The organism is uncultured Agrobacterium sp. (genome assembly GCA_913777615.1).
Lineage (GTDB): Bacteria > Pseudomonadota > Alphaproteobacteria > Rhizobiales > Rhizobiaceae > Agrobacterium.
Genome location: CAJYTK010000020.1, coordinates 55,407 through 113,077 on the forward strand (window position 1 = coordinate 55,407; position 57,671 = coordinate 113,077).

The 57,671-nt window shown below is 59.6% G+C and carries 47 protein-coding genes (2 of these 47 cut by a window edge); 27 read left to right on the plus strand and 20 right to left on the minus strand.

Annotated features, from left to right (window positions below):
• From QZ862_RS17835 to QZ862_RS17900, 14 genes are all read left to right on the plus strand, one after another.
• Positions 1-2,094 carry the 3' portion of a transglutaminase family protein gene (locus QZ862_RS17835; protein ID WP_296101217.1) on the plus strand. The gene continues 1,236 nt to the left of window position 1, outside the view, so the window shows 2,094 of its 3,330 coding nt (coding positions 1,237-3,330); its start codon lies off the left edge, out of view; it ends in the stop codon at positions 2,092-2,094.
• Between the two features lies 1 nt (position 2,095).
• Positions 2,096-4,513, plus strand: a complete 2,418-nt coding sequence (locus tag QZ862_RS17840) for a circularly permuted type 2 ATP-grasp protein (protein WP_296101218.1) — start codon at positions 2,096-2,098, stop codon at positions 4,511-4,513.
• A gap of 2 nt (positions 4,514-4,515) precedes the next feature.
• On the plus strand, positions 4,516-5,397 hold the full coding sequence (locus QZ862_RS17845) for a transglutaminase family protein (protein ID WP_296101219.1): 882 nt from the start codon (positions 4,516-4,518) through the stop codon (positions 5,395-5,397).
• A gap of 161 nt (positions 5,398-5,558) precedes the next feature.
• Complete coding sequence (locus tag QZ862_RS17850) at positions 5,559-6,782, plus strand: TadE/TadG family type IV pilus assembly protein (RefSeq protein WP_296101220.1); 1,224 nt, start codon at positions 5,559-5,561, stop codon at positions 6,780-6,782.
• A 332-nt stretch (positions 6,783-7,114) separates the two neighbouring features.
• Entirely contained in the window at positions 7,115-9,577 is a 2,463-nt protein-coding gene (locus QZ862_RS17855; RefSeq protein WP_296101221.1) for a glycogen/starch/alpha-glucan phosphorylase, read from the plus strand.
• Positions 9,577-11,784, plus strand: a complete 2,208-nt coding sequence (gene glgB / locus QZ862_RS17860; RefSeq protein ID WP_296014328.1) for a 1,4-alpha-glucan branching protein GlgB — start codon at positions 9,577-9,579, stop codon at positions 11,782-11,784. Before QZ862_RS17855 ends, glgB begins: the two co-directional genes overlap by 1 nt.
• Positions 11,785-11,904: 120 nt before the next feature.
• The gene (glgC, locus tag QZ862_RS17865; RefSeq protein ID WP_296014330.1) at positions 11,905-13,167 is read left to right on the plus strand and encodes a glucose-1-phosphate adenylyltransferase; all 1,263 of its coding nucleotides are present in this window, start codon (positions 11,905-11,907) and stop codon (positions 13,165-13,167) included.
• A 5-nt stretch (positions 13,168-13,172) separates the two neighbouring features.
• A complete protein-coding gene (gene glgA, locus QZ862_RS17870; RefSeq protein WP_296014331.1) occupies positions 13,173-14,615 on the plus strand; it encodes a glycogen synthase GlgA in 1,443 nt (480 codons plus the stop codon).
• Entirely contained in the window at positions 14,616-16,247 is a 1,632-nt protein-coding gene (locus tag QZ862_RS17875) for an alpha-D-glucose phosphate-specific phosphoglucomutase (RefSeq protein WP_296101222.1), read from the plus strand.
• Positions 16,248-16,537: 290 nt separating this feature from the next.
• A complete protein-coding gene (gene glgX, locus QZ862_RS17880) occupies positions 16,538-18,496 on the plus strand; it encodes a glycogen debranching protein GlgX (RefSeq protein WP_296101223.1) in 1,959 nt (652 codons plus the stop codon).
• A gap of 57 nt (positions 18,497-18,553) precedes the next feature.
• A complete protein-coding gene (locus tag QZ862_RS17885; RefSeq protein ID WP_296014335.1) occupies positions 18,554-19,036 on the plus strand; it encodes a MaoC family dehydratase in 483 nt (160 codons plus the stop codon).
• 24 nt (positions 19,037-19,060) lie between these two features.
• A complete protein-coding gene (locus QZ862_RS17890; protein ID WP_296101224.1) occupies positions 19,061-20,098 on the plus strand; it encodes a DUF2332 family protein in 1,038 nt (345 codons plus the stop codon).
• A gap of 300 nt (positions 20,099-20,398) precedes the next feature.
• Positions 20,399-21,769: an APC family permease gene (locus QZ862_RS17895; RefSeq protein WP_296101225.1), complete on the plus strand. Its 1,371-nt coding sequence runs from the start codon at positions 20,399-20,401 to the stop codon at positions 21,767-21,769.
• A gap of 76 nt (positions 21,770-21,845) precedes the next feature.
• Entirely contained in the window at positions 21,846-22,478 is a 633-nt protein-coding gene (locus tag QZ862_RS17900) for a LysE family translocator (RefSeq protein WP_296101226.1), read from the plus strand.
• Positions 22,479-22,588: 110 nt separating this feature from the next.
• On the opposite strand, the gene QZ862_RS17905 is transcribed toward QZ862_RS17900, so the two are convergent.
• From QZ862_RS17905 to QZ862_RS17925, 5 genes are read right to left on the minus strand one after another with little or no spacing between them, the layout of a single operon-like run.
• On the minus strand, positions 22,589-23,137 hold the full coding sequence (locus tag QZ862_RS17905; protein WP_113261854.1) for a sarcosine oxidase subunit gamma: 549 nt from the start codon (positions 23,135-23,137) through the stop codon (positions 22,589-22,591).
• Positions 23,130-26,090, minus strand: coding sequence for a sarcosine oxidase subunit alpha (locus QZ862_RS17910; RefSeq protein WP_296101228.1), 2,961 nt, complete (start codon positions 26,088-26,090; stop codon positions 23,130-23,132). The genes QZ862_RS17905 and QZ862_RS17910 overlap by 8 nt, the downstream gene beginning before the upstream one ends.
• Positions 26,087-26,401 (minus strand): sarcosine oxidase subunit delta, encoded by a 315-nt coding sequence (locus QZ862_RS17915; protein WP_113261852.1) that lies wholly within the window; start codon positions 26,399-26,401, stop codon positions 26,087-26,089. The genes QZ862_RS17910 and QZ862_RS17915 overlap by 4 nt, the downstream gene beginning before the upstream one ends.
• Before the next feature lie 9 nt (positions 26,402-26,410).
• Positions 26,411-26,818 carry a hypothetical protein gene (locus tag QZ862_RS17920; RefSeq protein ID WP_296074460.1) on the minus strand — a complete coding sequence of 136 codons (408 nt, stop codon included), beginning with the start codon at positions 26,816-26,818 and terminating at the stop codon, positions 26,411-26,413.
• Entirely contained in the window at positions 26,815-28,068 is a 1,254-nt protein-coding gene (locus tag QZ862_RS17925) for a sarcosine oxidase subunit beta family protein (protein ID WP_112520933.1), read from the minus strand. Before QZ862_RS17925 ends, QZ862_RS17920 begins: the two co-directional genes overlap by 4 nt.
• A 305-nt stretch (positions 28,069-28,373) precedes the next feature.
• Here QZ862_RS17925 and rpsU point away from each other — a divergent pair, with 305 nt between their 5' ends.
• A complete protein-coding gene (gene rpsU / locus QZ862_RS17930; protein WP_296014350.1) occupies positions 28,374-28,601 on the plus strand; it encodes a 30S ribosomal protein S21 in 228 nt (75 codons plus the stop codon).
• A gap of 183 nt (positions 28,602-28,784) precedes the next feature.
• Positions 28,785-29,609, plus strand: a complete 825-nt coding sequence (locus tag QZ862_RS17935) for a tetratricopeptide repeat protein (RefSeq protein ID WP_296014480.1) — start codon at positions 28,785-28,787, stop codon at positions 29,607-29,609.
• A 348-nt stretch (positions 29,610-29,957) separates the two neighbouring features.
• On the opposite strand, the gene QZ862_RS17940 is transcribed toward QZ862_RS17935, so the two are convergent.
• The 3 genes from QZ862_RS17940 to QZ862_RS17950 are packed head-to-tail and all read right to left on the minus strand — an operon-like array spanning position 29,958 to position 35,199.
• Positions 29,958-33,047, minus strand: coding sequence for an efflux RND transporter permease subunit (locus QZ862_RS17940; protein ID WP_296074457.1), 3,090 nt, complete (start codon positions 33,045-33,047; stop codon positions 29,958-29,960).
• Positions 33,044-34,126 carry an efflux RND transporter periplasmic adaptor subunit gene (locus tag QZ862_RS17945; protein ID WP_296074453.1) on the minus strand — a complete coding sequence of 361 codons (1,083 nt, stop codon included), beginning with the start codon at positions 34,124-34,126 and terminating at the stop codon, positions 33,044-33,046. The genes QZ862_RS17940 and QZ862_RS17945 overlap by 4 nt, the downstream gene beginning before the upstream one ends.
• The gene (locus QZ862_RS17950) at positions 34,123-35,199 is read right to left on the minus strand and encodes an efflux RND transporter periplasmic adaptor subunit (protein WP_296101229.1); all 1,077 of its coding nucleotides are present in this window, start codon (positions 35,197-35,199) and stop codon (positions 34,123-34,125) included. Before QZ862_RS17950 ends, QZ862_RS17945 begins: the two co-directional genes overlap by 4 nt.
• 206 nt (positions 35,200-35,405) lie before the next feature.
• On the opposite strand from QZ862_RS17950, the gene QZ862_RS17955 reads away from it, so the two are divergent.
• A complete protein-coding gene (locus QZ862_RS17955) occupies positions 35,406-36,059 on the plus strand; it encodes a TetR/AcrR family transcriptional regulator (RefSeq protein ID WP_296101230.1) in 654 nt (217 codons plus the stop codon).
• 184 nt (positions 36,060-36,243) lie between these two features.
• Here the strand turns inward: QZ862_RS17955 and QZ862_RS17960 are convergent, their stop codons facing one another.
• Complete coding sequence (locus QZ862_RS17960) at positions 36,244-37,452, minus strand: hypothetical protein (RefSeq protein ID WP_296101231.1); 1,209 nt, start codon at positions 37,450-37,452, stop codon at positions 36,244-36,246.
• Between the two features lie 275 nt (positions 37,453-37,727).
• Positions 37,728-38,681 carry a LysR family transcriptional regulator gene (locus QZ862_RS17965; protein WP_296101232.1) on the minus strand — a complete coding sequence of 318 codons (954 nt, stop codon included), beginning with the start codon at positions 38,679-38,681 and terminating at the stop codon, positions 37,728-37,730.
• Positions 38,682-38,773: 92 nt separating this feature from the next.
• Here QZ862_RS17965 and QZ862_RS17970 point away from each other — a divergent pair, with 92 nt between their 5' ends.
• A complete protein-coding gene (locus tag QZ862_RS17970; RefSeq protein WP_296101233.1) occupies positions 38,774-39,640 on the plus strand; it encodes an aldo/keto reductase family oxidoreductase in 867 nt (288 codons plus the stop codon).
• Between the two features lie 157 nt (positions 39,641-39,797).
• Here the strand turns inward: QZ862_RS17970 and QZ862_RS17975 are convergent, their stop codons facing one another.
• Both QZ862_RS17975 and QZ862_RS17980 read right to left on the minus strand, forming a co-directional pair.
• Positions 39,798-40,616 carry a GGDEF domain-containing protein gene (locus QZ862_RS17975; RefSeq protein ID WP_296101235.1) on the minus strand — a complete coding sequence of 273 codons (819 nt, stop codon included), beginning with the start codon at positions 40,614-40,616 and terminating at the stop codon, positions 39,798-39,800.
• 147 nt (positions 40,617-40,763) lie between these two features.
• Positions 40,764-40,976: a hypothetical protein gene (locus QZ862_RS17980; protein ID WP_296101236.1), complete on the minus strand. Its 213-nt coding sequence runs from the start codon at positions 40,974-40,976 to the stop codon at positions 40,764-40,766.
• Positions 40,977-41,194: 218 nt separating this feature from the next.
• On the opposite strand from QZ862_RS17980, the gene QZ862_RS17985 reads away from it, so the two are divergent.
• Both QZ862_RS17985 and QZ862_RS17990 read left to right on the plus strand, forming a co-directional pair.
• Positions 41,195-41,698: a hypothetical protein gene (locus QZ862_RS17985; protein ID WP_296101237.1), complete on the plus strand. Its 504-nt coding sequence runs from the start codon at positions 41,195-41,197 to the stop codon at positions 41,696-41,698.
• Positions 41,699-41,854, plus strand: a complete 156-nt coding sequence (locus QZ862_RS17990; RefSeq protein WP_296014362.1) for a hypothetical protein — start codon at positions 41,699-41,701, stop codon at positions 41,852-41,854. It begins immediately after the preceding gene.
• 39 nt (positions 41,855-41,893) lie between these two features.
• Here QZ862_RS17990 and QZ862_RS17995 read toward each other — a convergent pair whose 3' ends face one another.
• On the minus strand, positions 41,894-42,427 hold the full coding sequence (locus QZ862_RS17995) for a hypothetical protein (protein ID WP_296101238.1): 534 nt from the start codon (positions 42,425-42,427) through the stop codon (positions 41,894-41,896).
• Between the two features lie 84 nt (positions 42,428-42,511).
• The gene (locus QZ862_RS18000; protein ID WP_296014365.1) at positions 42,512-42,733 is read right to left on the minus strand and encodes an aa3-type cytochrome c oxidase subunit IV; all 222 of its coding nucleotides are present in this window, start codon (positions 42,731-42,733) and stop codon (positions 42,512-42,514) included.
• 428 nt (positions 42,734-43,161) lie between these two features.
• Here QZ862_RS18000 and QZ862_RS18005 point away from each other — a divergent pair, with 428 nt between their 5' ends.
• Both QZ862_RS18005 and QZ862_RS18010 read left to right on the plus strand, forming a co-directional pair.
• Positions 43,162-43,701 (plus strand): TRAP transporter small permease subunit, encoded by a 540-nt coding sequence (locus tag QZ862_RS18005; RefSeq protein ID WP_113327415.1) that lies wholly within the window; start codon positions 43,162-43,164, stop codon positions 43,699-43,701.
• A gap of 27 nt (positions 43,702-43,728) precedes the next feature.
• Complete coding sequence (locus QZ862_RS18010) at positions 43,729-45,231, plus strand: TRAP transporter large permease subunit (protein WP_296101239.1); 1,503 nt, start codon at positions 43,729-43,731, stop codon at positions 45,229-45,231.
• A gap of 637 nt (positions 45,232-45,868) precedes the next feature.
• Here the strand turns inward: QZ862_RS18010 and QZ862_RS18015 are convergent.
• On the minus strand, positions 45,869-46,975 hold the full coding sequence (locus QZ862_RS18015) for a TRAP transporter substrate-binding protein (protein WP_296101240.1): 1,107 nt from the start codon (positions 46,973-46,975) through the stop codon (positions 45,869-45,871).
• A 413-nt stretch (positions 46,976-47,388) separates the two neighbouring features.
• Between QZ862_RS18015 and QZ862_RS18020 the strand changes: the two genes are divergently transcribed.
• Positions 47,389-48,144, plus strand: coding sequence for a gamma-glutamyl-gamma-aminobutyrate hydrolase family protein (locus QZ862_RS18020; RefSeq protein ID WP_296040108.1), 756 nt, complete (start codon positions 47,389-47,391; stop codon positions 48,142-48,144).
• Positions 48,145-48,167: 23 nt separating this feature from the next.
• Here the strand turns inward: QZ862_RS18020 and QZ862_RS18025 are convergent, their stop codons facing one another.
• From QZ862_RS18025 to QZ862_RS18035, 3 genes are all read right to left on the minus strand, one after another.
• A complete protein-coding gene (locus QZ862_RS18025) occupies positions 48,168-49,130 on the minus strand; it encodes a 2-hydroxyacid dehydrogenase (RefSeq protein WP_296101241.1) in 963 nt (320 codons plus the stop codon).
• A gap of 167 nt (positions 49,131-49,297) precedes the next feature.
• Positions 49,298-50,320, minus strand: coding sequence for a LacI family DNA-binding transcriptional regulator (locus QZ862_RS18030; RefSeq protein WP_296014373.1), 1,023 nt, complete (start codon positions 50,318-50,320; stop codon positions 49,298-49,300).
• A gap of 122 nt (positions 50,321-50,442) precedes the next feature.
• The gene (locus QZ862_RS18035) at positions 50,443-50,952 is read right to left on the minus strand and encodes a MarR family transcriptional regulator (RefSeq protein ID WP_296040103.1); all 510 of its coding nucleotides are present in this window, start codon (positions 50,950-50,952) and stop codon (positions 50,443-50,445) included.
• 79 nt (positions 50,953-51,031) lie between these two features.
• On the opposite strand from QZ862_RS18035, the gene QZ862_RS18040 reads away from it, so the two are divergent.
• From QZ862_RS18040 to QZ862_RS18050, 3 genes are all read left to right on the plus strand, one after another.
• Positions 51,032-51,823 (plus strand): creatininase family protein, encoded by a 792-nt coding sequence (locus tag QZ862_RS18040; RefSeq protein WP_296014375.1) that lies wholly within the window; start codon positions 51,032-51,034, stop codon positions 51,821-51,823.
• Between the two features lie 310 nt (positions 51,824-52,133).
• Positions 52,134-53,288 (plus strand): GTP-binding protein, encoded by a 1,155-nt coding sequence (locus QZ862_RS18045; protein WP_296101242.1) that lies wholly within the window; start codon positions 52,134-52,136, stop codon positions 53,286-53,288.
• Positions 53,289-53,488: 200 nt separating this feature from the next.
• Entirely contained in the window at positions 53,489-54,478 is a 990-nt protein-coding gene (locus tag QZ862_RS18050) for a WD40 repeat domain-containing protein (protein WP_296040095.1), read from the plus strand.
• 56 nt (positions 54,479-54,534) lie between these two features.
• Here QZ862_RS18050 and QZ862_RS18055 read toward each other — a convergent pair whose 3' ends face one another.
• On the minus strand, positions 54,535-54,981 hold the full coding sequence (locus QZ862_RS18055) for a glyoxalase superfamily protein (protein ID WP_296074974.1): 447 nt from the start codon (positions 54,979-54,981) through the stop codon (positions 54,535-54,537).
• A 250-nt stretch (positions 54,982-55,231) separates the two neighbouring features.
• A complete protein-coding gene (locus QZ862_RS18060; RefSeq protein WP_296101285.1) occupies positions 55,232-55,903 on the minus strand; it encodes an OmpW family protein in 672 nt (223 codons plus the stop codon).
• Positions 55,904-56,255: 352 nt separating this feature from the next.
• Between QZ862_RS18060 and QZ862_RS18065 the strand changes: the two genes are divergently transcribed.
• A protein-coding gene (locus tag QZ862_RS18065) for a methyl-accepting chemotaxis protein (RefSeq protein ID WP_296101243.1) crosses the window boundary here: on the plus strand, positions 56,256-57,671 show its 5' portion. The gene runs 399 nt beyond the window's last position; only the first 1,416 of its 1,815 coding nucleotides appear in the window; it begins with the start codon at positions 56,256-56,258; its stop codon lies off the right edge, out of view.

Sequence of the window (57,671 nt, forward strand, 5' to 3'; positions counted from 1 at the left end):
CTCGTGGCTGAGGAGGGCAAGGATACCGGCGTCAGCGCCGTCGATGCCGAACGGCTCCTCACCTCGATTGCCGGCCATCTGGGAATCGAGCCCGATCTGGTGCTTCCGGCCTATGAGGATCCGGCGGAATGGCTGATCAAGGAAGCCAATCTTCCCGACAATGTCGATCCGTCGAACTCCAAGCTCAAGGACCCGGAAGAGCGCAACCGTATCGCACGCGTCTTCGAACGCGGCCTGACGGAACCGACCGGCTATATTCTGCCCGTCCAGGCGTGGAACGCGCAAAGCTCCGGTCATCGGCGCTGGGTCAGCGAGCGGTGGAAGACACGCCGCGGCAAGATCTTCCTCGTACCTGGCGATAGCGCTGTCGGATACCGCCTGCCGCTTGGAACGCTCCCCTACGTCCCGCCATCGCAGTTCCCCTATATTCACGAGGCAGACCCTTCCATTCCACGCGGCCCGCTGCCCGATGCCGTGCCGCCTTCGGCGCGTAGCATGCCGGAAGCCTCCTTCCAGGCGGGCGATGCGCCAAACCTTGGCCGCAACGAACAGGTCATCAGCGATATAGCCGGAACGGTGCGCACCGCCCTTTCCGTCGAAGCCCGCGATGGACGCCTTTGCGTCTTCATGCCGCCGGTCGAGCGCATCGAGGATTATCTCGATCTCATCGCATCCGCCGAAGCCGCCGCCACCGATCTCGGCCTGCCCGTCCATATCGAAGGCTATGCGCCACCGCATGACGAGCGCATGAATGTCATCCGCGTCGCCCCAGATCCGGGCGTCATCGAGGTCAATATCCATCCGGCGGCAAGCTGGAAGGACTGCGTCGATATCACCACCGCCATTTACGAGGACGCACGCCAGTCGAGGCTCGGCGCCGACAAGTTCATGATCGACGGTCGCCACACCGGTACCGGCGGTGGCAACCATGTCGTTGTCGGCGGCGCAAACCCCAATGACAGCCCCTTCCTGCGCCGCCCTGATCTTTTGAAGAGCCTCGTGCTGCACTGGCAGCGCCACCCCTCGCTCTCCTATCTCTTCTCCGGCCTTTTCATCGGCCCTACCAGCCAGGCGCCGCGCATCGATGAGGCGCGCCACGACAGCATGTACGAGCTGGAAATCGCAATGGCGCAGGTCCCGGCTCCAGGTGAAGGCGTTCCCCCGCTCCCCTGGCTGGTCGACCGCCTGTTCCGCAATCTGCTCGTCGATGTCACCGGCAACACCCATCGCTCGGAAATCTGCATCGACAAGCTGTTTTCGCCGGATGGCCCGACGGGTCGTCTTGGGCTGGTCGAGTTCCGTGGCTTCGAAATGCCGCCGAATGCGCGCATGTCGCTGGCCCAGCAATTGCTGGTGCGCGCTCTGATTGCCCGTTTCTGGAAGAACCCAATCGGTGGCAGCTTCGTGCGCTGGGGCACCGCCCTTGCCGATCGCTTCATGCTGCCGCATTACGTCTGGAGCGATTTCCTCGACGTTCTGGCCGATCTTCGCGAACACGGCTTCGACCTCAAACCCGAATGGTTTGCAGCACAGCTGGAATTCCGTTTCCCGTTTTTCGGCGAGGTGGAATATGAGGGCTCCAAGCTCGAACTGCGCCAGGCGCTGGAGCCATGGCATGTGATGGGCGAACAGGGTGCGATTGGCGGTACGGTCCGCTACGTGGATTCTTCCGTCGAGCGCCTTCAGGTGCGTCTCGAGACCGCCAATCCCGCTCGCTACACCGTGTCCTGCAATGGTCGCTCCGTGCCGCTGAAGCAGACGGAAACCTCAGGCGTCTCGGTCGCGGGCGTACGCTTCAAGGCGTGGCAGCCGGCGTCCGGACTGCATCCGGTGCTGCCGGTCAACTCGCCCTTAACATTCGACATTTATGATACGTGGTCGAACAGGTCGATTGGCGGCTGCATCTATCATGTTGCCCATCCGGGCGGGCGCAACTATGACACCTTTCCCGTCAATGGAAACGAGGCGGAAGCGCGTCGACTGGCGCGTTTCGAACCGTGGGGACATACGGGCGGCCAGTATACGGTCTGGCCGGAAAGCGTGTCGCCGGAATTTCCGCTGACACTCGATCTGCGACGCCCGCAAGGAGTATAAGGTGGCGAAGGCACCTGCAACGGAACGCAAGACCGGAGAGACCAGCACGGACCCCCTGCTGGGCTACCGCGCCCTGCCGGGCGTTGCCGATGAAATGCTGGACATAGAGGGGCGAATTCGCCCGGTCTGGCAGCCTTTCGTCGATGCACTCTCACGCATGGATGAGCGCGAGTTGCACGACCGCTTTTCCCGCACGGATCGTTACCTGCGCGATGCCGGCGTCTTCTATCGCGATTACAGCGCTCAAAGCGGCGGCGGCAGCAGCGAACGCAACTGGCCTATCTCCCACGTCCCGGTCCTCATCGACGATGCCGAATGGCAGGTCGTCTCCAGGGGGCTGATCCAGCGCGCCAATCTTCTCGAAGCCGTGGTGGCCGATATTTATGGAGAAGGCCGGCTGGTGAAGCAGGGCTATGTGCCGCCAGCCCTCATCGCCTCCAATCCGGAATTTCTGCGGCCCATGGTGGGCATCAAGCCGGCCAACGGTCACTATCTGCATTTCTGCTCCTTCGAGATCGGCCGCGGCCCGGACGGCAATTGGTGGGTTCTGGCAGATCGGGCGCAAGCCCCGTCAGGAGCGGGCTTTGCACTGGAAAACCGCGTAGCCACCACCCGCGCTTTTTCCGATATCTATGCCGAGGCCCACGTCCATCGCCTCGCCTCCTTCTTCGGCGCGTTTCGCGATACGTTGCAGTCGCACCGCCAGCACCCTGACGACCGCATTGCGGTTCTCACGCCTGGCCCCGCCAGCGAAACCTATTTCGAGCACGCTTATATTGCCCGCTATCTCGGCGTCATGCTGCTGGAGGGCGAGGATCTGACCGTCGTCAACAACCGCGTCATGGTGCGCACCGTTGCCGGTCTCAAACCCGTCGGCGTGCTCTGGCGGCGTCTGGATGCGTCTTACGCCGATCCGCTGGAACTCGACCAGAACTCCCATATCGGAACACCCGGCATGGTGCAGGCGCTGCGGGCAGGCGCGCTGAGCATGGTCAATGCGCTCGGCAGCGGCATTCTCGAAACCCGTGCGCTGCTCGCCTTCATGCCCGCCATCTGTCGCCACATCCTCGGCGAAGACCTCGCCATGCCCTCGATTGCCACATGGTGGTGCGGCCAACCGACCGAACGTCAGCAGGTGGCCCGCAATATCGAGCGAATGGTCATCGGCCCGGCATACTCGCGCTTGCCCTTCTTCGACGATAACGGCCAGTCGGTGCTCGGCTCAAGCCTACGCGAAACCGCCAAGGATTCGATCAGCGACTGGCTGGCAAGTGACGGCCACAAGCTCGTCGGCCAGGAGGTCGTGACCCTTTCCACCACGCCTGCCTTCGTCGATGGCAAGCTCGTGCCACGGCCCATGAGCCTTCGTGTCTTCGTGGCCCGCACCCAGGACGGCTGGCAGGTCATGCCGGGCGGCTTTGCCCGTATCGGACGCAGCAACGATGTCGCGGCCATTGCCATGCAGGCCGGTGGCCGGGCAGCGGATGTCTGGATCGTCAGCGACAAGCCGGTGGAGCGCACCACGCTTCTGCCGCCGGAAGAAAACTTCACCCGCAACATGCCGGGTAGCCTGCCGAGCCGTGCAGCCGACAATCTCTTCTGGCTTGGCCGCTACATCGAGCGGTCCGAAGGGGCGCTGCGCATCCTGCGCGCCTGGCACGCACGCTACGCCGAATCCGCCGACCCAAAGCAGCCTCTGCTCGCCCATGTGACGGACTATCTCAAGACGGTCGATATCGACGTGAAGGAGGCCATTCCCTCCAGCCTGATCGCCAATATCAACAGCTCCATCTATTCCGCCAGCAACATTCGCGACCGTTTCTCGCCCGATGGCTGGCTGGCGCTCAACGATCTGGCAAAGACCGCCCGCCGCTTTCAGAGCAAGATTCACGCGGGCGACGACGCGACTCATGCAACGACCATTCTGTTGCGCAAGGTCGCAGGCTTTGCCGGTCTCGTGCATGAAAACATGTATCGCTTCACCGGCTGGCGCTTCTTGGCCATCGGTCGCTATCTGGAGCGCGGCCTGCACATGACGCGGCTGCTTGCCCATATGGGTGGCCCGGAAGCACCGGACGGCTCCTATGATATGCTGCTCGAAATCGGCGACAGCGTCATGACCCACCGCCGCCGCTACAATGTGAACACGGCGGCTCTCACCGTCATGGATCTTCTGGCGCTCGATCCGCTCAACCCGCGCTCGATCCTCTTTCAGCTGAACGAAATCCGCGCCGAGGTAGAGCAGTTGCCGAACGCTTTCGTCAACGGCCAGATGTCGCCCTTCTACCGGGAAGCGATGCGTATTCATTCCACGCTCGCGGTCATGACGTCGGAAAATCTCGACGGCGATGTCTTCCGCCAGCTGGAGAAGGATCTGGAGCGGCTCTCCGACATTCTCGCGCAAACCTATCTCGGATAGTCATGCTCTACGATCTTACGCTGCATATGGGCTATATCTACGACACTCTGGCGTCGGGTGCGCGCCACATGATCCGCGTCACGCCGCTCTCCATACCTGGCAGACAGAAACTGGTCGCTTCCGCCCTGACCGTGTCGCCCACGCCGGATGAGCGCACCGTCTTTGCCGATTTCTTCCAGCAGACTGCCACCTCGATCTATCTCAGAGCACCGCATGACAAGCTGGACATTCGCATGCAGGCCCGCGTGGCTGTGGACAGCCCCTCACCGACCGCCGATCTGTCTCCGCAGCTCAACAAGCTCCAGGCGGAACTGGCCAGCATCAATTCGCTCGATGCGCATGCACCGCACCATCTGGCGGGTGCCAGCCCGCGCATCGGCGAGGATGCGGCAATCGCGGCCTATGCCCGCGATACGGCCAGACCGGGCATGACGGTGCGCGAAATCGCCTTTGCGCTATGCAAGCGCATCTATGCGGATTTCAAATATGACAGCGAGGCCACCACGGTGGATACGACGCCTATTCAGGCCTTCAAGCTGAAACGCGGAGTCTGCCAGGATTTTTCCCACATCATGATTTCAGCGCTGCGCAGTCTCGGCATTCCGGCGGGCTATGTCAGCGGCTTCCTGCGCACCATTCCGCCACCCGGCAAGGAGCGGCTGGAAGGCGCGGATGCCATGCACGCCTGGGTGCGTGTGTGGTGCGGTGAGGCGGACGGTTACATCGAACTCGACCCGACCAATGATATCGTCGCCGGCAGCGATCATATCGTCGTCGGCTATGGCCGCGATTATGCCGATGTGGCTCCCGTCATCGGCGTTTTGAAGAGCTACGGCAACCAGAAGATCACGCAGGCTGTGGACGTTGTTCCCGTCAAAGCGTGAATGTGAGCGCGTTTGGAGTAGACGTTGGCCGCAGCGTCTAAGTGTTCGAAACTTGATAACACTTAGAATTACTTAACTTCGTTAGAATTGATTATGATGAGTTAGGAAAAATTCAATTTTCCCATTCTACTTCTGACTCATAAAAATTGGGTGAGATAATAATGGGAAAGCGGTTTGCCGTACTACGTAATGGCGAAGCTCTGCTGCGTGACAGGCGCGGCAACTTCGGGCTGATGACAGGCCTGCTCTTGCCAATTCTGCTCGGAACGGCCGGTGCTGGCATGGAAGCCACCCGCGTGATGCAGGTCAAGCAGGAGATGCAAGCCGCACTCGACAGCGCAACACTTGCCGCAGCGACCGCCGCACGCGTCGAGGAAGGTAAAAGGTCCAACAAGGACTACGCCGACGAAGTCAACCGGCGCATGGCAGCCTATACGGGCGAACTAGGCAAGGGCAGCGATGGCGATCAAGGGAAAAAGAAACCCGACCTCGATACGATAGCCGAACGCTCGGACTCCAAAAGAGGAATGAGCTTCAAGATCTCCGCAACGCTTAACGCGGAAATACCGCTGGCTCCACTTATCAGCTTCATCGGCATCCGAACCGTCAAGGTCGGTGTCAGCAGCACCGCCCAAAGCGCCTTCAGCAAGGGTGCGGCGCTATCGCTCTATCTTGTGCTGGACCGCTCCGGCTCCATGTCCTTCAAGACCGATACGGTCGACAACAGCAAGAACGCCTGCCCGAACTACACGGAAAAGAGCTGGCCGAAAGTGGCCTTTACCAGCCCGTGCTACGTCACCAAGATCCAGTCGCTCAAAGAGGCCGTCTCCTACCTGACGGACACGTTGAACAAGGCCGATCCATCCTATCAGGACCGCGGTTCGCCGGAATCGGAACTCGTGCGCACCGGCGCCATCGCTTACAACTCTGCCCCCTTCCCGCCGCGTAATTTGAGCTGGGGAACCTCCCAGGCCGGATCCTACGTCAACGCCATCGACAAATATCCACAGGGGGGAACGGACGCGTCTTTGGCGCTCAAAACCGCTTTCGCTGCGCTACGAAGCGACAATTCCTACGAAAAGCAACAGCACGCGGACAAGGGTAACGACACGTTTCAGCGCTACATCGTGCTGATGACCGACGGCGAAATGACAAGCAGCGCCATCGACAGTCAGGTGCGCTCCACCTGCTCGGCGGTCAAGGCAGACGGCATCCAGATCTTCACCGTGGCTTTCATGGCGCCCGCCAAGGGCAAGTCGCTGCTGCAATATTGCGCCAGCAGTCCGGACAATTACTACGATCCGGAAAACATGGAGGAAATCGTCGCGGCCTTCGGCGAAATCGCCCGCAAGGCGGCGAGCACCCCCACCCGCCTGATGAACTGACAGCGAATTTCAGTCCTTTGCTCTGCACGTGCGCGTGGCGAAAGCCGCGCGCACTTTGCGTTGCTGCCATCCGTCTCACCACGTCCTTACTGACCCTTTTCGGGCAATCGCTCTTCCAGCGAAAACGGCTGTTGCCACAGCCGCTTATCGATGCATAAACTGCAAGCGAACCACGACGGCATGACGCCCGAACCTGTCCCGAGGTTTTGTGACAGCGGCATGCGACAAAGAAAGGATTCAAGGCGTGAAGAGCGTATCTGACGGATAGCGCAACGCTTTAACGGATCGACACAATCAGGCCCCTCCCCTCCCATCAAGGTGCTGACCGACCAATGATCAATAAACTGGCTACCAACGATCTTCCCCGCCCCGCCCCGCGCAGTTCCGACCCGGACGTGCTTGCCTCCGAAATCATCGAGCGTCTGACCTATCGTATCGGCAAGGATGTGAAGGTCGCCAAACCGCATGACTGGCTGACGGCAACCATTCTGGTCGTGCGCGACCGCATCATCGACAAGTGGATGGAATCCACCCGCAAGGCCTATCAGAACGATTCCAAGCGCGTCTATTACCTGTCGCTGGAGTTCCTGATCGGTCGCCTGATGCGCGACGCCATCACCAATATGGAGCTGATGGAGGAAATCCGTCAGGCGCTGACCTCGCTTGGCGTCGAGTTCGATGTGATCGCAGCGCTTGAGCCGGACGCCGCCCTTGGCAATGGCGGTCTTGGCCGTCTTGCCGCCTGTTTCATGGAATCCATGGCCACCGTCGATATTCCGGCCTATGGTTATGGCATCCGCTATGTTCACGGGCTCTTCCGCCAGCAGATGGCCGATGGATGGCAGGTAGAATTGCCGGAAACCTGGCTTGCCCATGGCAACCCATGGGAATTTGAACGGCGTGAAAGCGCCTACGAAATCGGCTTCGGCGGATCGGTGGAAACCGTCGGCGGCTATGAGGAGCCACAGCGTTTCGTCTGGAAGCCTGCCGAACGCATGATCGCCATGGCCTATGATACGCCGGTCGTGGGCTGGCGCGGCACCCGCGTCAACACGCTGCGCCTCTGGTCTGCCCAGCCGATCGACCCAATACTTCTCGACGCCTTCAATGCCGGCGACCATATCGGCGCACTGCGCGAAAGCAACAAGGCGGAAGCGCTGACCCGCGTTCTCTACCCGGCGGATGCCAATCCCGCCGGACAGGAACTGCGCCTTCGCCAGGAGTACTTCTTCTCGTCGGCCTCCTTGCAGGACATTTTGCGCCGTCACCTGCAGCAATATCCGGATTTCACCAGCCTTCCGGACAAGGTCTCCATCCAGCTCAACGACACGCATCCGGCCATTTCGATCGCCGAAATGATGCGCCTTCTGTGCGACGTACACGGTCTGGATTTCGAAGAGGCCTGGACAATCACCCGCGGCACCTTCTCCTACACCAACCACACGCTTCTGCCCGAAGCGTTGGAAAGCTGGCCGGTGCCGCTGCTCGAGCGTCTTCTGCCGCGCCACATGCAGATCATTTACGCGATCAATGCCAACACGCTGATCTTCGCCCGCAAGGAAAAGAAGCTCTCGGATGGCCAGATCCGTTCGATCTCGCTGATCGACGAAGGCGGCGAGCGCCGGGTTCGCATGGGCAATCTGGCTTTCATCGGCTCGCACTCCATCAATGGCGTCTCGGCACTCCATACCGAACTGATGAAGGAAACGGTCTTCTCCGACCTGCACATGCTGTTTCCAACCCGCATCAACAACAAGACCAACGGCATTACCCCGCGCCGCTGGCTGATGCAGTGCAATCCGGGTCTCACAAGCCTGATCCGCGATGCCATCGGCGATGGCTTCCTGGACGACGCCGAAAAGCTTCTCGGTCTCGATCGTTTTGCCGAAGATTCGAGCTTCCGCGACAAGTTCGCCGAGATCAAGCGGCAGAACAAGGTGCGTCTGGCCAACACGGTGGCGCAGCGCATGGGCATCCGCATCGATCCGTCCGCGCTCTTCGATATCCAGATCAAGCGCATCCATGAATATAAGCGTCAGCTCCTCAATCTGATCGAGGCTGTCGCTTTATACGACCAAATTCGTTCGCACCCGGAACTCGATTGGGTTCCACGCGTTAAGTTCTTTGCCGGTAAGGCCGCGCCGAGCTATCACAATGCCAAGCTTATCATTAAGCTCGCCAACGATATCGCCCGCGTCATCAATAACGATCCGGCAGTGCGTGGGCTTCTGAAAGTGGTATTTGTTCCGAATTATAACGTCTCGCTGGCCGAAATCATGGTGCCGGCAGCCGACCTGTCGGAGCAGATTTCCACCGCAGGCATGGAAGCGTCCGGCACAGGCAACATGAAATTTGCTCTCAACGGCGCACTCACCATCGGCACGCTCGATGGCGCCAATGTCGAGATGCTGGAACATGTCGGGGCAGACAACATCGTCATCTTCGGCAAGACGGCAGACGAAGTGGCAAAGGCCCGCGCCGAAGGCCACAATCCCCGCGCCATCATCGAAAACTCGGCAGAGCTTGCTCAGGCCGTGTCGTCGATTGCATCCGGCGTCTTCTCTCCCGATGATCGCTCGCGCTTCACCGGGCTGATGGACGGCCTCTACAACAATGACTGGTTCATGGTCGCCGCCGATTTCGATGCATATGCGCAAGCCCAGCGCGATGTCGACGCCATCTGGAGCAACGCTTCCAGCTGGTATGAAAAAACCGTTCGCAATACCGCGCGCATGGGCTGGTTCTCGTCCGACAGGACGATCCGCCAATACGCCACGGAAATCTGGAGAGCCTGATGAAAAAACCGCTCAATTCGGCCGAAGACAAGACCTTCAATCCCATACCCACGGCCGAAATCGAGGCAATCAAGAGCGGTTTGCATTCCAATCCTTTTGCAGTGCTCGGCGTCCACCAGACGCCGGGCGGTTTCGTGGCGCGCTGTTTCATCCCCGGGGCCGAAGAGGTGACGGTGATGACACTTGACGGCAACGTTGCCGGAGAGTTGACGCGCACCGACGATGACGGCTTCTTCGAAGGCGTGATCGACATTACCAAGCGCCAGCCGGTGCGCTACCGCGCGCTTCGCGACGACGCCGAGTGGGCGGTTACCGATCCATACAGCTTCGGCCCGGTTCTTGGTCCCATGGACGATTATCTCGTCCGAGAAGGCTCCCATCTTCGCCTCTTCGACAAAATGGGCGCACATCCCCTCAAGCTCGAAGGTGTCGAAGGTTTTCATTTTGCCGTCTGGGCACCCAATGCGCGCCGCGTTTCCGTCGTCGGCGATTTCAACAATTGGGATGGCCGCCGCCATGTGATGCGCTTTCGCAAGGACACCGGCATCTGGGAAATCTTCGCACCGGATGTCTATGCCGGCTGCGCCTACAAGTTCGAAATCATCGGTCCCCATGGCGAGCTTCTGCCGCTCAAAGCCGACCCCTATGCGCGACGCGCAGAGCTTCGTCCCAAGAACGCTTCCGTCACCACGCCCGAACTCGTGCAGCAATGGGAGGATGAAACCCACCGCAAGCATTGGGCCAGCATCGATCAGCGCCGTCAGCCGATCAGCATTTACGAAGTCCACGCTGCGTCCTGGCGCAAGCGTCAGGACGGCTCGATGCTGACCTGGGACGAGATGGCCGCGGAGCTTATTCCTTACTGTGCTGACATGGGCTTCACCCATATCGAGTTCCTGCCTGTCACCGAACATCCCTATGACCCCTCTTGGGGTTACCAGACGACCGGCCTTTATGCACCGACCGCCCGCTTCGGCGAGCCGGAAGGGTTTGCCCGCTTCGTCAATGGCGCCCACAAGGTCGGCATCGGCGTCATTCTCGACTGGGTGCCCGCTCACTTCCCGACCGACGAGCATGGTCTGAAATGGTTCGACGGCACGGCCCTTTACGAACATGCCGATCCGCGCCAGGGCTTCCATCCGGACTGGAACACCGCGATCTACAATTTCGGTCGCGTCGAGGTCATGTCCTACCTCATCAACAATGCGCTCTATTGGGCCGAGAAATTCCATCTCGATGGCCTGCGCGTCGATGCGGTCGCCTCGATGCTCTATCTCGATTACTCCCGCAAGGAAGGCGAGTGGATCCCCAATGAATATGGCGGGCGCGAAAATCTGGAATCGGTTCGCTTCCTGCAGAAGATGAACACGCTGATCTATGGCAACCATCCGGGCGTGATGACCATTGCGGAAGAATCCACCTCCTGGCCGAAAGTCTCGCAGCCCGTGCATGAGGGGGGCTTGGGCTTCGGCTTCAAGTGGAACATGGGCTTCATGCATGACACGCTGAGCTATTTTGCCCGCGAACCGGTGCATCGCAAGTTCCATCATCAGGAACTGACCTTCGGCCTTCTCTACGCGTATAGCGAAAACTTCGTGCTCCCAATCTCGCATGACGAAGTGGTGCACGGCAAAGGCTCGATGATTGCCAAGATGCCGGGTGACGACTGGCAGAAATTCGCCAACCTTCGCGCCTATTATGCGTTCATGTGGGGTTATCCAGGCAAGAAGCTGCTTTTCATGGGCCAGGAATTTGCGCAGTGGAGCGAATGGAGCGAGAAGGTTTCGCTCGACTGGAACCTCCTCCAGTACCACATGCACGAGGGCATGCGCCGCCTGGTGCGCGACCTGAACTTCACCTACCGCTCCAAGGCCGCTCTCCATGCGCGTGATTGCGAGCCGGAAGGCTTCGAATGGCTGGTGGCCGACGATCACGACAATTCCGTGCTGGCATGGCTGCGCCGCGCACCGGGCGAAAAGCCCGTGGCGGTGATCTCCAATCTTACGCCGGTCTATCGCGAGAACTACTATGTGCCGCTTCCGGCTGCCGGACGCTGGCGCGAAATTCTCAACACCGATGCCGAGATCTATGGCGGCACCGGCAAGGGTAATGGCGGACGCGTTCAGGCGGTGGATGCCGGTGGCAGTATCGGCGCAACGCTCACACTTCCGCCGCTTGCCGTCATCATGCTGGAGCTTGAGAACTGATCTTCCTCTCGTCGCAGGGACATGAGGCAGACAAGAATGAAAACGTGACGGGAAGCATTAAAAACTCCAGTCGCGTTACAGACTAAGGCAAGAGTGGAATTTTATGGGAGGACTCGAGCGATGAGTGAAAAGAGAATTCAGCCTCTGGCACGTGATGCAATGGCCTATGTCCTCGCAGGCGGGCGCGGCAGCCGCCTGAAGGAGCTGACCGACCGGCGGGCAAAGCCAGCCGTCTATTTCGGCGGCAAGGCGCGCATCATCGATTTCGCGCTGTCGAACGCGCTGAACTCCGGCATCCGCCGCATCGGTGTGGCCACGCAGTACAAGGCGCATTCGTTGATCCGCCACCTGCAACGCGGCTGGGACTTCTTCCGCCCGGAGCGGAACGAAAGCTTCGATATTCTGCCCGCCTCCCAGCGCGTGTCGGAAACGCAATGGTATGAAGGCACAGCCGACGCCGTCTATCAGAACATCGACATCATCGAGGCTCACGGCCCGGAATATATGGTCATCCTGGCCGGCGACCATATCTACAAGATGGATTACGAATACATGCTCCAGCAGCATGTGGATTCGGGCGCGGATGTTACCATCGGCTGTCTGGAAGTGCCGCGCATGGATGCAACCGGCTTCGGTGTGATGCATGTGAACGACAAGGACGAGATTATCGCCTTCATCGAAAAGCCTGCCGATCCGCCAGGCATTCCGGGCGATGAAGAAAACGCGCTCGCCTCCATGGGCATCTACGTGTTCCACACCAAGTTCCTGATGGAATGCCTGCGCCGCGACGCTACCGACCCCAGTTCCAGCCGCGACTTCGGCAAGGATATCATTCCTTATATCGTTGAGCACGGAAAGGCCGTCGCCCACCGCTTCGCCTCGTCCTGCGTCCGCTCCGATTTCGAGCATGGTCCGTACTGGCGCGACGTCGGCACCATCGATGCCTATTGGCAGGCCAATATCGACCTCACCGATATCGTTCCGGACCTCGATATTTACGACAAGTCCTGGCCGATCTGGACCTATGCGGAAATCACGCCACCGGCAAAATTCGTTCATGACGACGAAAACCGTCGTGGTTCGGCAGTTTCCTCCGTCGTGTCCGGCGACTGCATCATTTCCGGCGCGTCGCTCAACCGCAGCCTGCTCTTTACCGGCGTGCGCGCCAATTCCTATTCGCGGCTTGAAAATGCGGTCGTGCTGCCGAGCGTCAAGATCGGCCGTCACGCGCAATTGAGCAACGTCGTGATCGACCATGGCGTGGTCATTCCGGAAGGGCTGGTCGTTGGAGACGATCCGGTTCTCGATGCCAAGCGCTTCCGCCGCAGCGAAAACGGAATCTGCCTGATAACCCAATCGATGATCGACAAGCTGGATCTGTGAGCCTCATGAATGTTCTTTCGGTCGCGTCCGAAATCTATCCGCTGATCAAGACAGGGGGGCTCGCCGACGTTGCCGGCGCGCTTCCCATCGCTCTGAAGGCGAGCGGCATCCGCACCCGCACGCTCATCCCCGGCTATCCCGCCGTCACATCTGCGGTGAAGGACGCCCATAAGGTCGGCGCGTTTCCCGACATTCTGGGAGAACATGCCGATATTCTGGCCGGAGAACACGAGGGGCTGGATCTGCTGATCCTCGACATACCCTCGCTCTATAATCGCCCTGCCGGCCCCTATCTGGATTCGACGGGCAAGGACTTCGAGGATAACTGGAAGCGCTATGCCGCCCTTTCGCTGGCGGCTGCCGAAATCGCCGCCGGAAAACTGGAAGGCTGGCAGCCCGACGTTCTTCATGCGCATGACTGGCAGTCGGCCATGGCTCCGGTCTATATGCGCTATGCCGAGACGCCGGAAATTCCAAGCCTGCTGACCATCCACAATATTGCCTTCCAGGGTCAGTTCGGCGCCAATATCTTTTCCGAGCTTCGCTTGCCCGCACACGCCTTCTCCACCGAAAGCATCGAATATTATAACGATATCAGCTTCCTGAAGGGCGGCTTGCAGACGGCAACCGCACTCTCCACCGTCAGCCCATCCTACGCCGACGAAATCCTGACGCCAGATTACGGCATGGGCCTGGATGGCGTCATTCGCTCCCGCGCCCACGTGCTGCACGGCATCGTCAATGGCATTGACGCCGAGGTCTGGAACCCGGCCATCGACCATCTGATCCAGGAGAACTACACCTCCGCCAACCTCAAGCTGCGTGCGCTCAACAAGGCAGCGGTGGCCAGCCACTTCCGGGTGGACCACGATAACGGCCCGCTTTTCTGCGTCATCTCCCGCCTCACCTGGCAAAAGGGCATCGACCTGATCGCTGAGGTTGCCGATGATATCGTGGCCATGGGCGGTCGCCTCGTCGTGCTGGGCGCGGGCGAAATCGGTCTGGAAGGCGCGCTGATGGCAGCGGCCACCCGTCATCCCGGACGGGTCGGCGTGGCGGTCGGCTATAACGAGCCGCTCTCGCACCTCATGCAGGCCGGTTGTGACGCCATCATCATTCCGTCGCGCTTCGAGCCTTGCGGCCTCACCCAGCTTTATGCGCTGCGATATGGCTGCGTACCGGTGGTGGCGCGCAATGGTGGCTTGAACGATACCGTGATCGATGCCAATCATGCTGCTGTTTCCGCGAAAGTGGCAACGGGCGTTCAGTTCTCTTCCGTCACGCCGGATGGGCTGCGCCAGGCGCTACGTCGCACAATGCGATATTACCGAGACCCGAAACTGTGGACGCAGATGCAGAAGCAGGGGATGAAATCGGATGTTTCCTGGGAAAAGAGCGCAGGACTTTACGCCGCGCTTTACACCCAACTTACGTCGAAAGGCCATTGAATGTCGATCAAGACCGTCCAGACCACGCCATTTCAGGATCAGAAGCCCGGAACCTCGGGTCTGCGAAAGAAGGTGCCGGTTTTTGCGCAGGAGAACTACGCAGAGAATTTCATCCAGTCGATCTTCGATAGCCTCGAGGGCTTCGAGGGTCAGGCACTGGTGATCGGCGGCGACGGCCGCTACTACAACCGCGAGGTCATCCAGAAGGCGATCAAGATGGCCGCAGCCGCAGGCTTCGGCAAGGTTCTGGTCGGCCAGGGCGGCATTCTCTCCACGCCCGCCGCCTCCAACGTCATCCGCAAGTACAAGGCCTTCGGCGGCATTGTTCTGTCGGCCAGCCACAATCCCGGCGGCCCGAACGAAGATTTCGGCATCAAGTACAATATCGGCAATGGCGGCCCGGCCCCTGAAAAGATCACCGACGCCATCTTCGCCCGCACCAAATCCATCGAAACCTACCGCATCGCCGATGTCGCCGATATCGATCTCGACCGGATCGGCACAAGCGACGTTGCCGGCATGCAGGTGGAAGTCATCGACCCGGTGGCCGATTACGCCACGCTGATGGAAGAGCTCTTCGATTTTGGCGCGATCCGCGATCTGATCGCCGGCGGCTTCAAGGTCGTGGTCGATTCCATGAGTGCGGTGACCGGCCCCTACGCGGTCGAGATCATCGAAAAACGCCTCGGCGCACCGGCAGGCTCTGTCCGCAACTCCGTGCCGCTGCCGGATTTCGGCGGCCATCACCCGGACCCGAACCTCGTTCACGCCAAGGAACTCTATGATGACGTGATGAGCCCGCAAGGCCCCGACTTCGGTGCTGCTTCCGATGGCGATGGCGACCGCAACATGGTGGTCGGCAAGGGCATGTTCGTCACCCCGTCGGACTCGCTTGCGATCATCGCCGCCAATGCCAAACTCGCTCCCGGCTATGCATCGGGCATCTCCGGCATCGCCCGCTCCATGCCGACCAGTGCGGCAGCCGATCGTGTGGCCGAAAAGCTCGGCATCGGCATGTATGAAACGCCAACCGGCTGGAAGTTCTTCGGCAACCTGCTCGATGCCGGCAAGGTCACCGTCTGCGGTGAGGAAAGCTTCGGCACCGGCTCCAACCATGTGCGCGAAAAGGACGGCCTCTGGGCCGTGCTCTTCTGGCTGAACATCGTCGCCGCCCGCAAGGAAAGCGTTAAAGACATCGTCACCAAGCACTGGGCCGAATATGGCCGCAACTACTATTCGCGCCACGACTATGAAGAAGTCGACAGCGACGCCGCCAACACGCTGGTCGCAACGCTGCGCGAAAAACTGGCCACACTGCCCGGCACCACCTATGGCAATCTGAAGGTCGAAAAGGCCGACGATTTCGCCTATCACGACCCGGTCGACCAATCGGTCAGCAAGAACCAGGGCATCCGCATCCTCTTCGAAGGCGGATCGCGCATCGTGCTGCGCCTCTCCGGCACCGGCACATCCGGCGCGACACTGCGCCTCTATGTAGAGCGCTACGAGGCCGATGCGGCCCGCCACAACATCGAAACGCAGGAAGCGCTCGCCGACCTGATCGCTGTGGCGGATACGATTGCGGGGATCAAGAAGCACACCGGCCGTGATGCGCCGACGGTGATTACCTGATCTAGAGTCGATGATTGGGATGGGCGCCCCTCATCCGCTTTTGTGGGTGGGCCGCCCTTCTCTGGCCCGCCGGGCATCTCCCCCTCCAGGGGGAGATCGATATCCGATGAGGTATCGCGTCTCGTAAAGCTTCAAAAGTGGAGAAGCCTCTCAGCAGGTGTGGCAGGAAAGGCAAGCGGCCAACCTCAATTTGCTTGCCGGATTGAGCGGAAGATGTCCGTCAGGACATAGCGGGCCTTAAAAAAAACGGCGCTAGCTCCAAACCCACCCATCACCAGAGGGACCAGCCCATGCCAACCAAAGCAGCATTTCCCCAAGGCGCAGTCCCCGCCTCAACCGGCACCGAGTTCTCAGTCTACTCTCGCGACGCCACAAAAATCGAACTCTGCCTCTTCGAGACAGACGGCAACACAGAGACTGCCCGCCTCGCCATGCAACCCGTCGGCAATGGCATCCACCGTCTCACCGTCCCGCAGGCGAAAGTCGGCACCCGCTATGGCTACCGCGCCCACGGCTCTTACACCCCTGAACAGGGTCTATGGTTCGACCCGACAAAGCTGCTGCTCGACCCCTACGCCACGACCATCGACCGCCCCTTCGAAAACCATCCAAGCCTCTTCACTTTTGGCGAAGACACCGCCTCCATCATGCCGAAGGCGATTGTTTCCAGCGACGCGCCGGTCAGCCTCACGCCTCCCCGCTTTACCCGAGGCGGCCTGATCTACGAGGTCGCGGTCAAGCCCTTCACCATGCTGCACCCCGACGTGCCCGACGCCACCCGAGGCACGGTGGCGGCTCTCGCCCATCCGGCCATCATCGGGCATTTGCAGAAGATCGGCGTCAGCGCCGTAGAACTTATGCCCATCACCGCCTGGATAGACGAGCGGCATCTGCCGCCGCTGGGTCTCACCAATGGCTGGGGCTATAACCCCGTCGGCTTCATGGCGCTCGAGCCGCGCCTCTGCCCCGGCGGCATGAAGGAACTGCGCGATACCGTCGCCGCTCTGCATGCAGCCGACATTGGGGTCATTCTCGATCTCGTCTTCAACCATACCGGCGAGAGCGATCGCTTCGGCTCGACACTGTCGCTGCGCGGGCTCGACAACCGCACCTATTACCGCCATCTACCGAACGATCCCGGCACGCTGATCAACGATACCGGCACCGGCAACACGCTCGCCTGCGATCACCCCCAGGTGCGCCATCTCGTCATCGAAACGCTGCGCCATTTCGTCAGCCAAGCAGGCGTCGATGGCTTCCGCTTCGACCTTGCCCCCGTGCTTGGCCGTGGCCCTGAGGGCTTCGATCCACACAGCGAAACCTTGCGCCAGATGCATGAAGACCCTCTGCTTGCCGATCGCATCTTGATCGCTGAACCCTGGGATATCGGCCCCGGCGGCTACCAACTCGGCAATTTCCCCGCGTCCTTCCTCGAATGGAACGACCGGGCGCGCGACGATATCCGCCGCTACTGGCGCGGCGACGATCACACGATCGGAGCACTTGCCGATGCGCTGGCCGGCTCCGCACCACTCTTTTCGCGCAACGAACAGACTGAAACCCGCAGCGTCAACTTCATCGCCGCCCATGATGGTTTCACCCTCTTCGATCTCGTCTCCCATGCTCACAAGCACAATGAGGCGAATGGCGAAGACAACCGCGATGGCCACAATGACAACCACTCCTGGAACAACGGCGTCGAGGGACTGACGGACGACGCAGCGGTGAATGCCGCCCGCATCGCCGATATCAAGGCGCTGCTCGCCACTCTCTTCGTCACCCGTGGCACGGTCATGCTGACCGCGGGCGACGAAGGCGGACGCAGCCAGCGCGGCAACAACAATGCTTATGCCCAAGACAACGCTATCACCTGGGTTGACTGGGCAGCACTCTCGCCTGACCTGATCGACCACACGGCCTTTCTGGCGAAACTTCGCCAGCGCTTTTCAGCCCTCGGCGAAAGCACCTTCTTTTCACCGGACAGCGGCGAGATCGAGTGGCTGTCGCCTCTGGGCGAGCCCATGTGCGAAGAGGACTGGAACCGGCCGGATGCGACGACCTTCGCCATGGTGCTGAAAACACTGGACAAGGAGACCGGCAAGACTGTGCGCCTGGCGACGCTCTTCAACCGCAGCCGCAACGCCATTCCCTTCACCTTGAAGGGTGAAGGCTGGAGGCCGCTCGGTGTCGATTTCGGCGTGCCGGCCTGGCTCCCGCCTCGCTCCGTGGTATTCTATCTTGGCGATTGATCGGGCGGCGGTCACCGCCCTATAACGGGGTTCGACTGTTCAAAAGAAAGGGTTGCCGTGAAAGACGTTTCGCTTGCCGAGGTAAAGGGTCTGATCGGTACGGAAGTTGGCCTGTCCGACTGGATCACGGTCGATCAGGCAATGATCGATGCCTTTGCGCAGGCCACGCTGGATGACCAGTTCATCCACACAGACCCGGAACGCGCCAAGGCCGAAAGCCCCTTCGGCGGCACCATCGCGCACGGCTTCCTGACGCTTTCGCTCCTGTCTGCCATGAATTACAGCGCCCTGCCGAAAATTCGCGAACAGACCATGGGCATCAATTACGGCTTTGAGAAAGTCACCTTCGTGTCTCCGGTCAAGAGTGGCGCGCGTGTTCGCGGACGCTTCACGCTGGCCGAGGCGCGCTTTCGCGGCGGCGCCATGCTGATGATGACCTATGACGTGGCGGTAGAGATCGAAAACGAAAAGAAACCCGCACTGACCGCCCGCTGGATCACCATCGCTCAGTTCGATCCGAAGGACCGGCCCGAAGACTGATCAACAGGTTAAACGGAGGCCGCCATGCCGGAAGCAATCGTGAGAGAGGCATTCCAAACGCAGGCTGCGGCTTGCGATACACTCGGCTCTCCCTTCACCGCAAGGCTCTGCCGGCTGCTCGCCGACCGGCTCCAAACGACACAAGGCGCTGTGGCCCGAACCATTCTTCACTGGCCCGGGCCACCCGGCCCCAGCGACGATTCCGTGCCGCTGCGCATTGCGGGCGCACTGCATGCGCTGGTTCTTTCTGAAAGGATCGACCCGCTCACCGAACTCGAAGATGTTCTCCTCTGGCCGGCAGTGCAACAAGCATTCCGGCAACACGAAGCCTTCATCCTCGACCGTCTGACATCGCCACCCCAGACCAACGAGGTCCGCCGCTCCGCAGCCCTGCTGCCCGGCCTCTTCATCGTCGCCAAGCAAACCGGCAAACCGCTGATCCTTTCCGAAGTCGGCGCCAGTGCCGGTCTCAACCTCCAGCTGGACCGTTATCGCTACCGGCTTGGCCAAACCGAGTGGGGACCGCAGAGCCCCGTCCTCCTTTCTCCCGAATGGCGCGGCGAAGCGCCCGAAATCCCCGGCACCTTCACAGTTCTTGATCGGGCAGGCTGCGACCTTAACCCCTTGAACCCCTCCTCTGCCGAGGATCGCCTGCGCCAGCTCTCCTATATCTGGGCCGATCAGACAGACCGCCTGGAGCGAACGCGAGACGCCCTCAGCATCGCGGCAGACAATCATTTGCAGGTGGAAAAGGCAGACGCGATCGACTGGCTGGCAAAGCGGCTGAAAGACCCGAAACCACATGCCGCCCATGTCATCTTCCACTCCGTCGCCTGGCAATACTTCCCTGACGCCCTCAAACAGAAGGGCGAAGCCTTGATCGCTGAAGCCGGCACTCGCGCCACAGCAGACGCCCCTCTCGCCCGCCTCCAGATGGAAGGCGACGGCCAACCACAAGGGGCAGCGCTGACCCTGCAAATCTGGCCGACCGGCGAAAAGCAGGAGATTGGTCGAGCGGATTTTCACGGGCGCTGGGTGGAATGGCGCGGGTGGGTGCCGTGAGTGATGCCGACTGATCGTTGCCGCAAAATCGCTCACACGAGAGCTCCATGGTGCAGGGAGCAGGCCAGGCATGCCGGAGATCGACCGTATGGCGGATGCCGGATAGCCCGAAGAGCCAACCCGGACAGAGCAGGCGCAGGCTCAGCCCCTCACCCACAAGCTGTACCTCTGTATCGGACACTATAAGCCATTCCCGCGATGTCAGTTCCGGCTTAAGCGCTTGACCCCATTTGCTCTTGTCGCGCGGGAACCTTCCCGTTTTGCTCGCGTTAAAAGACATATTGTTCGGGGGAACTCTACATGGCGAATAACATCACACAACCGGATGATGCAGGCGAGCACAAGACGGAGCTCAAGCGCGTCATGGGGCCGGGGCTGCTGCTTCTCTTCATCGTCGGCGACATTCTCGGAACCGGCATCTATGCGCTGACGGGACAGGTCGCAGCCGAAGTGGGCGGCGTCGTCTGGCTACCCTTCCTCATCGCCTTTGCGGTGGCGCTTCTCACGGCCTGCAGCTATCTGGAGCTGGTGACGAAGTATCCGCGCGCCGCGGGTGCAGCGCTTTATACGCACAAAGCCTTCGGCGTTCACTTCATCACCTTTCTCGTCGCCTTCACGGTCATGTCGTCCGGCGTCACCTCTGCCTCGACTGCGTCCCGCGCCTTTGCCGCAAACTTCGCCACCGTCACCGGCTTCGATTTCGGCGGCTTCGGCGTGACAGGCATTGCCATCGCCTTCATCGTCGCCGTCGCGCTTATCAACTTTCGCGGCGTGGGCGAAAGCGTGAAGATGAATGTGGTGCTGACCGTCGTGGAACTGACCGGCCTGCTCATGATCATCTGTATCGGCTTCTGGGCCATCGGCAACGGTCAGGGTGATGTCTCGCGCGCCTGGACGTTTGAGCCCGCCGGAGAACACGGCGTCATCTGGTCGGTGGTGGCCGCTACCACGCTTGCCTTCTTCGCCATGGTCGGCTTCGAGGACTCGGTCAACATGGCGGAAGAATGCAAGCAACCCGCCCGCATCTTCCCGAAGGTCTTGCTTGGCGGCCTCGTCATTACCGGCATCATCTATATTCTGGTCGCCATTTCCGCCATCACGCTGGTTCCTGCTGCCGAACTCGGCGAGGGCGAAACGCCGCTGTTGAAGGTGGTGCAAGCAGGCGCACCGAACTTCCCGATCGGCATCTTTGCTGTGATCACCATGTTCGCCGTCGCCAATTCCGCACTGATCAACATGATGATGGCAAGCCGCCTGATCTACGGCATGAGTCGCGAAGGCGTACTGCCGCCAGCCCTCGGCAAGGTCCATTCCGGTCGCCGCACCCCTTACGTGGCCATCATCTTCACTTCACTGATTGCCGTTGGCCTCATCGCGTTTGCAGGCGGCGTGCCAGCCCTTGGCGGCACAACGGCACTCCTGCTGCTGGGCGTCTTCACCATCGTCAATGTTGCGGTGCTGGTGCTGCGCAAGGACAAGGTGGCGCACAAACACTTCCGCACACCGACCATCCTGCCGGTGCTCGGCGCCATCAGCTGCTTCTTCCTCGTCGGCCCATGGACGGGTCGCGATCCGGTGCAATATTCGATTGCCGCCGTGCTGCTCCTGATCGGTGTCGTGCTCTGGGCAGCGACCGTCGGCTTCATGCGGGTGCAGGCGAAATCCGCCTGACCTCGCAACGGCACTTGCTATCTGCGCCGCCCATGATAGATCGGAATTCCGGCCTCATTTTCAAAAGGAAAATACCATGCCGGAATTCCCGACCCTCATGCTCTTTTCCGCCGCAGCCCTGGTGCTGACGGCAACACCCGGTCCCGATATGCTGCTGATCGCTTCTCGCAGCGTCAGCCAGGGCCGGTCCGCAGGCTTTTTGACCTATGCCGGAATAGCTGCGGGGACCTATTGCCACGCGATTGCTGCGGCCCTGGGCCTCTCTCAATTGTTTCTGACGGTACCGGTCGCCTACGAAATCGTCCGCTGGGCAGGCTGCGCCTATCTGCTTTATCTGGCGGTTAAAACCTTGCGCTCACAAGGCGCTGCCTTTGCGCCGTCTGCCGGGCTGAAGCGGCTTTCTCCCAGACGCATCTTCCTGGAAGGGCTCGCCACCAACATCCTCAACCCGAAAATGGCGCTCTTTGTGCTCGCGCTCTTCCCGCAGTTCATCAGTCCGGATGGCAGTGCGCTCATTCTCCAGATGCTGATCCTCGCCACGATCCTGAACGGCGTCGGTTTTGTGGTAAATGGTGCTGTGATCCTGCTTGGCAGCAATATCCGCCAGCGTCTCTCCGGCATCCGCCGCTTTCCCAAGCTGCCGCAATATTTGCTCGCGACAGTTTTTGCGGGGCTCGCCTGCCGTCTGGCGCTTGGAACGAGGCAATAGGAGAAGCAACACCGAAGGGCTGCCTGGATGGGACATCCAAACCCAATCTCGTCATCCTCGGGTTTAACCCGAGGATCCATGTCTAGGTGACGTGATAGGCGGCGCGAAAGTCAAGCGTCCCGCGAGCCCTCGTCCAGCAAACCGAACACATATTCGGCAAAGGAACGCCAGCACTCCACGCGGAACGTGTCATCGGTCACGCGCAGCAGAATGACTTCCGCCTTGCCGAACACCGTGCGGGTGCAGGCACCCACAGGAAAAGCGGCGAGCGACAGGTCCTGCGGGCAGCCAGCATTGATCGTCGTTTCCGCGCCGGGGCCGGAAACGATGATTGCGAGGTTGCGATGCGAGACGTCGGTGGCGGAGAAGAGGCCCGTGGTGCCGGAAAGGGCTGCCATCAGGTCTGCTTCGCCCTGGTCGATGACCAGCCACTCATCCGGGCCGATCCACAAGGCCGAGCGCAGTCCCGAAGTCGCAGACGTTTTCGGGCGTGTCGGCAGGGCAAGTTCGAGCGCCTGAGATACCGCTTCGATCGCCTCTGGCCGCGCGCGCAGCACCAGCCGGTAGGCCGGTGCCGCAGGCTTGATGGAGGTGCCGGCGGAACCGCCATGGACGCCATCGAGAACGAATGTACGCTTTGCTGTCGCCAAATCAGCCATTGATCCGGCCTCCTTCCTTGTCGAAGAACACCATGTCCGCCACCTCGACTGCAATCGTCCTGTCGGCAAGCGGAATGTAAAGGGTCTCACCCATCCGCGCCCGGCCATCGGCCACCAGACCGAAAGCGATGGCGCGACCGAGATTTTCCGACCAGTATGACGATGTGACGTGACCAAGCATCGTCATCGGCTTCGGCGCATTCGGATCGACGACGATCTGGCCGCCCTCTTCCGGCACCTCATGCGCGTTCTTCGGCAACAGACCGACGAGCTGCTTGCGACCGCTGCGGGTCAGATCCGGACGCTGCAGACCGCGAATGCCGACGAAGTCCGTCTTCTTCTTGGAGACGGCCCAGCCAAGGCCCGCATCGTCGGGCGTCACCGTGCCATCGGTATCCTGGCCGACGATGATGTAGCCCTTTTCGGCGCGCAGCACGTGCATTGTCTCGGTGCCATAAAGGCAGCCGCCGACGGCTTTCGCCCGCTCGGCAATGGCCTGCCACACGGCCGGGCCGAAATCGGCAGGTACGTTGACTTCGAAGCCGAGTTCGCCGGTAAACGACACGCGGAAGAGACGCGTCGGCGCACCGCAGATCTTGCCTTCCGCCACCGCCATATGCGGGAAGGCTTCGGGCGACAGATCGATACCCTCGACCAGCGGCGCAATCACCTCGCGGGCCTTCGGTCCCTGCACCGCGATCACCGCCCATTGTTCGGTGGCCGATGTCAGCCAGACGTTGAGATGCGGGAATTCCGTCTGCAGATAGTCTTCCATGTGGTGCAGCACGCGGGGCGCACCGCCCGTCGTCGTCGTCACGTGGAAGCGATCTTCCGCCATGCGACCGACAACGCCGTCATCATAGACGAAGCCATCTTCGCGGGTCATGATGCCATAGCGGCAGCGACCGGGTTTGAGCGTATCCCAGGCATTGGTGTAGAGCAGGTTGAGGAACTTCGCCGCATCCGGGCCGACAACCTCGATCTTGCCGAGCGTGGAGGCATCGAAGACGCCAACGCTTTCGCGCACCGTCTTGCACTCGCGGTTGACCGCCTCATGCATGTCTTCGCCCGCACGCGGATAGTACCAGGCGCGCTTCCAGTTGCCGACATCCTCGAAGGCCGCACCTTCTGCTTCTTCCAGGGCATGCATCGGCGTCTTGCGGGCCGGGTCGAACAGCTTGCCACGCGAATGGCCGACCAGCGTACCGAAGGTCACCGGCGTGTAAGGCGCGCGGAAGGTGGTGAGACCGACCTTCGGCAGATCGCGTCCAAGCGCTTCCGATGCAATGGCAAGACCGTGCATGTTGGACATCTTGCCCTGGTCGGAGGCCATGCCGTTGGTGGTGAAGCGCTTGATATGCTCGATGGAGTGCATGCCTTCGCGCACCGCAAGGCGGATATCCTTGGCGCAGACATCGTGCTGGAAATCGATAAAGGCTTTGACGCTGTGGTCGGCACCCGCACCTTCGGCAGCGCCGATCATGCCGCCCGTCCAGGTGTTGGCGTTGCTGCCGGAGATGGCAACCTCGCCGCCGCCAGACGCAGCCGCTTCGGCAAGCAGCGCGGAGAGATCGTCGGTGCCGTTGCAGGCGCCGATGGAAACGCCATCCTGCACGTGCACATCCGGCAGGAAGCGCTGGTTGGCCGCATCATATTTCAGCTTGCCGCGAGACTGCGAGAAGAGATGGACCGATGGCGTCCAGCCGGCAGACACGATCAGCGCATCAACAGCGATCTTTCGCTTGCCCGAACCGCCATTGCGGCCAACCGTCATGGAGGTGACGCGAAGACGGCCCGCCGTATCGTAGACGCTGTGACCGGCAAGCACTTCGATGCCAAGCGCACGCGCCTCATCCAGAAGCTTCTGGTCCGGGTTCGGACGGCAATCGACGATGGCTGCGATCTTCACACCGGCACGCTTCAAGTCGAAGGCCGCCTCATAGGCGCTGTCATGCGCGGTATAGACGCCGACATTGTGTCCAACGGCCACGCCATACTGGTTGAGATAGGTGCGTGCCGCAGAGGCCAGCATGATGCCGGGGCGGTCGTTATTGGCAAACACCATGTGGCGCTCGATGGCACCGGTTGCCATGATCACCTTTTTGGTGCGCACCTGCCAAAGGCGCTCGCGCGGCTCATGCAGCGCAGGGCTTGCCAGATGATCGGTCACGCGCTCGGCAAGGCCGATGAAGTTGTGGTTGTAGTAACCGAAGACGGTGGTGCGGGTCAGAACTTCCACATTCGGCATGGCCTTCAGCTCGGCCAGAACCGATTGCGCCCAGTCATACCCGTTCTTGCCGTCGATCACGGTGCCGCTTTCGAAGCGCAGCGCGCCGCCAACCGTCGGGTTCTCATCGACCAGGATCACCTTGGCACCGGTCTTCGCGGCAGACAGTGCCGCCGTCAGACCGGCAGCACCGCCGCCCGCCACCAGCACGTCGCAATGAGCATAACGGCTGGCATATTGATCGGTGTCGCTCTGCTTCGGCGCACTGCCGAGACCCGCGGCGCGGCGGATGATCGGCTCATAGAGCTTGTGCCATGCAGCCTTCGGCCACATGAAGGTCTTGTAGTAGAAGCCCGCCGCAAAGAAGGGCGAGAAGAAATCGTTGATCGCACCGACATCGAAGGACAGCGACGGATAGCGGTTCTGCGACGAGACGATCGCGCCGTCGAACACCTCCTGCACCGTGGCGCGCACGTTCGGCTGGCGGCGCGATGCATCGCGCGACACGTCGATCAGCGCATTCGGCTCTTCCGGACCGGCGGAGAGAAATCCGCGCGGACGGTGATACTTGAACGAGCGGCCGATCAGGTGCACGCCATTTGCCAGAAGTGCGGAGGCGACCGTGTCGCCCTGAAGCGCGGTGTAGCTCTTGCCGTCGAAGTTGAAGCGGGCGGTGCGAGCGGGCGTCAGGCGGCCGGCACCCTTGATACGGTAAGCGCCACTCATCGGGCTGCTCCTTCGCTGGAGGAGAGAAGCGAAGCCTCATCCGGCTTCGGCTCGCCCGCCTTGTATGTCAGGTAAAACTTGTCGGTCACGGAATGGCGCGCCGCGTTGAAGAAGCGGCCGCAGCCATGGATATGGCGCCAGCGCTCATAGACCATGCCCTTGTCGTTATCGCGCATGAAGAAGTATTCAGAAAATTCCTCATCGGAAATTCCGGCAATGTTTTCAGGGCGGGCGATGTGCGCCTCACCAGCCCAGCGGAACTCCAGTTCAGAGCGTTCTTCTTCGCAATATGGACAACGGATCAGCAGCATAATGTTCCCTCAAAGAGAGCTTTCCGGAATCACCGTTCCGGCGGGTTGGTCACACAGGCGCTTTCCCATGGTGATGTAGGGGGAGAGCCTGTTCGTTAGTTCTTCAAAATTCGCATAGGGACGAAACGCATTGCCGCGCCCCATATTGACCACCGCCATCGACATAAGATTGCTGTCGAGCGCGACGGGATATTCATTCTCGCCGTCCGGGCCTTTCGGCACGAAATAGACGAGCCTCTGGCCAAGGCTTGGAGCGCACATCAAAAAGCCCTCCTGCGCCAAAAACGGCCAGTTCTCCTCTCCCTGCACCTTGCGAATGGTCTGCACCCGAAAATCGCCAGCCTCTGGAAGAACCGGACCGGCATCGGCCGCAGAGGCCATAGACGCAGCAGCAAGAAGAGCGGCTGGTATTTTCAATGGGCAACCGCCGCAGCTGCCGCTTCATCGATCAAGCGTCCGGTGCGGAAGCGGTCGAGGTTCAGCCCCGCCGCCAGCCGGTGCGGCTCGCCACGCGCAATCAGATGCGCAAAGAGATGCGCCGAACCAGGGGTCGCCTTGAAGCCGCCAGTACCCCATCCGCAATTGACGAAGAGGTTCGGAACCGGCGTGACACTCTGGATCGCCGAACGGTCCGGTGTGTTGTCGGTAATGCCGCCCCACTGGCGCATCATCTTCACACGGCGAAAGATCGGGAAGAGCTCGCAAATGGCATCCAGCGTATGGGTGATGATCTGCAAGCCGCCGGTCTGCGAGTAGGAGTTGTACTGGTCGGTACCGGCACCGATGACCAGCTCGCCCTTGTCGGACTGCGAGATATAGGCATGCACGGTGTTGGACATCACCACGCAGGGGAAGATGGGTTTCAGCGGCTCGGAGACCAGCGCCTGCAACGGGTTGGAGGCAAGCGGTACGCGCACATCGGCCATCTTCATGATGACGGAGGAATGACCGGCAGCCGATACGCCGATCTTCTTGGCGCCAATGAAGCCGCGATTGGTTTCTACACCCGTCACCGCACCATCCGGACCACGACGGATCGCGGTCACTTCGCAGTTCTGGATGATGTGGACACCGCGATCGGATGCCGCACGGGCATAACCCCAGGCCACCGCATCGTGACGGGCCGTACCGCCGCGACGCTGCAGGGCAGCACCATTGATGGCGTAGCGGGCGTTCGCCGAAATATCGAGCGGCGGGCAATAGGCCTTGGCCTGTTCCGGCGTCAGCCATTCATTGTCGATGCCGTAGAGACGGTTGGCATTGATATGGCGCTTGAAGGACTGCTGGTCATGCACATTGTGCGACAGCATCATCACGCCGCGCGCCGAATACATGACGTTGTAGTTCAGATCCTGGCTCAAGCCTTCCCACAATTTGAGGGAATGCTCGTACATATCCATGCTCTCTTCATAGAGATAGTTCGAGCGGATAATGGTGGTGTTGCGGCCAGTATTGCCGCCGCCGAGCCAGCCTTTTTCCAGAACGGCGATGTTGGTGATGCCATGTTCCTTGGCCAGATAATAAGCGGCACCGAGACCATGGCCGCCGCCACCGATGATGATGACGTCATATTCCTTGCGCGGCTCGGGAGAAGCCCACTGAGCATCCCATCCCTTGTGGGCTCGCATTGCCTCGCGAGCCACGGCAAAAACAGAAAATTTGCGCATTCGCAAGCAACTCCCTGAAGACAGGCTGGATTATTCCGGCTGAGGCCCGAACATGACAAATCAAAGAACATGACAGTGTTCCTTTTGCGACGTGCGACATGAATGTTTTGACATGGGTCATAACTTTCGCGACACCCCTTGTATTTTCGTTTGGAGATACAGTTAACGGCTGGACTTCAGGGAAACGATCTGATATTGCACCTCACCAATCGCGCGGCCAGCCGGCCACACGAACGATTTTTTGTTTGCCTGCGAATGCCTTTATTCGCATGGCAAGATAACCAAGCTAAAGGAACGGGATTCACGTGCAGGTACTAGTCCGCGATAACAACGTTGATCAGGCGCTTCGCGCTCTCAAGAAGAAAATGCAGCGCGAAGGTATCTTCCGCGAAATGAAGATGCGCGATTACTACGAGAAGCCTTCGCAGAAGCGCGCTCGCGAAAAGGCTGAAGCCGTTCGCCGCGTTCGCAAGCTGGCTCGCAAGCGCATGCAGCGTGAAGGTCTGATCGCCGGTCCGCGCACTGGCCGCTGATAGGCCGTCTTTTCGACGTTTTTGAATGCTTATGGGGCGGGGGCGATTTATTCGCCGCCGCTCTTTGAGTTTGTGGCTGCATGAATGGCCTTGAGAGGGAACCCATATCGTATGAACGCTGTTGATATCCGTGAATCCAGACGTCCTTTCGCCCTCTTCCACGGCGTATCTCAGAGAAAAACCATGCGGCTCTCCTCCACCCTCATCCTCTGCGGCATGGTTGCGGCTCTTGCCGGCTGCGCCACCACCTCCCCCACGAGCGACGTCTTCCAGATCGACCGCGCTCAAGGCTCCGAGCAGAACATCGCCTCGCTGACCTCGGTCATCAACGCGAACCCGCAGGACCCGGAGGGCTACAACGTTCGCGGATCGGCTTACGGCCGCGCCGGTGACTCCAAACGCGCCATTGCCGATTTCAATCAGGCCCTCCAGATTAACCCGCGCTTCTATCAGGCCTATGCCAACCGCGCGCTCGTCTACCGCAATATGGGCCAGCAGCAGCAGGCGCTTCAGGATTACAACAGCGCGCTGCAGATCAACCCGAACTATGACGTGGCGCTGATCGGTCGCGGCAATCTCTACCGCCAGTCAGGCCGCACCAACGAAGCCTTCAATGATTTCACCGCCGCCATCAACACAGACACGACCGATGGCCGCGCCTATCACAACCGTGGCCTGATCTATCAGCTGCGCAATCAGCACAGCCAGGCCATCGAAGATTTTTCCAAGGCCATCTCGCTCTCGCCCAATTCGCCCGAGCCCTATAACGGCCGCGGCATTTCATACATCGCGCTGAACGACGACGAAAACGCCTTTGCCGATTTCAACCACGCCATCGCGCTGGACGGCGATCTGGCGGAGTCCTGGGCGAACCAGGCACTGGTCTATGAGCGACGCGGCGAGAGAGACAAGGCGTATAAATCCTACAGCCACGCCGCCCGCCTGGACCCCAAATACAAACCCGGCGTCGACGGCGCTGCCCGCCTGCGCGGCGCTGGCGCCTCGTAAGGTCTCTGCCGTTTCAATGGCGTAGGGACCGCAACGACGAGCGATGGGGACTATTCGCCTCTCGCCTACTCTACGCTATGAGGTAGCAGGATTGCATCCGTCACGCGGTTCACGTGACCTTGAAGCTCGCCTCGCTGTCATACTCGCCCTTGAGGCGAGATCCACGGTCCCACTGTCAAGCACGTGAGCATATGGACCCTCGGGTGAAGCCCGAGGTTGACGACCGGCCGGGTTTCGCCCCGTAGCCCAAGAGCGCTTCAGCCGCTTTTTCCGAGCCGTTCAGCCGAAGCCATAAACCTGAAACGAGAAAAAAGGCCCCGCCAGTCGATCGATGGCAGGGCTCTTTCGTCATGCAGGCTTGGCGTCGCCTTCTGCCGTCGCATCCGGCTCAGCCTTCTTCTCCTCCGGCTTGATCCGGAACCAGGCCACGTAGAGTGCAGGCAGGAAGAGCAGCGTCAGCACCGTGCCGACCACGATACCACCCATCATCGCATAGGCCATCGGGCCCCAGAACACCTCGCGCGAGATCGGGATCAACGCCAAGGTCGCTGCCGCCGCCGTCAGCATGATCGGGCGCATGCGGTGTTCCGTCGCCTCGATCACCGCCTGCCAGGCGGGCACGCCCTCCTTGCGCAGGTCTTCGATCTGCACCACGAGAATGACCGAGTTTCGAATGAGGATACCGATCAGCGCCAGAATGCCGAGGATCGCGACGAAGCCCATCGGTGCGTTGCTGAGAAGCAGCGCCGCCACCACGCCGATGAGTGCGGTGGGCGCCACCGCAAAGACCAGGAACAGACGGCTGAAGCTCTGCAACTGGATCATCAGGATCGTCGCCATGGCAAAGAGCATGAAGGGCGCGACGGCTGCAATCGGCCCCTGCGCCTCCGCACTCGATTCCACCGACCCGCCGATCTCGATCTTGTAGCCCACCGGCAGCGTCTTGATGAAGGCGTCGACCTGCGGCTGAAGCGCGGTCACGATTGTGGCCGGCTGCGTTGGACCCTTGATCGCCGCCTTCAGGGTGATCGTCGGAATGCGATCGCGTGATGCGATCATGGCTTGCTCCACATCGTAGCGCAGATTTGCCACCGCCGAGAGCGGAATGAGCTTTCCGCCGGAACCTGGAATTTGCAGGTTCTGCAGCGTCTCGATGGAGCCACGCTCATCGGCTGCCGCACGCCCGATCACATCGACGAGGTAGATGTCGTCGCGCACCTGCGTGGCGCTTGCCCCTTCTACGATGGAGTTCAGCACGGTGGCGATATCTTCGGAACTGACGCCGAGCTGCCGGGCCTTGTCCTGCAACACATCCACCTTGACCACGCGGGACGGCTCGTTCCAGTCATAGATCATGTTGGTCAGCAGCGGGTGTTGGCCGACGACGCCTGCAAACCGCATCGAGATATCGCGCACTTTCTGAATGTCGGGGCCGCTGATGCGATACTGAACCGGCTTTCCGACCGGCGGGCCGATATCGAGCAGTTTTACGAAGGCATCGGTGCCGGGGAACGTCTCATTCAGATATTTCTGGAAATCGGCTCGAATGCGGTCGCGTGCCTCGAGGCTTTTCGACACGATGATGGTCTGGCCGAAAAACGCATTCTGGCTCTGCACGTCGAAGGACAGAATGAAGCGGGGCGCACCCTGACCGACATAGGTCGTCCAGTGGTCGATATCCGCGTTATTGGCGAGCTTCTCGCGCTCGAACTGCGCTATCTGGCGGTTGGTTTCTGCAATCGAGCTGTTCTGCGGCAAGTTCCAGTCGACGATCAGTTCGGGCCGGTCGGAGCTTGGGAAGAACTGCTGCTGCACCAGGCCCATGCCGCCCACCGACACGCCGAAGATGGCGATGGTGAGCAAAATGGTCACCCAGCGCCAACGCATGGCCGTTTGCAGCAGGCTGGAGAAGATCCGCGCAAACCTGCCCTTGCCCTCATGATGCCCCTTCATCTGCTTGGGCAGCATGACGACGCCGAGAAGCGGGGTGAAGAGAACCGCGACGATCCACGAGACAAGCAGCGACACCGCAATGACGACGAAGAGCGTGAAGGTGAACTCGCCCGCCGCACTGCTGTTCAGACCGATCGGGATGAAGCCCGCGACGGTGACGAGCGTGCCCGTCAGCATCGGAAAGGCAGTCGAGGTGTAGACGTATGTGGCGGCCTTTCGCAGATTATCCCCGGCCTCCAGCCGCGCCACCATCATCTCCACTGCAATCATCGCATCGTCGACCAGAAGCCCGAGTGCGATGATCAAGGCGCCGAGAGAGATGCGTTGCAGCGAAATACCGCTGAACTCCATATAGACGAAGGTGATGGCCAGCACGAGCGGAATGGACACCGCCACCACCAGACCGGCGCGAAAACCAAGGCTGATGAAGCTGATGACGAGAACGATGGCGACCGCTTCGAACAGCGCACGGGTGAAGCCGGACACCGCCTCTTCCACCACGGCAGGCTGATCGGAAACGCGGTGAACATCCACGCCGATGGGCAGATCTGCGACGATGGCCTTGATATGCTCGTCCACCGCCGCGCCGAACTCCAGAAGGTTTGCGCCCGCGCGCATGCCGATCGCAAGTCCGATGGCGGGCGTGCCGTTATAGCGGAACAACGCGGTTGGCGGATCGACATAACCACGGCGGATGGTGGCCACGTCTGTCAGCGGGAAGAAGCGGTCATTGACGCGCAGATTGATGGACTCCAGCGCATTTTCCGAGGCGAATTGCCCGCCGACGCGAATGGCGATGCGCTCAGGCCCCGCGGTGACGAAGCCGGATTGGGTCACCGCATTCTGCGCCTGAAGTGTCGTGATGATCGACTGGCGATCGATGCCAAGCGCTGCGATCTTGCGGGTCGAAAACTCCAGATAGATCGCTTCGTCCTGCGCCCCGATAATATCCACCTTGCCGACATTGGGAATGGTCAGGATCTTGGAGCGCGCATCCTCGACCAGATCGCGCAGCTGGCGCTGGGAGAGACCGTCACTGGTAAAGGCGAAGATGTTGCCGAAAACATCGCCGAAGCGGTCGTTGAAGAACGGCCCCTGCACGCCGGAGGGAAAATCGCCGCGAATGTCGGAAATCATGTTGCGGACGCGACGCCATGTCGGCTCCACGTCCCTGGCTTTCGTCGTGGGCAGCAGCTCGAGGAAAACGGTTGTCTTGCCGGCGGTCGTTTCGCTGCGGGTATAATCGAGCGATTCCAGCTCCTGCAGCTTCTTCTCGATCCGGTCGGTCACCTGGCGGCTGACCTCTTCGGCCGTGGCGCCCGGCCACGCTGCCGAGATCACCATCGTCTTGATGGTGAAGTTCGGATCTTCTTCGCGGCCCAGATTGAGATAGGAGAACACGCCTGCGATCAGGAAGACGATCATGAAATACCAGACGAGCGAGCGGTGCTCGAGCGCCCAGTCGGAGAGATTGAACTTTTTCACTGTGCGAGCTCCTGATCGACGCGGATCGACTGTCCGTCCTCAAGCGTGTTGACACCGGCCACCACGACGCGGTCGCCCGGCGAAACGCCTTGTTTGATAGTGACATAGCCATAGGCATTGGGTTCGCCGTCTACCACGACGGGACGAAGCGTAACCTTGGCCGCGGCTTCATCGACGATCCACACAGCCGTCTGGTTGTCGCGGCTGCGGATCGCAGTTGCGGGGAGCATCAGCGTTGGTTGATCGGCAGCGCTGGCAGAGGCCGTGACGACCGCACCGAGACGGAAGGCTTCACCCGGATTGCTGAGCGCGATCTTGGTTCTGCGCGTGCGGGTCGCCGCATCCGCCTGTGGGGCGATTTCGCGCACCGTGCCGGGCACGCGCACCTTCGGGTCCAGCTGCAATGCCACCTGGAAGGGCATTCCGGGCTTCAACTGCTCGGCCACCGACTGCGGTACGTCGATGACTGCATCCCGCTCATCCGGCTTGGCAATCGTGACAATCACCTGGCCGACGGTCACGACCTGCCCCAACTCGGCGGATGTTGCCGTCACCACACCATCGAACTCCGCCGTCAGCTGTGCGTAACCGAGCTGCTCATTGGCCTTGTTGAGATTGGCCTCGGCACGCGCGACAGAAGCGACCGCCGTCTTTAGCCCCTGCTCCGCCTCTTCGAGTGCGGCGCGGGTGCCGGAGCGGGTTTCGGCAAGCTGCAACTGGCGCTGCTGCGTGCTCTGTGCATTGCGAAGCTGCGCCTGCGCATTGGAAAGATCCGACTGTGCGCTGCGCACCGCAAGCTCCAGCGAGGTCGGGTCGATTGTCGCGATCACGTCACCCTGCTTGACGATATCGCCAACCGAAACGGTGCGCGACGTCAAACGGCCAAGTGCGCGAAAACCGAGCTGTGCTTCGAAGCGCGGAGAAACCGTGCCGGCGAAGCTCAAGGGATGGGCGGGCATTTCCTTGGCCACGACGGACAAAACCGGGCGCGGCGGCGCAGCCTCGTCCTGCTTGTCCTCACTGCAGGCTGCAAGCATCAGGCCGGACAGAAGCACTGTAAGAATATGAGCCTTGTTCATCGCGATGCCACCTCTTTGGGAGCGACCTTTTCATCCGGGCGAAGGAATTTGGCGCCTTCGAAAACCACAATCTCACCTTCCTTCAGACCCTGCTTCACAATGAAATGTCCTGTCTCGTAGTCCTCGACTTCGATGACGCGCAGCGTAACCTTTGAGGAGGCAGGATCGACGACCCAGACAGCAGGCCTCCCATCCTTCGAGGACATGGCAGACCATGGCAGAACGATCGCCGCCTGCGGCTCATACTGGAATTCACCCTTGACCGCGGCGCCGAGCGGCATCTGCCCGTCGCCTGGAAGCCCGACCTTGACCCGCACCGTGCCCGTGGAAGCATCGATGGTCGGCGAAATCTCGCGCACCTTCGCCGTCACCTGCTTGGTTGGATCCGACAGAAGCGTAATCGTCACCTCGTGCTTGATCGGGCGTCCGAGAAACAGCGTTTCCACAACTTCGAAAATCGCATCCCTTGGTCCGTCCTGCGCCAGCGTAAAGATGGCGGACGCCGCTTGCGCCACCTGCCCCACCTCCGCATTGCGCGCCGTGATCACGCCGTCGCGCTCGGCTTTCAACTCGGTATAGGACAGCGCTTCCTTGGCCGTTCCGAGCTGCGCTTCGGCAGAACGTTCGCTGCCTTGAGCGGTGGATAAAGCCTCCTGCGCCTGATCGAGAGCGGAGCGTGCCGTCACCTGCGTATCGAAAAGCTTCTGCTGGCGGGCAAAGGCCAATTCCGCCTGGATGCGCTGTGCGGTGGCAGCCTCCAGATTGGCCTGCGCGACGGCCAGATCGGCCTGCTGCTCCTGCGCATCGATACGCGCCAGCACCTGCCCCGCCATGACGTGATCGCCCACATCGACCTTGCGATCGATGATCTTGCCGCCCACGCGGAAGGAGAGATCGGTTTCGACACGCGCGCGAATTTCACCGGTCACCGCGCCGCCCGTCGTCAGCTGTTCGCTCTTGACGGTAACGACCCGCACCTGGCGCGACTCCGCCTCCCGCTCGCCTTCCTGTTGGCTGCACGACGTCAGGAAACCCGCGCCTGCAATCAGGAGAACGCTCACAATATGCTTCATGGCAGAACCCTATGATGGAGATATCGTGAATGCGTATATTTGACTGACCGGAAAGTCAATGATAACTTCGGATACATGTCACCCAAGCGCTGTCATTTGAGAGAACGACGCGCGATGGAATACGGGATATAGCGCAGGAACGGATCGATGTGATCGTAACCCGCGTTGAAACTGTCGATGCCGAATGAAGGGAATGCCAACCACCGATGTTTAAGCTGTGCCAATCCAAGGTGGGGAAAAAACTGACGCGTGCCGAGCAGAAGCAGCTCCGCCCCGCTCAAATTCTGGACGCGGCCTTTACCGAGTTCGTCAGACACGGATACGCCGCAACCCGGGTCGAAGACATCGCCAAACATGTCGGCGTCACCAAGGGCACGGTCTATGTGTATTTCGAGACCAAGGAAATCCTCTTCGAAGCCACCATCCGCCACGCCTCCACATCCTTCGCCGACATCGTCAAAAGTGAAGACACCCGCACCGGCACGGCTTCCGAGAAGATCAGGTCGCTTCTAAACGCCCTCTACGATCATCTCGACGAAGACCACCAGAACCGTGAAATCCTCAAGCTGATCATCGCAGAAGGCCAGAAGTTCCCGGACATCGTCGCCCGGCACGAACAATACGTCTTCCAGCCCCTGATCGACAGAATTGTCGAACTCGTTAAGGAAGGCGCTGCCGCTGGCGAACTGAAAAGCGACTACATTGCCTTCCCCGAACTAGTCATCGCGCCTCTGATGACGCTGACCGTTCTGAGGATCATCTTCGAAGAGCGCATGGACATCGACATAAAAGGCTACCGAGCCGCCCATCTCGAGCTGCTTCTCAACGGACTTTTGGTAAAGAATGCTCGGGAAGAGTAAGAACGTTGCTGAGCGGTCGCGATGAGCTTTCTTCGTTCAGCGACTGCTTTGCGCCAACACCGATCGATCAGAAATGCTTACCTCTTACCCAAACAACATTTGTTCCTGTGTCTGATGCATCCAATAGCCGCTACGCGCTGACCGGTCAGCGAATGGATCAGACCTGGCAGGCAAATCAGCGGCATCACGTCACACCGTAGATTTTTGAGGCCATCTCCCTAACGTTAGGTGGGGTGTCCGCCTCCAGTTCTTCGAGGTAGGCCATAAAGTCGTCGCGGTTGGCAAAGGAGAAAATTCTCGCCTTGTATTCTAAATCTTCCAAGAGTGGCCGCTCTTGGAGTAATTGAGCTGACGTCTTGTCAACAAACATTGCATCAAGATATGGGGCGTAGGCTGATATGGCGCGGATATCGTTGATCATCCCCTTGTTGATGATGGTCTTCTGACCTCCTATGACCCGTTTGGCTGTGGCAGCGAAAAGATAAGCTGAAATGCGATGATGTGGTAGCTGTCTACAGAGGTCAGACGCCCATACTTTTCGGACCATTTGGCCTGCCTCGTGATAAGGAACGCCCATACTTTGCATCTTATTTAATAGAGTTCGGGCTTCCCTTTGTATCGGGGAGTTGACGGCGTTGAATACGACGTCCGGATCGGCACTAGACCTCTTTCTTTCAGTTGTGGCCAATGCGCCGACCTTCGCAGCAAGAACTGCGTCCAACTCCAACTTTAGCACGTCATTGAAAGTCGGTTTTTCTGCTGCCCAACGAGCTGCGAGCTTCTCCATCTCAGCATGTGCTTCGTCACGCATCTTGCGAAGGCCATTGGCAAATTGGCTATAATCGGACCGCACGGAGATGTGCATGTCAGAAAGCCATTCATTCCGCGGGCTTTCTAAGACTTCGTCAACGGAGAGATCGAGGGATAGAGATGTTCCGTTCAGGTAGGCGTCTGCGGCAGCCAGCACTTGCTTTAACTCGATAGACGAGGTGGCGGATAATGAGACGTCTCCACCTATAAACTCATATGCCTCCCGCAGCTCCGTTGCACTGTGAAAGACGGCTGTTTCGTCTCGGTGGATGTCAGAGTGAGGTAGAATGATCTGTTGCAGCAGAACGAGGCGGCGTACGCGCTCGTGCAATTCCGTGGCGAACGCTTCGTGCCCAACTGGCAAGCGCCCACCAGAGATAACATTGAAGAGCAAGCTGAAGACGAACTGATCGAGGTAGATAACCTTTTTGTCGATCGGTGGCAGGACGATGTTTTCGGTATGCCGACAATTTGAACATCTCATAGTAAGGGTGCGGCCACCGGCTCGGAGTATTCCTAACGTTGTCTTTTTACAGATCACACATACAGAAAATGGCGCCCTCTCCCAGGTAAAACCGTTCATTATTTCACCTTGATGTTGACTCCTGTTTCCAGCGGGAAATACAAAACTCACACATGATATCCGAACGGCAGGCTCCCCTCAATAACAGGTGAAATGTGTTGAGCTCAGGTCGCTTGGGCCAATGCCAGACGTGCCTCTCCTCTTGAAGATGGTGCCCTAGAGCGTTCTAAAAGGAATGGTGCAAGGTAACAATTCTCACACGCTCGCCGGCAAGATGAAGGTATGGTGGCCTACCCACTACAAAATCTCCTAATCGGACCAAGCCTGTCTTGAGTTCACGTTCCAGACAATAGAATTTTCGGTGGCAATTTATTCGTCTGCCTCACGAAATCGATAAACGCCCGCAAAGGTGCCGGCACCAGCCGCCGTCCGGAATAATACAGAAACGGGCCGGGAAACCGCAGCCACCAGTCTTCCATCACCGGCACCAGATCACCTCTATCAAAGTGCGGCCTCAGCCAATCCTCGAAAATGTAAATCATGCCGGAGCCGGCAATCGCTGCGTCGATACCGAGATCGGTGCCGCCGCCGAATTGGACGACGAGATTGCCTTTTGGATTGATGACGACGTCTTGCCCTTGGCGTTCGAACTCCCAAGGCGGTATGGCGCGACCTGAAAACCGGCCTAGAATGCACTCATGCGAGAGCAGGTCTTGCGGGTGTTGCGGCGTGCCTCGTCTCGCCAGGTAATCCGGCGATGCAGCAAGGGCAAAGCGCTGCTGGCGCGGGCCGATGGGCACGGCCACCATATCCTGCTCAAGCCTTTCATCATAACGGATGCCTGCATCGCAGCCGCTCTGGATGATATCGACGAAACTCTCGTCGGTGACGATCTCAAGCCTGATGTCCGGATAGGCCGCAAGGAATGGAGGCACGATTTTGGGCAGGACCAGCTTTGCGGCACTCATCGGGACATTGAGCCTGAGCTCGCCCGACGTGCGGCCGCGGCTGCTTTTGACCTCGTCAAGCGCCGAGGCCACCTCTGCGAAGGCCGGTGCGGTACGCTCCAACAGCAGGCGTCCCGTATCCGTCAGCAGCACGCTTCTTGTGGTGCGATTGAACAGCCGCACCCCTAGCTCGTCTTCCAGCCGCTTCACCGCATCGCTCAGTGCTGAGGAACTGATGCCACTTTCGCGCGCGGCCTGGCGAAACCCCTTGGACCGCGCCACCAGCAGAAACGCATTCAAATCCGTTAAATCCGCCACGCTAGCCTCCACAGAACACGACATTGTCCGCTGGGGCGGACAGCCTGTTCGGACTGTAGTGGATTGTCGCGAATATGCCACCGCTTTACTTTGAAGCAACACAAAGGAGACAGCCAATGGGCACGAGCGCAAATTCAGGAACATTCAAACTTGGCGATCACACCGTAAGTCGACTGGGCTATGGCGCGATGCAGCTCGCGGGCAAAGGCGTTTTCGGACCGCCGCGTGATCGTGCGGAGGCCATCGCCGTTTTACGCGAGGCAGTGGAAAGCGGCGTCAACCACATCGATACCAGCGATTTCTATGGCCCGCATATCACCAACGAAATCATCCGCGAAGCTTTGCATCCCTATGACAGTAACCTTCTGATCGTCACCAAGGTCGGAGCCAGCAGAGGTCCTGACGCATCCTGGAAGCCGGCGTTTTCACGCACCGAGCTGACACAGGCCGTCCATGACAATCTCCGCAATCTCGGGCTCGACGTGCTCGATGTGGTCAACCTGCGCGCCATGTTCGACGTTCACGGCCCGGCGGAAGGCTCATTGGACGAACCTCTTGAAGCACTGGCGGATCTGAAGCAGAAAGGCCTGATCCGGCACATCGGCCTGTCCAATGTCACGGCAAAGCAGATCGAGGATGCCGGAGAGATCACCGACATCGTTTGCGTCCAGAACCAGTACAATCTTGCGCATCGCAAGGACGATGCCTTGCTCGATACGCTTGCCGCGCGAGGCGTTGCCTATGTGCCGTTCTTCCCGCTTGGCGGCTTCTCGCCGCTGCAATCGTCTACCCTGTCCAATGTCGCCGCAAGTCTGGACGCCACGCCGATGCAGGTAGCGCTGGCCTGGCTGTTGCAGCGATCGCCGAACATTTTGCTGATCCCCGGCACATCGTCACGCACCCACCTGCGGGAAAATCTCGCGGTGGCAAACATCGATCTCCCTCCGGAGGCACTGTCGGAGCTGGATAACATGCAGCTTTGATGCTTGAACTTCACGCACAGGCGCGGTCCGTCGCGCCGCACAGGCTCGCGCGGGTAAAGCGTGTTGCGATCTTTCCGATTCGCTCCTTACGCTTTAGCTCCGTCTTCTTCCGCATGTCGTTATCGCAAAACCGCCGCACAGTTTTGCGCGACATGCTTTAGACGGCCACGCCGGCTTTCACCTTGAAATCCTCCGGCAACAGGTCACTGTGCAGGATCTGGTTTCGGCCTGATGATTTGGCCAGATAGAGCGCCCGGTCGCAGGCATTGAACAGATCCTCGAAGGAGGCATGGGACTCCTTGTCGGCCACCCCGCCGGACAGAGTAATGTGGACAAGCCTGTCTTTGATGTCCACGGGCCGGGCTGCCAGCATCTCGTTGCATCTTTGGGCGAGCGCGAGACGTTTTTGTGCGGTGAGCTGGACCGCCAGAACGGCGAATTCCTCACCACCAATTCTTGCAACCACATGAGGCTGCGGAAAAGCAGCCATCAGGTGTCGTGCCACGGTCACGATCGCATGGTCTCCGACATCGTGGCCGAACTCGTCGTTGATGCGCTTGAACCGGTCGATATCGAACAGGATGAGCGAAGCATCGTCGTCCGCTTTGGCCACCTCTTCCATGAAGGCACGACGATTGAGGAGCCCCGACAGCATGTCGGTGCGGCTCAGCCGTTCGAATGTCGCACGCGAGATGGACAGATGATGAATGGCAAGACCGACGAGATAGACGATCGAAAATGTCAGCGACGAGGCCACCACCGTCGATATGATCACGCCCACTGTCGCCCCTTGCCAGACATTGTAAGGCAGCAAGCCGAATGTGTTCATCAGATGATGGGCGACGATATTCAAAATGTCGGCAATCAGCGTAACGGCAACAGCCGTGCGAAGAGCAAAGGACAAGACCTTGTCCTTCGTTTCAAACCGGTCCGTGGCGCAAGCCTGCTGTATATGGCGTTCGACAAATGCAAGCATCGACCTTCCGGCTCCGTGTTTGAGCGATAGAGCCCCGTGCATCCTGTTTGGACGAACGGGGCTCTATAGTGTTTAAATTGACGCATGGCCTTGCCAATGCTGTGGTCGCCCCCGACCGGCATGACTGTTGCACGGGATGTTTTGAAATCACGTGAACAACGAAGGTGAATGTTCAATTACATTTGCCTCATGCGCCACTTCGGCTGCATCGTCCTCTGGGGGCGCCGAGAGGCCAAGCCGCATCAATAACGGATGCGGCATTATGGAAAGGCTGGGCCAGAGATAGAGATCAAGAACACGGCGTTGGCGCTGATGCATGAAGGGAAATGCTATTTGGTCAGGCTCGACGATGAACGGCATGTCGACCTCCTGCGCGAGGTCTATCCGTGCGTTGCCATCGTTTCCTTCCCGGCTAGAAGATGGAAGCCGTGGAACAGGCCGTCTTTGTCGATTTCGCGTTTCCGATATCCACGTGCAGCAGAGACAATCTTTTCAGGCTCCACGACTGGACCCCGAGCAGACAAGGGAACATGATGCTTCTCAATCGTCGTACTCTGTTGCTTCTGGGAGGATGGACAATGACGGCTTCGGCAGCCTCAGGGCAAATCTCATCCAGATTGCTATTCGACGGCAACCTTCTGGCCGACTATTTCCAGATCTATCTAAGAGATCAAAGCCACCCGGACCTTCCGTCCGATTATACGGAAGAGACTGTTGGCAAGCGTTTGATGATCGGTCCGCACGCTGCCATCGTTCACACTGCGCGCAATATGATCGTGCCGGTCAGCGTGGAGTGGTATGATGCACGGCCGCAGCCGGATGTGGAGCGCTACCAGCATGTGGCGGAAGCAAGCTTCGACTGCCCCTCAGGCATCTTGATCGTGGCTGGCTTGACGGACTATGAGCCGAGTGCATCAAGGCTTGCGGTTGAACCGGGACGACTGGGTGTCCGTGCAAATATGTCGGGCCTGGACACGATCAGCGAGGACGGCCTGGAAGGAAACGACCGATACCTCCTACAGCTGTGGCCTTCCCCGCAGCCACTCGGTCTTCAGGTTCTCAAGTCTTGGGTGGAGCGTTAGATGAAAAGAGCTGTCCCCTATCTTCTCATCTTTGCCGCCATCATGTTTCTCGTAAGCCTCCTTGGCTTCGTCATCGCGCTCGCCCCCTGGAGCTTGATCATGTTGGGTATCCCCATGCTCATCTCAACCTGCAGATCGGCTGCCAAAGACCGCTAAAGAATGCGGGCATGAGGCGGCGGGAAATAAGACGACGGCTTACTCCACCGGCGTCATCGTTCCCGTCGGAAAGGTGGCAGTTGCAAGCGACGGATAGACCTCGCGCACGATATTGATCTGCTGCGCATCGTCGATCCTGACCAGATACCACTTACCGTCATCGATCAGCGCCAGCGTCGAGGTCCTGGCCTCAATCTTCTGGCCTTGGGTTTCCATCAGGCTGCGCGACGGCACCAGCACATAGGGCGTGCCGTCAGGGGCTTGCTTGTAAGCCGCCTTGTCGACATCCATATCGAAATCGAGAAACTTGACCGAGGCAAGCGCGATCTGCATCTGCGTCTGCATCGCGCTTCGAAGCGTTGCCACGTCGACACCGGCCTTTGTGGCAATATGCTGAAGAACCTTGGGCGGCACGGAGGCGCCGACAAGGTCGAAGTCGCCCTGCTTCAGCGCAGTCTCGAAGCGCGCGATCTGCGCCTGGAGGTCGGCTTTTTCCTCGGCCGTGATTTCACGCGCCGAAGCACCCTGCCAAAAGCAGAGCGCCAGAAACACTGACAGGAATAGAGCCTTCATGACACACGCCTCTCATCGGTCTAATGACGTTGAGTGAGATAAAGCGCGACAGATGCCGCGCTGTCGTCAATGACGGTAATTGGCTTAGAGAATGAAGAAGCCTGCGGCCGACAGGATGAGGAAGACGAGCAATCCGCCGAAGAAGCCGCCGGTGGTGAAGAAGCCGACGGCCATGGCGATCATCAGCATGCAGACCAGCATGGTGCCGTATTTCGACGCCAGCAGGAAACCGTTATAGGTTTTCTCGTGCTCGGAATATTCCATTTTTGCGCCGAGTTCAACCGGTCCGCTATGGTGTTCACTCATACTTGTTTCCCCTCTATTGATCTGCGCTTACCGTCATCGTTCCATCTAGAGATGACGTCTTCCCTGATAACGAAGCAAGCGACAGAACGCTCCTTGTCAAGACCTACACAAAATTCGGCACCGACGCAACGCGGGTAACGCACTGTTTGCCCGGCAAAAACGCTTGGTCTTTGGGCGGATCGCGCAAGGCTCCTGGCCCTGGAAAGCTGGAGCATTTGTCACATCGACGCCACCTGCGCCAAGGAAAGCCCTGGATGGTCGGTGCACGACCTTCTTCCTAGTTGCATTTGGCAAAACCTGCCCATAACGATGGACTGAGGGAGGATTTCTGGTTGGGAGCGACAGGCGCGGGAGGACGTTTCGCCTGGGGTTTTCCGCCATAAAAATTCCTCCTCGAAAACCCGCAAAGGGATCGAAAGGGGAAAGCAATGCACGCGCTTTTGAAACTCAGCCGCGCCATCGACCTGTTGAGCGAGTCACTGGGGAAATTTTCAGGCTATCTGGTTCTCATCTGCTGCCTCGTCAGCGCCGGCAACGCCATCGTGCGTTATCTTTTCAATTACAGCTCGAACGGCCTTCTGGAAATCCAGTGGTACATGTTCGGCTTCATCGTTCTCATTGGCGCGTCCTATACGCTGCGCATGAACGAACATGTGCGTGTCGATATCATCTACGGCGCGATTGCACCGCGCACCCGCATCTGGGTGGATATTATTGGCATCGTTTTCTTCCTGCTTCCCGCCTGTTTTTATCTCGCCTGGCTGAGCTGGCCGATGTTCCTGCTCTCCTGGCAACAGAATGAAATGTCCTCCAATGCTGGCGGCCTTATCCGCTGGCCGGTCAAGCTCATCATCTTTGCGGGCTTCGCGCTCCTCGTCCTTCAGGGAATATCCGAACTGGTGAAGCGCATCGGTGCGCTGAACGGGCTCTATCAGCTCGACACCAAATACGAAAAACCGCTCCAGTAACGCCGGCGCCATTTTAAGGATATTCTGATGTTCGAATACGGTATTCTTCCACCGGCGATGTTCGTGGGCATGATCATCTTCATGCTCTATGGTTTTCCGGTCGCCTTCTCGCTCGCCACTGTCGGCCTTCTCTTCGGCGTCATCGGCATCTTCACAGAGCACTTCTCGCCCGCCTTCATGCAGGCTCTGCCGCTGCGCATCTTCGGCATCATCTCCAACGATCTGCTGCTCGCCATTCCTTTCTTCACCTTCATGGGCGCCATTCTGGAGAGATGCGGTCTTGCGGAAGATTTGCTGGAGGGGACCGGCAAGCTCTTCGGCGCCATTCCCGGCGGCCTTGCCTATGCGGTCATTCTGGTCGGCGCCATTTTGGGTGCCATCACCGGAACTGTGGCGGCCTCGGTCATCACCATGGGCGTCATTTCGCTGCCGATCATGTTGAAATACGGCTATAATCCGCGTGTCGCCACCGGCGTCATTGCCGCCTCCGGCACGATTACGCAGGTCATTCCGCCCTCTCTCGTCCTCATCGTTCTGGCAGACCAGCTCGGTCGCTCCGTTGGCGATATGTATCTCGGCGCAATCGGCCCGTCCTTCCTGCAGGTCGCCATTTTCATGCTCTTCATCCTCTTCCTCTCGGTCTTCCGGCCGAAGGATGTTCCGGCCCTGCCGCCGGAAGCACGCGGGGAGCTGAACCGGGCGCTGGTGCTGAAGGTTCTGGGCGGCATGATCCCTTCCATCGTGCTGATCTTCCTCGTTCTCGGCACCATCTTCCTTGGTCTTGCCACGCCAACCGAAGCAGGCGCTCTCGGCGTCGTCGGCGCGATGGCGCTTGCCGCCGCCCACCGCCGCCTCACCTGGGATCTCATCAAGCAGGGCATGCACTCCACCATGCACATCACATCGATGGTGGTGTTCATTCTCGTCGGTGCCACCTGCTTCTCGCTGGTGTTTCAGGGGATGGACGGATCGCTGTGGATCGAGCACATGCTGTCGGGCATTCCAGGCGGCCCCATCGGCTTCCTGATATTCGTCAACATCTTCATCTTCTTCCTCGCCTTCTTCCTCGATTTCTTCGAGATCGCCTTCATCGTCGTGCCGATGCTGGCCCCGATTGCGCAAGCTCTCGGCATCGATCTCATCTGGTTCGGCGTGCTGCTCTGCATCAACATGCAGACGAGCTTCATGCATCCGCCCTTCGGCTTCGCGCTCTTCTACCTGCGCTCGATTGCGCCGCGTACGGTCAAGACCTCGGACATTTATATGGGCGCAATCCCCTGGCTCGGCATGCAGCTGATCCTCGTCGCCATCGTCATCTTCTGGCCGGAATCCGTGACCTACTGGCTGGACAAGACACCGGAGGTCGATCTCAACACCATCAAGATCGAGGTCCCCGCCTTCGGCAATCAGGGCGGCGACACCATGCCGAATTTCGGCCTGCCCCCAATGGACGTCGCGCCAGGCCAGGGCGGCGGCAACGGCCTGCCCGGGATGCCGAACCTCAACGAACCGCCGAAGATCAATCCTTGATCGGGAATACTTGTTTGGCGCGGGCGAAAGCGCTATATTGAGGGAGTGGAAGACAGGGCGGCAACCCTGCCTTCCGGTTTGCTTATCTGAAGAATGTGAACCGGACAGTCATTGACCAGCCTGTCCGGTTTTTCTTCACGATAAACGCAATGCTCAGCGGTTTACGCATCACATTAGAGCGCCGCGCGTCCTTTAGGACGCGCAAAGGACGCTCTAACTCTTTGAATGTACGCATCGTGCTTTTCCGAAAATCGAATTCGATTTTCGGGCCGATGCTGTACCTCCACAGTTGAACAGCAAGGCCTTTGCCAAGGTCGGCGTGGCCAATCCTCGCCGATACTCCGGCTGGTCTCCGAAGTGTGCTGCTTCGCCGTTCAACGCGGGCGATCATAGTCGAGTGTCTTTACTGGTCCATAAACGCGGGTGAGTTGGAGGCAGCTCAAGCAAAAGCCCGGACCTTTCGATCCGGGCTCCAATAGAACGGTCTGGATAGTGTCACAGTCTGTTCAAGAATTGGCGTTGGTCTGCCGAAAATGGTGATTTCGAGAACCGGAGCGGAGCGTACTGAAGTACGTGAGCACCGGAAGCGCAGAAATTGCCATTTGCAGGCGACCAACGGCGATTATGGAATAGACTGTCAGAGCTTGCCGTTACGCTGCTGTATCATCATGAACGTATCGTAGGTGTATTCAGCCAGCTGCATCCACAGATACCCTTCACGCTTAAAAGCGACCTGATCTTCATAGACCTTCTTGAAGTCTGGATTGACGGCAGAGATTTCCGCGTAGACTTCGAGGGCGGCCTTGTAGCAGGCGTCGAGAATATCCTGGCTGAAGGGGCGCAGCGTGGCACCCTCGGAGACGATCTGCTTGATCGCCTTCGGATTCCTGGCGTCATATTTTGCCAGCATGTTGGTATTGGCAAACGAGCAGGCGTCCTGCAGCACGGCCTGATAGTTCTTTGGCAGGTCGTTCCACTTGTCCAGATTGACGAAGGAGTGGATGACCGGGCCACCTTCCCAGAAGGCCGGGTAGTAATAATACTTCGCCACCTTCTGGAAGCCGAGCTTATGGTCGTCATAGGGGCCAACCCATTCGGCCGCGTCGATCGTACCCTTTTCCAGCGCCGGATAGATATCGCCGCCGGCAATCTGCTGCGGCACGACGCCCAGCTTTTCCACCACCTTGCCGGCAAGACCGGCAATGCGCATCTTCACGCCTTTGAAATCCTCGACGGTGTTGATTTCCTTGCGGAACCAGCCGCCCATCTGCACGCCGGTATTGCCGGAGATCATGCCATAGAGCTTGTGCTTGGCGTAGAACTCGTTCAAGAGCGTGTTGCCATTGCCCTCGTAGAACCAGGAATTGGTCAGGCGCGCATTCAGGCCGAAGGGAATAGCGGTACCGATCGCGAATGTCGGGTCCTTGCCGACATAGTAGTAGGAGCAGGTGTGGCACATTTCCACCGTGCCGGAGGATACGGCGTCCGCCGCCTGCAGCCCGGGCACGATTTCGCCTGCCGCAAACACCTGAATGTTGAAATTGCCGTCGGTCGCGGCCTTCACATGGTTGGCGATATCCTGCGCGCCGCCAAAAATCGTATCGAGCGATTTGGGGAAGGAGGAGGTCAGCCTCCAGGTGATCTTGGCATTTTCCTGCGCGATGGCCGGTGCTGCCAGAACAGTTGCTGCCGCAGCACCCGTGCCCGCAAGCGCGCCTTTTTTGATGAATGAGCGTCGATCCATATTATCCTCCCAGATACGAACCATGTCACCGTGCGGCTTCCTCCCCCACACGAGATGGCTTGAGAAAAGCATGGGTCATGGCAACTGACAAGCGGCGCGGCAAAGAATAAACGGTGGGACATGCTTGAAGGGCGCGATTTCCTCTGCGCATAGGAAAAGATTATCGCATGCGCTGTCTCAAAACATCCGGGCGTTATACTTTAGACGAATAAATCCCGTCACTTAAAGCGTGTCGCGATCTTTCATACGCTGCCTCACGCTTTAGCTCCTCTTCTGCCGCACGTCGTGGTCTCAGAAGCGCTGCACCCTATTGCGGAAACCATGCTTTACGAAAAGAGAAAGCTTGACGAATCCGTCCCTTCGGCTTCACTGACGATATTGCATTTGAAGACCGCATCATGTTCGGAGCCACCATGTCCAAGCCCATCATCGCCATCCCTGCCGATATCAAACAGGTGGACGGTGCCGAGTGGCATGCGGCGCAGACGCAATATCTCGCCGCCGCGCTGAAGGTCGCAGGCGTCATGTCCCTGATCGTGCCGGCCTTCGAGAGTGGCAATGAGATCGATGCCATTCTCGACCGTGTAGACGGGCTGCTCGTTTCAGGCTCGGCCAGCAATGTCCACCCCTCGCTTTACGGCGAGCAAGCAACCGATGCCGATGGCCCCTTCGATGCCGGGCGCGATGCGACCAGCCTCGATCTCATCCGCCGCGCGATCGATCGCGGCATTCCGATGCTGGCCATCTGCCGCGGCATTCAGGAGCTGAACGTGGCGCTTGGCGGCACGCTTGCCAGCGAAATTCAGGAACTGCCGGGACGCTGGGACCACCGCAAGCCGGAAACGACAGAGCGCGACGTGATGTTTGGCATCCGCCAGCCGGTTCATGTGCGCGAGGGCTCCTGCATCGCCCAGCATCTGGGGCTTTCCGGCGAAATCCAGATCAACTCGGTTCATCGCCAGGCGATTGCGCAGACGGCACCAAGGCTACAGGTGGAAGCCACTGCCGAAGACGGCACCATCGAAGCCGTTTCCGTCATCGACGCGAAAGGCTTTGCCATCGGCGTGCAGTGGCACCCGGAATATTGGGCCGAAACCGATGGCCCGTCGCGAGCACTTTTCGAAGCCTTCGGCAAGGCGGTGCGGGACTATCAGGCGAGCAAGGCGTAAAGCGCCTCGCTCACCTTATGCGATTATTCCTTGACCGGTGTTTCCGGCACGGGTGTGATAACCTTTCGCTCAGACAGCCAGCCGAGAACATTATCGGCCACCAGATCGGCCATGGCATTGCGTGTCGGTACTGATGCGGATGCCACATGCGGCAAGAGCGAGACGTTGTCGAAGGCCAAGAGCGCTTCCGGCACCTTCGGTTCCGCATAGAACACATCCAGACCGGCAGCGCCCAGCGTGCCGTCCTGCAAGGCCTGTATCAACGCATCTTCATCGACGCTTGAGCCGCGCCCGACATTGATGAACACGCCGTTCGGGCCAAGAGCGGACAGGATCTCACCATTGATGGCCTTATGCGTTTCCGGCGTGCCGGGCACGATGCAGATCAGAATATCGACCGCGCTCGCCATCTCCTTCAACGAGGCATGATAGGTGTAGGAGAGTTCATCACGCTTGCTGCGCGTGTGATAGCCGATCTCCACCTTGAAGGGCTCCAGCCGCTTGGCGATCTCCTGGCCAATGCGGCCCATGCCGAACAGGCCCACCTTGCGACCGCGCAGCGAAAACGGCGAGAGCGCGAACGGCCCTTCCTTCACCCATTTGCCCTCACGCAGATAGGTCTCTGCCTGATAGAGGCGCCGCACGGTGTTGATCAGAAGCGCAATCGTCGTATCGGCCACTTCGTCGTTCAGCACATCCGGCGTGTTGGTAACGATGATGCCACGCTTGGCCGCATGCTTGGCATCGACGCCATCATAGCCCACGCCGAAATTGGCGATCACTTCCAGATTGGGAAGCGCATCGATCCAGGCCGCGTTGACGCTGCCGGAGACGGCCACTGCGCGAACGCGGTTCGCCACATCGGCGGAAATGGTGGGGGTCGCGCCCGCAGGTGCGGTCACGACCTCTACCTTGCCTTCGAAGCGTTCCAGAACGCGCGGATGGATTTTTCCCGGAACGAGAACGACGGGCTTTTGATCTGACATGGGCGATGATTCCTCTTGCAATGCGCATCTCCAAGGACAGCGAACGATGCTCTCACGGGACATGCATGAAGCCTCAAAGCGGCGATACCGCTCTGCGATGGGAAAAGGCTAACCGATGCGCGTCAAAATCAAAACCCGCTAATGAACGAGAACGGTACTGTCGTTCATCAATGTCGTGGAATGCAGGGTCCGGTGGATTGGCGGATGCGCATTTCCGGCTTGATCAGGTGAATGCCGTCCGGCTCATGGCTGCCCGCCAGCCTGTCGAGCAGGGCACGCGCCGCAAGCCGCCCGACTTCCGCCTGGCCGTTGGATACGGTCGTCAGCGATGGCGTGGAGATCGACGCTTCTTCCAGATCGTCATAGCCGGTGACGGAAATATCCTTGCCCGGAACGAAGCCTGCGCGCGAAATGCCGTTCATCAGGCCGATGGCGACAAGGTCGTTCCAGCACACCGCAGCCGTCGGCTTTTGCGGCAGCGACAGGAAGTTGACAGCCGCCTCGAAGCCGCCCTGCTTGGAGCGTGCGCCTGGAATGCGCAGGTTCGGATCGACATCGATCCCCGCCTTGCGCAGCGCATTCACATAGCCCTGATAGCGATCGCGCCCGGTCGATGTCTGGTCCGTGCCGCCCACCATGGCAATGGTCCGGTGGCCAAGGCTGATCAGGTGGTTGGTGGCAAGCGAAATGCCATAGCTGTCATCGCCGCGAAATGTCGGCATGTCGACACCATCCATGGAGCGCGCCACCAGAATGGCGGGCATGCCGTTTTCTTCCGCAAGCTTCAAATCCTCGGTCGGCGTACCGATGGCCGGAGACATGATCACGCCGTCGCTGCCAAGCTGCAGCAGCGTTTCCAGAAACGTGCGCTGCTTTTCGACCGAGTCGTAATGGTTGGACAGAATGAAGGTCTGGCGGCTGCGGTCCAGTTCGCTTTCGATGGCTTTGAGAATTTCCCCGTAGAACGGGTTCATCACATCATGGAAGACGACGCCGATAATGCCGGAGCGGGAGGTGCGAAGGCTGGCGGCACGGCGGTTATAGATATAGCCCAGCGCACGGGCCTGGTCCTTGATCTTCTCGCGCGTGTCGGCAGCCACGAGCGGGCTGTCGCGCAGTGCAAGAGAAATGGTGGCTGTCGAAAGCCCCAGGCTTTCGGCAATGGTTGAAAGTTTGACCTTTTGCGCCATGTCCCCTCCCCGAGATTGCGCATCGCCTCCCGGCGACGTTTAAATTGTGACTAAACAATTTAAACAAAACGCGCAAGAGGTTTAATATTTGCACAAACTGTTAAAAAGAACGCTTAAATTATTTAATCGATTATATCGAAAGCTTGCAGGTTGGAATCGATGGCGCGCAGCAGTTTGACCACCGTCTTCACCTCCTTGGCCGATAGCCCGTCCACGGCGCGGGCGCTGCAAGCCGCAAGTGAGGCGTTGATATGATCGACGCTTTTCTGGCCCGATTCCGTCAGCTTCACCATGGTCAGCCGGCCATCTCCTTCACCGGCGCTGCGCTCCACGAAGCCCTGTGCTTCCATGCGGCCAATCGTGCGCGTCATGGTGGGAGCCTTGACGCCAAGCTTCTGGGCAATCTGGCCTGGCGTCATGCTGCCTTCCTGCGCCAGCGCCAGGATCACGCCGTCCTGCCCGGCATAAAGGCCGCTCGCTGCCAGATTGTGGCTAAGCGCGGTACGCATGGAGCGTGCGGCCTGTGTGATGGATTGCGCAAGCTCTTCCGGGTTGAAGGCTATGTCCTTCTTCTTCTGCGACTTGTCTTTCTTGGATGCCTTGTCCTTCTTCGAGACCTTGTCCTTGCTCATTCAGCCCGTGCCTTTTGCCAGATCGCGAAACGACTATATGATGTTGTAACTTTTAACGAATATAGGCGCAGATCGCCATATGCCACACACATACACGCAATTTGACGACGAAACGATAACAGACGGATTTCACCCTCGGGAGACGATCGCGGTGCTGCCGCTCGGCGCGCATGAGCAGCATGGTCCACATCTGCCCTTCGAAACGGACACGCTGATCGCAAAAGGCATCGTCACACGCCTGAAGGCAGCGCTGCCGCAGGATTTTCCCGTCACCTTCCTGCCTGTCGAACCCATAGGCTACTCCATCGAACATATGGATGTGGAAGGTACCAAGACGCTTGCCTTCGATGAGGCCGTCAACCGCTGGCTCGACATCGCACGCGCCCAGCATGAAAAGGGCATCGTCAAATTCGTCATGCTGAACGCCCATGGTGGCAATTCGCCGCTCCTCACAATCGTCGCCACCGAAGCGCGCAGGCGCTTCAACATGCTGGCCGTTGCCACCAGCTGGACGCGCTTCGGCCTGCCCGAGGGGCTGATTGCGCCACAAGACAAGGCCATCGACATCCATGGCGGCGATATCGAAACCTCGGTGATGCTCGCACTCGCTCCGAACGAAGTCGCCATGGACAAGGCCGCGAATTTCCCCTCGCGCCAGAGTGAATTTGCCAGCCGCTTCACCCATCTGCGCGCCTATGGCCCGCATGCGTTCGGCTGGATGATGAGCGACCTGAACCGCCAAGGCGTGGCCGGAAATGCCGCCGCTGCGAGCGCTGAAAAGGGCGAGGCGATCATCGCCCATTCGGTGCGCGGCTTGATTGCGCTTCTGGACGACGTTCGTGCCTTTGATATGAGGGCATTCGATGCCTGAAGCGTAGTCCACGCAAAACCGTACGGCGGTTTTGCGATCAGGAGATGCGACAAGAGGAGGACCTGACGCGTCGGGAACGAACCTGAAAGATCACGACGCCATTTGGCCGTTCGTGCGAACTGGAAGTCGGTTTTGCGACAACGCCAAGCGGCGCAATGGCGTAGAGCGTCATCGAACAGATCCGAAAGCTCGCGACACTCTACCATCAAAATTCTTGAACAGAATTTCTTTGAACTGCCTTCTTCGCAAGCCTATATGAACGGCAACATTTTGTCTGTCGCGCCAACCGGCCGCATATTCGAGGTTTTTCATGACCGAAGCAAACACCGCCTCCCCCGCAGCGCCAAAGCCCATCCCCGTTACCGTGCTGACCGGGTATCTGGGTGCCGGCAAGACCACGTTGCTGAACCGCATTCTGACCGAGAACCACGGCAAGAAATATGCCGTCATCGTCAACGAGTTCGGTGAAATCGGCATCGACAACGACCTGATCGTGGAATCGGACGAAGAAATCTACGAGATGAACAATGGCTGCATTTGCTGCACGGTGCGCGGTGACCTGATCCGCGTCGTCGAAGGCCTGATGCGCCGTCCCGACCGTTTCGACGGCATCATCGTCGAAACCACCGGCCTTGCAGATCCCGTTCCCGTCGCCCAGACCTTCTTCATGGATGACGATGTGCGCGCCAAGACCGAACTCGATGCTGTCGTGGCGCTGGTCGATGCCAAGCACCTGCCGCTGCGCCTGAAGGACAGCCGCGAGGCCGAGGACCAGATCGCCTTTGCCGATGTCGTCGTGATCAACAAGAGCGATCTCGTGACCAAGGAAGAACTGGCCCGCATCGAAGACATCGTGCGCGCCATCAACCCGTCGGCGCGCATCTACAAGACCGAACGCTCCGGCGTCGATCTTGTCCGCGTGCTGGATCAGGGCGCCTTCAACCTGGAACGTGCGCTGGAAAACGACCCGCACTTCCTCGAGCACGGCCATGAGGATCACGTCTGCGGCCCCGATTGCGACCACCATCACCACGATCACGACCACCACCATCATGGGCATGATCACGATCATCACGGGCATGACCACCACGGTCACGACCATGATCACGACCACCATCATCACGGCCACGATCATGACCATCACGCGCCGTCGCCCATCCATGATGTGACGGTCCAGTCCATTTCGCTGCGCGGCGGCGAGATGAATCCCGAGCGCTTCTTCCCCTGGATTCAGAAGGTAACGCAGACCGACGGTCCGAACATTCTGCGCCTTAAAGGGATCATCGCCTTCAAGGGCGATGCCGAGCGTTACGTGGTGCAGGGTGTCCACATGATTATCGAGGGCGATCACCAGCGTCCGTGGAAGGAAGGCGAAAAGCGCGAAAGCCGCCTCGTCTTCATCGGCCGCGAACTCGATCGCGCAAAGCTGGAAGCCAGCTTTCATGCGTGTGAAGCGAAGGCGTAAACTGCTCACTTGATGCCGGCCCAGCGCAAGTCAGGCCGGCACAGGCAGCTTTGGCCCCGCCCTCTCCTCCTGCGTCCTCCTCGGCCCTCGGGTCAAGCCCGAGGGTGACCCGAGGCTCCACGCCGCACAGGGTGGACGAAAACAAACCACCCCACCCCATACCGCAGCCAAAACACATACAGACGAAAGACTCATCGCCCATGCCCACCGTTGCTCCTCTTGACCTTGAAGGCCACGTCGTCGCGGCGCATTTTCTGGGCGATATTCCGCTATTTGCCACCGCCGCCGGCACCATTCACCGCCTGGATGGCGGCGAGAAGGTGACCGAGGCCCACCAGGGCCTGCTCACCTGCATCCGCGATCCCCACAGCGCAACGCTTCTAACCGGCGGCGAAGATGGAAAGGTGCTTCGCGTTGGCCATGACGGCACTGTAACCGAGCTTGCCCATGTGCCGCGCAAGTGGATCAACGTTGTGGCGGGAGGCCCGCAGAAGGCCGTGGCCTATGGCGTGGGCAAGTCAAGCTTCGTGCGCCTCTCCGACGGCACCACCAAGGAGTTCAAGGAAGAGCGCACGGTGGAAGGCATTGCCTTTGCGCCAAAGGGTCTGCGCATCGCCGCTGCCCGCTACAATGGCGTGACGCTGCACTGGGTGGCAACTGCCGGCGATCCGGTCGATCTGGAATGGAAAGGCGCTCATACCAGCGTCACCTTCTCCCCCGATGGCCGCTTCCTCGTGACAAGCATGCAGGAAAACGCTCTTCATGGCTGGAAACTCGATGCCCCGAAGGGCGCCGACGCCCGCCACATGCGCATGACCGGCTATCCCGGCAAGGTGAAATCGCTCTCCTGGTCGCCCAAAGGCAAATGGCTGGCCTCGTCGGGCGCTCCTGCGGCAATCGTCTGGCCGTTTTCCGGCAAGGATGGCCCTATGGGCAAGGCGCCGGAAGAACTCGGTACCCGCGGCAATATCATGGCAGCCCAGGTCGCATTCCATCCGGCTGACGACGTGCTGGCCATCGGCTTCATCGATGGCATGATTCTTGGCGTGCGCATGGCAGACGGCAAGGAAGCGCTTCTGCGCCGCCCTGGCAAGGGCGCAATCTCCGGCCTCTCCTGGAGCGCCAACGGCAAGCTGCTGGCCTTCGCGTCCGAAGCTGGCGATTGCGGCATCGTCGATATCTCGGCGTGACCGGGGGCCGGCACCTGCCAGCCATCCGGCTCGACCTTAAAGCGTGCCCGCCACCCTCACCACGTCAGTTCCACCTGTGCCCGACCGTCGGAGGTGCGCTCCACGGTGCGGCCACTCGCATCCACATTGCAGTGAACGCGCTGACGGAAGGCGGAGAAGCTGTCGAAGGTGACGACATCGACCGGATCGTCGAAATGCATCGTCAGCCGAAAGCGCTCCGGGTCGCCGCCGAGTGACTGCACGCCGAGGATCGCGCCGGTGAAAGGCTGGCCGAGATAGTAGCCGCTGACGCGTGACCCCAGCATATAAGGATTGAACGGCGGGCGATTGCCCACTGCGGCATGAAGCGTGTTCCAGTCCCGGTAGCCGTATTGGGCCGCGATCAGCTCCAGCGCGCGCGAATGACCGATCGTCGTGCCTTCGCCGGCAAGTCCGGCGCGAAGGCGCTTCGCCTGATCTTTCAGCGTATCGAGACTGGGTAGAGGTAGTGTCGTGTTCCGCATGGCGGTTCTCCTGCATCGGCATACGTCGTTTGAGGAGGGGTCCGCATTGCCACCGTCTGCATGCCTGAAAAGGGAATGACCGTATCGGAGGTTTGAAAGAGAGTTTCACCAAAGCTGTGACGCTTGCGGACGGCAGGGACTCTCGCCCTGACGCCGTCTTTAGCGGATTTCGGGGTGACGGTCAAACAGGATGCCCCAGAGCTCCCGCGCTTTAAAAAGGGCGCCGCGGCTGCCCGCAGCGCCCTCCTCCCTAGAACCGGTAGGTCACACCGGCACCGACAAGCCACGGATCGAGCTTGGCCTTGCCGCTGATGTCACCGAAAGCGTCGCTCGTTGCCGTCCACTTCGTATCGAGGAAGATCTTCTTCACGTCGAAGTTCACGCCCCAGTTCTTCGTCACCATATAGTCGAAGCCGACCTGCACGGCCGCACCGAAATCGTTCTTCACATCCAGATTGCTGAAGCCCGGCTTTTCGCTCTGGTGATAGAAGAGCGAGTAGTTCACGCCAGCACCCACATAGGGTTTGAAGGCGCCGAAATCGGTGAAGTGATATTGCAGCGTCAGCGTTGGCGGCAAGAGCCAGGTCTTGCCGACATCGATCTCGCCAAGTGCCCCTGTTGTGTTGATCTTGGAAAAGGTCGTGCCGAGAATGAGTTCGGCGGCGATGTTGTCGGTGAAGAAGTAGCTGATATCGAATTCCGGGATCACCGTGTCCGAATAAGAGAGCCCAGCACCCGGCACGCCGTTGATCATGCCGCTGTCATGGGTGAGAACACCGAGCGCTCGAACGCGGATCATCCACGGGCTTGCCGCAGCGATCGCTTCTTCAGCCGTGGGGGCCGGCGCAATTTGTGCCAGGTCCGCCGCGAAGGCAATGCCGGGCAGAGCGCAGCACAAAAGCGGAAGGATGGCTTTTCGGATGGTCGCAAACACGTTTTCTCTCCTTGATCAGATCGATGAACACGCGTCTTCGCTTGGCGCCCGCAAGGTTTGGACTCGGCGCAAAAGAGCGGAGAAGGTGTGTCGCGCCTTTCCTATCTCTTCGAACGACTGAGGCATTTGAGGTGGATCAAATCGCATGGAAAGGCTCAAGCCCTGGCGCCTTTTGCTGTGGGAGGCCAGAGATTTACGAAACCTTAACCACGCCAAAACAGATTTTTATTATTAACTATAATTAGTTCGATCTAAACCTATCTTTGCGACGTTATCTCCCGGACTCAAGCTATGACCCTAATGCCGCATCTGGCGATCGAGGGCCCGGAGAAAGACAACCATGCGAGTTTCCATTTCAGCGGCCATTACAGCCACAGGCATTGCCCTGATTGCAGGCGTGCTTCTGACACTTCTGACAGGCGCTGGGGCGCTAAACAGGTTGAAGGTGAATGGCCCGATCTATCAGGACATCATCTACAGCAAGGACCTGATCGCCGATATTCTGCCGCCGCCGCTATACGTCATCGAAAGCTATGCGCTTGCCAATGAAAGCGCCTTGCATACCGATACGCTGAACACCAACGCAGCACGCATGAAGGTTCTGAAAGACCAATATGAAGACCGTCGCCAATACTGGAAGACGACCACCCTGCCAGATGCCCTGAAGGCCAAGCTTTTCGATGACGTGCTGGTCAAGGGTGACGATTTCTGGCGCGAAATGGAAACCACAACGCTCCCTGCCCTTTTTGCCAATGATCGTGCAGCCATTACCGCATCCTTGAGCGCGCTGCGGGCGAAATTCCATCTGCATGAAGCTGCCGTCAACCAACTGGTGGAGATGGGCAATGTCTTCGGCGCGGAAAAGGAAGCCTATGCTGCCTCGCAGACCACCCTGCTACAGGGCGCAAGCTATGGCCTTGGGTTCTTCCTCATTCTTCTGTGCATCGCCTCCACGCTCTTTACCAGACGCCGCGCCATCCGCCCGCTGGGCGACATGACCCACGCCATGACGACAATGGCAGGTGGCGACCTTACGAACGCTCCGCCGCACCTTGGCCGCAAGGACGAGATCGGCGCCATTGCAAAGGCGCTTGCCATCTTCCGCGATGCGGGGTTGGAGAAAAGACGGCTGGAAGCGCAAGCCGAGGAAGCGCGCCAGGCAAGCGATGCCGAACGCCAGGAGCGCGAACGGGAGCGTCTTGCCGATGCCGACGCCCTTCGTTTTGCCGTCGAGCAACTGGGCGGTGGCTTGAGCCAGCTCGCAAATGGCGATCTGAGCCGCAATCTCGAACAGCCCTTCCATCCGCGCTTCGAAACCCTGCGACGGAATTTCAACGAGTCGGTCGCAACGTTGCGTTCGACGCTTCGGGAGGTTCTGTCGGAGACCGTTCAATTGAACCGACAGGGGCAGGAACTGCGTGGCGGCGCCGACAATCTGGCGCGCCGCACCGAGCAGCAGGCAGCCGCGCTGGAAGAAACCGCCGCAGCTTTGGAGCAGGTCACCTCTACCGGCAAGGCCTCGGTATCGCGCGTGGAAGACATGCGCAATCTGGTCAAGGATGCGCGCAACTCCGCCGTCCATTCCTCCGCCGTCGTTGGTGAGGCGATTTCGGCCATGAGCCGCATCGAGACGGCATCGGGTGAAATAGGCTCCATTATCGGCGTCATCGAAGGCATTGCCTTCCAGACCAATCTTCTGGCGCTGAATGCCGGTGTTGAAGCGGCGCGTGCGGGCGATGCCGGAAAGGGCTTTGCC

Coding starts and splice junctions, on each gene's coding strand:
- QZ862_RS17845 (WP_296101219.1), top strand. CDS start 4,516: ATGCTCTACGATCTTACGCTGCATATGGGCTATATCTACGACACTCTG.
- QZ862_RS17850 (WP_296101220.1), top strand. CDS start 5,559: ATGGGAAAGCGGTTTGCCGTACTACGTAATGGCGAAGCTCTGCTGCGT.
- QZ862_RS17855 (WP_296101221.1), top strand. CDS start 7,115: ATGATCAATAAACTGGCTACCAACGATCTTCCCCGCCCCGCCCCGCGC.
- glgB (WP_296014328.1), top strand. CDS start 9,577: ATGAAAAAACCGCTCAATTCGGCCGAAGACAAGACCTTCAATCCCATA.
- glgC (WP_296014330.1), top strand. CDS start 11,905: ATGAGTGAAAAGAGAATTCAGCCTCTGGCACGTGATGCAATGGCCTAT.
- glgA (WP_296014331.1), top strand. CDS start 13,173: ATGAATGTTCTTTCGGTCGCGTCCGAAATCTATCCGCTGATCAAGACA.
- QZ862_RS17875 (WP_296101222.1), top strand. CDS start 14,616: ATGTCGATCAAGACCGTCCAGACCACGCCATTTCAGGATCAGAAGCCC.
- glgX (WP_296101223.1), top strand. CDS start 16,538: ATGCCAACCAAAGCAGCATTTCCCCAAGGCGCAGTCCCCGCCTCAACC.
- QZ862_RS17890 (WP_296101224.1), top strand. CDS start 19,061: ATGCCGGAAGCAATCGTGAGAGAGGCATTCCAAACGCAGGCTGCGGCT.
- QZ862_RS17895 (WP_296101225.1), top strand. CDS start 20,399: ATGGCGAATAACATCACACAACCGGATGATGCAGGCGAGCACAAGACG.
- QZ862_RS17900 (WP_296101226.1), top strand. CDS start 21,846: ATGCCGGAATTCCCGACCCTCATGCTCTTTTCCGCCGCAGCCCTGGTG.
- QZ862_RS17905 (WP_113261854.1), bottom strand. CDS start 23,137: ATGGCTGATTTGGCGACAGCAAAGCGTACATTCGTTCTCGATGGCGTC.
- QZ862_RS17910 (WP_296101228.1), bottom strand. CDS start 26,090: ATGAGTGGCGCTTACCGTATCAAGGGTGCCGGCCGCCTGACGCCCGCT.
- QZ862_RS17915 (WP_113261852.1), bottom strand. CDS start 26,401: ATGCTGCTGATCCGTTGTCCATATTGCGAAGAAGAACGCTCTGAACTG.
- QZ862_RS17925 (WP_112520933.1), bottom strand. CDS start 28,068: ATGCGCAAATTTTCTGTTTTTGCCGTGGCTCGCGAGGCAATGCGAGCC.
- QZ862_RS17935 (WP_296014480.1), top strand. CDS start 28,785: ATGCGGCTCTCCTCCACCCTCATCCTCTGCGGCATGGTTGCGGCTCTT.
- QZ862_RS17945 (WP_296074453.1), bottom strand. CDS start 34,126: ATGAACAAGGCTCATATTCTTACAGTGCTTCTGTCCGGCCTGATGCTT.
- QZ862_RS17950 (WP_296101229.1), bottom strand. CDS start 35,199: ATGAAGCATATTGTGAGCGTTCTCCTGATTGCAGGCGCGGGTTTCCTG.
- QZ862_RS17955 (WP_296101230.1), top strand. CDS start 35,406: ATGTTTAAGCTGTGCCAATCCAAGGTGGGGAAAAAACTGACGCGTGCC.
- QZ862_RS17960 (WP_296101231.1), bottom strand. CDS start 37,452: ATGAACGGTTTTACCTGGGAGAGGGCGCCATTTTCTGTATGTGTGATC.
- QZ862_RS17965 (WP_296101232.1), bottom strand. CDS start 38,681: ATGTCGTGTTCTGTGGAGGCTAGCGTGGCGGATTTAACGGATTTGAAT.
- QZ862_RS17970 (WP_296101233.1), top strand. CDS start 38,774: ATGGGCACGAGCGCAAATTCAGGAACATTCAAACTTGGCGATCACACC.
- QZ862_RS17975 (WP_296101235.1), bottom strand. CDS start 40,616: ATGCTTGCATTTGTCGAACGCCATATACAGCAGGCTTGCGCCACGGAC.
- QZ862_RS17980 (WP_296101236.1), bottom strand. CDS start 40,976: ATGCCGTTCATCGTCGAGCCTGACCAAATAGCATTTCCCTTCATGCAT.
- QZ862_RS17985 (WP_296101237.1), top strand. CDS start 41,195: ATGACGGCTTCGGCAGCCTCAGGGCAAATCTCATCCAGATTGCTATTC.
- QZ862_RS17990 (WP_296014362.1), top strand. CDS start 41,699: ATGAAAAGAGCTGTCCCCTATCTTCTCATCTTTGCCGCCATCATGTTT.
- QZ862_RS17995 (WP_296101238.1), bottom strand. CDS start 42,427: ATGAAGGCTCTATTCCTGTCAGTGTTTCTGGCGCTCTGCTTTTGGCAG.
- QZ862_RS18000 (WP_296014365.1), bottom strand. CDS start 42,733: ATGAGTGAACACCATAGCGGACCGGTTGAACTCGGCGCAAAAATGGAA.
- QZ862_RS18005 (WP_113327415.1), top strand. CDS start 43,162: ATGCACGCGCTTTTGAAACTCAGCCGCGCCATCGACCTGTTGAGCGAG.
- QZ862_RS18010 (WP_296101239.1), top strand. CDS start 43,729: ATGTTCGAATACGGTATTCTTCCACCGGCGATGTTCGTGGGCATGATC.
- QZ862_RS18015 (WP_296101240.1), bottom strand. CDS start 46,975: ATGGATCGACGCTCATTCATCAAAAAAGGCGCGCTTGCGGGCACGGGT.
- QZ862_RS18020 (WP_296040108.1), top strand. CDS start 47,389: ATGTCCAAGCCCATCATCGCCATCCCTGCCGATATCAAACAGGTGGAC.
- QZ862_RS18025 (WP_296101241.1), bottom strand. CDS start 49,130: ATGTCAGATCAAAAGCCCGTCGTTCTCGTTCCGGGAAAAATCCATCCG.
- QZ862_RS18030 (WP_296014373.1), bottom strand. CDS start 50,320: ATGGCGCAAAAGGTCAAACTTTCAACCATTGCCGAAAGCCTGGGGCTT.
- QZ862_RS18035 (WP_296040103.1), bottom strand. CDS start 50,952: ATGAGCAAGGACAAGGTCTCGAAGAAGGACAAGGCATCCAAGAAAGAC.
- QZ862_RS18040 (WP_296014375.1), top strand. CDS start 51,032: ATGCCACACACATACACGCAATTTGACGACGAAACGATAACAGACGGA.
- QZ862_RS18045 (WP_296101242.1), top strand. CDS start 52,134: ATGACCGAAGCAAACACCGCCTCCCCCGCAGCGCCAAAGCCCATCCCC.
- QZ862_RS18050 (WP_296040095.1), top strand. CDS start 53,489: ATGCCCACCGTTGCTCCTCTTGACCTTGAAGGCCACGTCGTCGCGGCG.
- QZ862_RS18055 (WP_296074974.1), bottom strand. CDS start 54,981: ATGCGGAACACGACACTACCTCTACCCAGTCTCGATACGCTGAAAGAT.